General features: G+C 68.1%; 44 protein-coding genes and 3 pseudogenes (1 of these 47 running past the window's edge). 17 read left to right on the top strand and 30 right to left on the bottom strand.

What is annotated here, in order from left to right:
• Together A5781_RS14245 and A5781_RS14240 are read right to left on the bottom strand one after the other, a co-directional pair.
• Positions 1-4,887 carry the 5' end (the start) of a type I polyketide synthase gene (locus A5781_RS14245; protein WP_067206972.1) on the bottom strand. The gene continues 7,620 nt to the left of window position 1, outside the view, so only the first 4,887 of its 12,507 coding nucleotides appear in the window; its start codon is at positions 4,885-4,887; its stop codon lies off the left edge, out of view.
• Between the two features lie 338 nt (positions 4,888-5,225).
• The gene (locus A5781_RS14240; protein ID WP_082939347.1) at positions 5,226-5,618 is read right to left on the bottom strand and encodes a hypothetical protein; all 393 of its coding nucleotides are present in this window, start codon (positions 5,616-5,618) and stop codon (positions 5,226-5,228) included.
• A 136-nt stretch (positions 5,619-5,754) separates the two neighbouring features.
• Here A5781_RS14240 and A5781_RS14235 point away from each other — a divergent pair, with 136 nt between their 5' ends.
• Entirely contained in the window at positions 5,755-6,090 is a 336-nt protein-coding gene (locus tag A5781_RS14235) for an RNA polymerase-binding protein RbpA (protein ID WP_067206967.1), read from the top strand.
• On the opposite strand, the pseudogene lnt reads toward A5781_RS14235, so the two are convergent.
• From lnt to A5781_RS14215, 3 genes and pseudogenes are all read right to left on the bottom strand, one after another.
• Positions 6,065-8,729: pseudogene (gene lnt / locus A5781_RS14225) on the bottom strand (apolipoprotein N-acyltransferase). The gene A5781_RS14235 and the pseudogene lnt overlap by 26 nt on opposite strands.
• 181 nt (positions 8,730-8,910) lie before the next feature.
• Complete coding sequence (locus A5781_RS14220) at positions 8,911-10,452, bottom strand: amidohydrolase (RefSeq protein ID WP_067207208.1); 1,542 nt, start codon at positions 10,450-10,452, stop codon at positions 8,911-8,913.
• 96 nt (positions 10,453-10,548) lie between these two features.
• Positions 10,549-11,085 carry an FxsA family protein gene (locus tag A5781_RS14215; RefSeq protein WP_067206956.1) on the bottom strand — a complete coding sequence of 179 codons (537 nt, stop codon included), beginning with the start codon at positions 11,083-11,085 and terminating at the stop codon, positions 10,549-10,551.
• Between the two features lie 73 nt (positions 11,086-11,158).
• Between A5781_RS14215 and A5781_RS14210 the strand changes: the two genes are divergently transcribed.
• Positions 11,159-11,866 (top strand): dienelactone hydrolase family protein, encoded by a 708-nt coding sequence (locus A5781_RS14210; RefSeq protein ID WP_067206954.1) that lies wholly within the window; start codon positions 11,159-11,161, stop codon positions 11,864-11,866.
• 5 nt (positions 11,867-11,871) lie between these two features.
• Here the strand turns inward: A5781_RS14210 and A5781_RS14205 are convergent, their stop codons facing one another.
• Together A5781_RS14205 and A5781_RS14200 are read right to left on the bottom strand one after the other, a co-directional pair.
• Positions 11,872-12,726 carry a type 1 glutamine amidotransferase domain-containing protein gene (locus tag A5781_RS14205; protein ID WP_067206950.1) on the bottom strand — a complete coding sequence of 285 codons (855 nt, stop codon included), beginning with the start codon at positions 12,724-12,726 and terminating at the stop codon, positions 11,872-11,874.
• A 7-nt stretch (positions 12,727-12,733) separates the two neighbouring features.
• Positions 12,734-13,120 carry a PPOX class F420-dependent oxidoreductase gene (locus A5781_RS14200; protein WP_067206947.1) on the bottom strand — a complete coding sequence of 129 codons (387 nt, stop codon included), beginning with the start codon at positions 13,118-13,120 and terminating at the stop codon, positions 12,734-12,736.
• A 122-nt stretch (positions 13,121-13,242) separates the two neighbouring features.
• Between A5781_RS14200 and A5781_RS14195 the strand changes: the two genes are divergently transcribed.
• Genes A5781_RS14195 through A5781_RS14180 form a run of 4 tightly spaced genes read left to right on the top strand, consistent with a single transcriptional unit; the run spans position 13,243 to position 17,084 of the window.
• The gene (locus A5781_RS14195; protein WP_197503835.1) at positions 13,243-14,466 is read left to right on the top strand and encodes a DUF1214 domain-containing protein; all 1,224 of its coding nucleotides are present in this window, start codon (positions 13,243-13,245) and stop codon (positions 14,464-14,466) included.
• Entirely contained in the window at positions 14,463-15,608 is a 1,146-nt protein-coding gene (locus tag A5781_RS14190; RefSeq protein ID WP_067206943.1) for a sulfotransferase, read from the top strand. Before A5781_RS14195 ends, A5781_RS14190 begins: the two co-directional genes overlap by 4 nt.
• Positions 15,595-16,266, top strand: coding sequence for a TetR/AcrR family transcriptional regulator (locus A5781_RS14185; protein ID WP_067206940.1), 672 nt, complete (start codon positions 15,595-15,597; stop codon positions 16,264-16,266). The genes A5781_RS14190 and A5781_RS14185 overlap by 14 nt, the downstream gene beginning before the upstream one ends.
• 14 nt (positions 16,267-16,280) lie before the next feature.
• The gene (locus tag A5781_RS14180) at positions 16,281-17,084 is read left to right on the top strand and encodes an SDR family NAD(P)-dependent oxidoreductase (RefSeq protein WP_067206937.1); all 804 of its coding nucleotides are present in this window, start codon (positions 16,281-16,283) and stop codon (positions 17,082-17,084) included.
• Between the two features lie 11 nt (positions 17,085-17,095).
• Here the strand turns inward: A5781_RS14180 and cobN are convergent, their stop codons facing one another.
• Positions 17,096-20,668 (bottom strand): cobaltochelatase subunit CobN, encoded by a 3,573-nt coding sequence (gene cobN / locus A5781_RS14175; RefSeq protein ID WP_067206931.1) that lies wholly within the window; start codon positions 20,666-20,668, stop codon positions 17,096-17,098.
• A 3-nt stretch (positions 20,669-20,671) separates the two neighbouring features.
• Positions 20,672-21,340, bottom strand: a complete 669-nt coding sequence (locus A5781_RS14170; RefSeq protein WP_067207203.1) for a S9 family peptidase — start codon at positions 21,338-21,340, stop codon at positions 20,672-20,674.
• Between the two features lie 155 nt (positions 21,341-21,495).
• Here A5781_RS14170 and A5781_RS14165 point away from each other — a divergent pair, with 155 nt between their 5' ends.
• From A5781_RS14165 to A5781_RS14150, 4 genes are all read left to right on the top strand, one after another.
• Complete coding sequence (locus A5781_RS14165; RefSeq protein ID WP_067206927.1) at positions 21,496-22,320, top strand: SDR family oxidoreductase; 825 nt, start codon at positions 21,496-21,498, stop codon at positions 22,318-22,320.
• A 62-nt stretch (positions 22,321-22,382) separates the two neighbouring features.
• A complete protein-coding gene (gene cobG, locus A5781_RS14160; protein ID WP_067206925.1) occupies positions 22,383-23,480 on the top strand; it encodes a precorrin-3B synthase in 1,098 nt (365 codons plus the stop codon).
• 4 nt (positions 23,481-23,484) lie between these two features.
• Positions 23,485-24,111: a precorrin-8X methylmutase gene (locus tag A5781_RS14155; protein ID WP_067206923.1), complete on the top strand. Its 627-nt coding sequence runs from the start codon at positions 23,485-23,487 to the stop codon at positions 24,109-24,111.
• A complete protein-coding gene (locus A5781_RS14150; protein WP_067206921.1) occupies positions 24,108-25,589 on the top strand; it encodes a precorrin-2 C(20)-methyltransferase in 1,482 nt (493 codons plus the stop codon). Before A5781_RS14155 ends, A5781_RS14150 begins: the two co-directional genes overlap by 4 nt.
• Here the strand turns inward: A5781_RS14150 and A5781_RS14145 are convergent.
• Positions 25,586-27,169 (bottom strand): PPE family protein, encoded by a 1,584-nt coding sequence (locus A5781_RS14145; RefSeq protein ID WP_067206919.1) that lies wholly within the window; start codon positions 27,167-27,169, stop codon positions 25,586-25,588. The two genes, A5781_RS14150 and A5781_RS14145, sit on opposite strands and share 4 nt — an antisense overlap.
• Positions 27,170-27,313: 144 nt before the next feature.
• Between A5781_RS14145 and A5781_RS26445 the strand changes: the two are divergent.
• A pseudogene (locus tag A5781_RS26445) lies at positions 27,314-28,015 on the top strand (DUF2275 domain-containing protein); the annotation flags it as partial.
• Positions 28,016-28,129: 114 nt separating this feature from the next.
• The gene (sigC, locus tag A5781_RS26220) at positions 28,130-28,687 is read left to right on the top strand and encodes an RNA polymerase sigma factor SigC (RefSeq protein WP_231990711.1); all 558 of its coding nucleotides are present in this window, start codon (positions 28,130-28,132) and stop codon (positions 28,685-28,687) included.
• Here the strand turns inward: sigC and A5781_RS14135 are convergent.
• From A5781_RS14135 to A5781_RS14120, 4 genes are read right to left on the bottom strand one after another with little or no spacing between them, the layout of a single operon-like run.
• The gene (locus tag A5781_RS14135) at positions 28,684-29,409 is read right to left on the bottom strand and encodes a cobalt-precorrin-6A reductase (protein ID WP_067206914.1); all 726 of its coding nucleotides are present in this window, start codon (positions 29,407-29,409) and stop codon (positions 28,684-28,686) included. The genes sigC and A5781_RS14135 overlap by 4 nt on opposite strands.
• Entirely contained in the window at positions 29,409-30,164 is a 756-nt protein-coding gene (gene cobM, locus A5781_RS14130; protein ID WP_067206911.1) for a precorrin-4 C(11)-methyltransferase, read from the bottom strand. Before cobM ends, A5781_RS14135 begins: the two co-directional genes overlap by 1 nt.
• On the bottom strand, positions 30,161-31,333 hold the full coding sequence (locus A5781_RS14125; protein ID WP_067206908.1) for a bifunctional cobalt-precorrin-7 (C(5))-methyltransferase/cobalt-precorrin-6B (C(15))-methyltransferase: 1,173 nt from the start codon (positions 31,331-31,333) through the stop codon (positions 30,161-30,163). The genes cobM and A5781_RS14125 overlap by 4 nt, the downstream gene beginning before the upstream one ends.
• Positions 31,334-31,382: 49 nt before the next feature.
• The gene (locus A5781_RS14120) at positions 31,383-32,132 is read right to left on the bottom strand and encodes an SDR family NAD(P)-dependent oxidoreductase (protein WP_067206905.1); all 750 of its coding nucleotides are present in this window, start codon (positions 32,130-32,132) and stop codon (positions 31,383-31,385) included.
• A 35-nt stretch (positions 32,133-32,167) separates the two neighbouring features.
• Between A5781_RS14120 and A5781_RS14115 the strand changes: the two genes are divergently transcribed.
• Entirely contained in the window at positions 32,168-32,581 is a 414-nt protein-coding gene (locus tag A5781_RS14115) for a F420-dependent biliverdin reductase (RefSeq protein WP_067206902.1), read from the top strand.
• Between the two features lie 304 nt (positions 32,582-32,885).
• Here the strand turns inward: A5781_RS14115 and A5781_RS25035 are convergent, their stop codons facing one another.
• The 4 genes from A5781_RS25035 to A5781_RS14095 all read right to left on the bottom strand — a co-directional run bounded on the left by A5781_RS25035 (position 32,886) and on the right by A5781_RS14095 (position 39,685).
• Positions 32,886-33,149, bottom strand: a complete 264-nt coding sequence (locus A5781_RS25035) for a hypothetical protein (protein ID WP_082939343.1) — start codon at positions 33,147-33,149, stop codon at positions 32,886-32,888.
• Positions 33,150-33,161: 12 nt separating this feature from the next.
• The gene (locus A5781_RS25890; RefSeq protein ID WP_197503833.1) at positions 33,162-36,176 is read right to left on the bottom strand and encodes a hypothetical protein; all 3,015 of its coding nucleotides are present in this window, start codon (positions 36,174-36,176) and stop codon (positions 33,162-33,164) included.
• Between the two features lie 90 nt (positions 36,177-36,266).
• Complete coding sequence (locus tag A5781_RS14100) at positions 36,267-38,522, bottom strand: alpha/beta hydrolase-fold protein (protein ID WP_067206890.1); 2,256 nt, start codon at positions 38,520-38,522, stop codon at positions 36,267-36,269.
• Positions 38,523-38,557: 35 nt separating this feature from the next.
• Entirely contained in the window at positions 38,558-39,685 is a 1,128-nt protein-coding gene (locus tag A5781_RS14095; protein WP_067206886.1) for a Xaa-Pro peptidase family protein, read from the bottom strand.
• Positions 39,686-39,732: 47 nt separating this feature from the next.
• Between A5781_RS14095 and A5781_RS14090 the strand changes: the two genes are divergently transcribed.
• Entirely contained in the window at positions 39,733-40,689 is a 957-nt protein-coding gene (locus A5781_RS14090) for a 5'-3' exonuclease (RefSeq protein WP_067206883.1), read from the top strand.
• A gap of 4 nt (positions 40,690-40,693) precedes the next feature.
• On the opposite strand, the gene A5781_RS14085 is transcribed toward A5781_RS14090, so the two are convergent.
• From A5781_RS14085 to dop, 11 genes are all read right to left on the bottom strand, one after another.
• Positions 40,694-41,452 carry a DUF4333 domain-containing protein gene (locus A5781_RS14085; RefSeq protein WP_067206879.1) on the bottom strand — a complete coding sequence of 253 codons (759 nt, stop codon included), beginning with the start codon at positions 41,450-41,452 and terminating at the stop codon, positions 40,694-40,696.
• 79 nt (positions 41,453-41,531) lie between these two features.
• Entirely contained in the window at positions 41,532-44,303 is a 2,772-nt protein-coding gene (locus A5781_RS14080) for an RNA helicase (RefSeq protein ID WP_067206875.1), read from the bottom strand.
• A 19-nt stretch (positions 44,304-44,322) separates the two neighbouring features.
• Positions 44,323-45,288, bottom strand: coding sequence for a twin-arginine translocase subunit TatC (gene tatC, locus A5781_RS14075; RefSeq protein ID WP_156622713.1), 966 nt, complete (start codon positions 45,286-45,288; stop codon positions 44,323-44,325).
• A gap of 45 nt (positions 45,289-45,333) precedes the next feature.
• The gene (tatA, locus tag A5781_RS14070; protein ID WP_067206871.1) at positions 45,334-45,621 is read right to left on the bottom strand and encodes a Sec-independent protein translocase subunit TatA; all 288 of its coding nucleotides are present in this window, start codon (positions 45,619-45,621) and stop codon (positions 45,334-45,336) included.
• Positions 45,622-45,693: 72 nt separating this feature from the next.
• Positions 45,694-46,665 carry a YafY family protein gene (locus tag A5781_RS14065; RefSeq protein ID WP_067206868.1) on the bottom strand — a complete coding sequence of 324 codons (972 nt, stop codon included), beginning with the start codon at positions 46,663-46,665 and terminating at the stop codon, positions 45,694-45,696.
• Positions 46,662-47,657, bottom strand: coding sequence for a YafY family protein (locus A5781_RS14060; protein ID WP_067207190.1), 996 nt, complete (start codon positions 47,655-47,657; stop codon positions 46,662-46,664). Before A5781_RS14060 ends, A5781_RS14065 begins: the two co-directional genes overlap by 4 nt.
• Before the next feature lie 205 nt (positions 47,658-47,862).
• Entirely contained in the window at positions 47,863-49,221 is a 1,359-nt protein-coding gene (gene pafA, locus A5781_RS14055; RefSeq protein WP_156624643.1) for a Pup--protein ligase, read from the bottom strand.
• 188 nt (positions 49,222-49,409) lie between these two features.
• Entirely contained in the window at positions 49,410-50,180 is a 771-nt protein-coding gene (gene prcA / locus A5781_RS14050) for a proteasome subunit alpha (RefSeq protein ID WP_067206861.1), read from the bottom strand.
• Positions 50,177-51,052, bottom strand: a complete 876-nt coding sequence (gene prcB, locus A5781_RS14045; RefSeq protein WP_067206858.1) for a proteasome subunit beta — start codon at positions 51,050-51,052, stop codon at positions 50,177-50,179. The genes prcA and prcB overlap by 4 nt, the downstream gene beginning before the upstream one ends.
• Positions 51,049-51,243, bottom strand: coding sequence for a ubiquitin-like protein Pup (locus A5781_RS14040; RefSeq protein ID WP_007170369.1), 195 nt, complete (start codon positions 51,241-51,243; stop codon positions 51,049-51,051). Before A5781_RS14040 ends, prcB begins: the two co-directional genes overlap by 4 nt.
• Positions 51,244-51,360: 117 nt before the next feature.
• Entirely contained in the window at positions 51,361-52,869 is a 1,509-nt protein-coding gene (gene dop, locus A5781_RS14035) for a pup deamidase/depupylase (RefSeq protein WP_067206855.1), read from the bottom strand.
• 88 nt (positions 52,870-52,957) lie between these two features.
• Between dop and A5781_RS14030 the strand changes: the two genes are divergently transcribed.
• On the top strand, positions 52,958-54,142 hold the full coding sequence (locus A5781_RS14030) for a hypothetical protein (protein WP_067206851.1): 1,185 nt from the start codon (positions 52,958-52,960) through the stop codon (positions 54,140-54,142).
• 9 nt (positions 54,143-54,151) lie between these two features.
• Positions 54,152-54,793: a hypothetical protein gene (locus A5781_RS14025; protein WP_067206848.1), complete on the top strand. Its 642-nt coding sequence runs from the start codon at positions 54,152-54,154 to the stop codon at positions 54,791-54,793.
• A 31-nt stretch (positions 54,794-54,824) separates the two neighbouring features.
• Here A5781_RS14025 and arc read toward each other — a convergent pair whose 3' ends face one another.
• The gene (gene arc / locus A5781_RS14020; RefSeq protein WP_067207187.1) at positions 54,825-56,651 is read right to left on the bottom strand and encodes a proteasome ATPase; all 1,827 of its coding nucleotides are present in this window, start codon (positions 56,649-56,651) and stop codon (positions 54,825-54,827) included.
• A gap of 310 nt (positions 56,652-56,961) precedes the next feature.
• On the opposite strand from arc, the pseudogene A5781_RS14015 reads away from it, so the two are divergent.
• Positions 56,962-57,525 (top strand): annotated as a pseudogene (locus A5781_RS14015) (hypothetical protein); the annotation flags it as partial.
• Positions 57,526-57,671 lie beyond the last annotated feature (146 nt).

Here is a 57,671-nt window from a genome sequence, read left to right as displayed (position 1 = left end):
GAAGAGGTCGAAGGCGCGGTAACGCACGCCCGGATATTCCTGGGCGATCACGCCGGGATCGCGAATGTCGGTCTTGCCCATCTCCAAGAACACGCCGCCGGGGGCAACCAGCCGCAGGGAGGCATCGACGAAGTCGCCGGCCAGCGAATCCAGCACCACGTCCATGCCGCGGCCACCGGTCACCGCCCGGAACTTGTCCTCGAATTCCAGACTGCGGGAATCCGAGATGTGGTCGTCGTCGAAGCCCATGGCCCGCAACGTGTCCCACTTACCCCGGCTGGCCGTCGCGAATATCTCGAGACCCAGATGCCGGCCCAACTGGACCGCGGCCATGCCGACACCGCCGGCGGCCGCATGCACCAACACCCGCTGGCCCGGCTTGACATCGGCCAGGTGCACGAAGGCCATATACGCGGTGGTGAAGACGGCCGAGATGGCGGCGGCCTCGGCGTATGACCAGTCCGCCGGCATCGGCTGCAGCAGGCGGACGTCGCCGGCGACCAGCGTGCCGCTTCCGTCGGGGAAGAACCCGTAAACCGAGTCGCCGACGGCGAATTCGGTGACACCCGGGCCGACTTCGACCACCACGCCCGCGCCTTCACCGCCGAGTAGCGCGTCGTGGGTGAACATGCCCAGGGTGATCATGATGTCGCGGAAGTTGGCGGCGATAGCGCGCAGGGCCACCCGAACCTGACCCGGCTCCAACGGCGCGTCGGCGTTGGGAACCGGCTCCAGCCGCAGATTTTCGAACGTGCCGGCGCTGCTGATACCGAGGCGCCAGGGTCCGTCACCCGGGGGGACCAAGAGGTCGTCGACTGCGCGGCTCGGCCGCACCCGCGCCGTATGGACCTGGCCGTTGCGCAGCAATATCTGTGGCTCCCCGGCCGCGAGCGCCGACGCGACGGCCGAATCATCCAGTGGCACATCGGAATCCACCAGGACAATCCGGCCGGGATGCTCGGTTTGCGCTGAGCGCACCAGGCCCCACACCGCCGCGCCGGGCAGATCGGTGACGTCCTCCCCCGCCAATCCCACGGCGCCGCGAGTTGCCACGACCAACACACCGGCGTCGCGCTCGGTCAACCACGACTGCACGGCGGTCAACGCCCGGTGGGTACGCTCATAAGTTGCGGTGACCGGATCCTGTTCGGTGGCAACCGATTCCAGAATCTCGTAGGCCGGGGCCGGGTTGGCGGCGGTGGCCGGCACGGTTGCCGGCGACCACGCCAGTTCGAACAGTCGCTCGGGGCCAGAGGTCGACATCGCCGCGCGCAGTTGCCGCTCACTGACCGGGCGGGCAACCATCGCGCCCACGGACAACACCGGCAGGCCCAGCCCGTCGGCGAGCTCGATCGAGATCGAAGCGCCCCCGCCGGTCTGGGGGCCCCGGTTGGTCGGCGCAATCCGGGCGCGGACCGCGGTCGCACCCGCGGCGTGCAACGAGACGTCCTGCCACGAGAACGGCAACATCACATCGACGGGCTGGCCCGCCGCCTGCTGGGCCATGATGACGGCGTGCATCGCCGCGTCGAGCAGGGCCGGGTGCACGCCGAACCCGCTGGCACCTCCGGCCGCGTCCGGCAGTCGCACCTCGGCGAAAACCTCGTCGCCGCGGACCCACGTCGCGGTCAATCCCCGGAACGCCGGGCCGTAGCCGTACCCATGCGCGGCCAGCCGGTCGTAGCCGTCGGCCACGTCCACGGCGACCGCGCCCGCGGGCGGCCACACCGACAGATCGGCGCCGGGTTCAATCGACCGGGAGCTCAAGACTCCCTCCGCGTGACATATCCATCCCGAACCGGCGTCGGCACGGGAAAACACCGAGACGGCGCGCCGTCCCGAATCGTCGCTGGGACCGACAACCACCTGCAGGGCAACCGAACTGGAGGCAGGCAACATCAGGGGCGCCTGCAGCGTCAACTCGTCGACCACCGAACAGCCGACTTCGTCACCGGCCCGGATCGCCAACTCGACAAACCCAGCGCCCGGGAAAACGGCCGCACCGGAGACCGCATGATCGCCCAGCCACCCCTGCAGGCTGGGCGACAGACGACCCGTCAGCAGCACCCCGTCAGAAGCAGGCAGCTCGACGACCGCGCTGAGCAACGCGTGCCCGCTGGTCCCGAGCCCCAAGCCCGCGGCGTCGGCTCCGATGCCCTCACCCGACAGCCAAAACCTGCGCCGGTCAAAGGCGTACGTCGGCAGCTCCACGAAGCCCGCCCCGGACAACACACCACGCCAGTTCACGCTCACACCGGCCACGAATGCGGCGGCGGCCGATGTGAGGAACCGCTCGAGGCCTCCGTCATCGCGGCCCAGGGTGGGAACCACGATGGCCTCGGGGTCGCCGGCCGAGTCTTTCAGGCAGTCGTTCACGGTGTCTTCGATGCCGGCAATGAGCGCTGGATGCGGACTGGATTCGATGAACGTGCGATACCCGTGCTCGCATGCGGCGCGCACCGCTTGGTCGAACTGCACGGTCTGCCGGATGTTGCGATACCAGTAGGCGGCGTCCAAACCGGCCGTGTCCAAACGGTTTCCGGTCACCGTGGAAAAGAAGGCAATGCGGGAGGAACTCGGCTCGATGCCGGCCAGCGCCTCGGCCAGCTCATCCCGAATCGCCTCGACCTCGACCGAATGCGACGCATAGTCCACGTCGATCCGGCGAGTGCGCAGCTCCAGGTCGGCGCAGAACCCGACGAGTTCGTCGAGCGCGGCCACTTCGCCCGATACCACCACCGCCGAGCGTCCGTTGACGGCGGCAATGCTGACGCGACTGCCGTAGGGCGCCAACAGCTCCCGTGCCCGTTCGGTGCTGCAAGCGATCGAGAGCATGCCACCGGAGTGGGCCAGCGACCGCAACAACTTGCTGCGCAGCGTGACCACCCGAGCGGCGTCGCGCAGCGACAGCGCGCCCGCGACATACGCCGCGGCGATCTCCCCCTGCGAATGGCCGATCACCGCGTCCGGGTTGACTCCGATTGATTTCCACAGTTCTGCCAGGGACACCATCACCGCGAACAGCACCGGCTGCACCACGTCCACGCGATCCATGCCCGGGGCACCCGGGACGCCACGCAGGACATCGATCAGCGACCAGTCGACGAATTCCGCGAACGCCTCCGCGCACGCGTCGATCTGCTGCGCGAATACCGGTGCGGTGTCCAGCAATTCGATCCCCATGCCCAGCCATTGGGAACCTTGGCCGGGGAAAACGAAGACGTTCTTGCCCGCCGGCACCGCGCTGCCCTGAATGACCGAACCGGTCGGGTCGTCACCGGCCAACTCGTCGAGCCCGGCGAGCAACCGATCCCGGTCGCCTCCGACCACGACGGCCCGATGCTCGAAGGTCGCGCGGCCCCCCAGCGTCCAGGCCACGTCGGCGACATCCAGCTCGCCATGGCCGCGCAGATGTCCGGCCAGCCTGGCCGCCTGAGACCTCAACGCCGGCAACGATTTCGCCGAAACCACCCACGGCACCGCAACGGGCCGCGGCCGGTCCGCCAGCGGCTCGGGCACCGGGACCGCCTCGATGATCACGTGTGCGTTGGTGCCGCTGATGCCAAACGACGACACACCGGCCCGTTGCACGTGGCGACTCGCCGGCCAGGGCTGCGCTTCGGTCAGCAACGAGACCGCTCCCGCCGACCAATCGACATGCGGGCTGGGCACGTCCACATGCAGTGTCGCCGGCAATATTTCGTGGCGCATGGCCTGCACCATCTTGATCACACCGGCCACGCCCGCCGCGGCCTGGGTGTGACCCATGTTCGACTTGATCGACCCCAGCCACAGCGGCTCGGACCGGTCCTGGCCGTACGTCGCCAACAACGCCTGAGCCTCGATGGGGTCGCCCAACGTGGTGCCGGTTCCGTGGCCTTCCACCACGTCGACGTCGGCCGTCGACAAGCCGGCATTGGCCAGCGCCGCACGCACCACCCGCTGCTGCGACGGACCATTCGGCGCGGTCAGCCCGTTCGATGCACCGTCCTGATTGACCGCCGAGCCGCGCACCAACGCCAGCACCGGATGACCCAACCGCCGTGCATCCGAGAGCCGCTCGACGACGAGCATGGCGCCGCCCTCCGACCAGCCGACGCCGTCGGCGGCTCCGGCGTAAGCCTTGGACCGGCCGTCGGGGGCCAGCCCCCGGTGGCGGCTGAATTCGACGAAGACCGTCGGGGTCGCGTTGACGGTCGCGCCGCCGGCCAGCGCCAGATCGCACTCCCCCGAACGCAACGACTGCACCGCCATGTGCAACGCCACCAATGACGACGAACACGCCGTGTCCACCGACACCGCCGGGCCCTCGAGCCCTAGCACATACGACACCCGGCCGGAGGCGACGCTGGAGGTCATGCCGGTCAGGCGGTAGCCCTCGATCTCCTCGGCGAGCATGCCGTAGCCCTGGACGATGAGCCCGGCGAACACCCCGGTCGCGCTGCCCCGCAGCCCGCTGGGGTCGATGCCGCCCCGTTCCAACGCCTCCCACGACAGTTCCAGCAGCATCCGATGCTGCGGGTCCATCGCGAGCGCCTCGCTCGGAGCGATGCCGAAGAAGCCCGAATCGAAGTCGGCGACACCGTCCACGAAACCGCCGGTCCGCGCGTAGGTCTTGTGGCGGGCGTCGGGGTCCGGGTCGTACAGGCTCGCCAGGTCCCACCCGCGATCGTTGGGGAACTCCGTGATCACATCGCGGCCGTCGGCCACCATCTGCCACAGGTCTTCTGGTGTCTCGACTCCGCCGGGGAAGCGGCAGGACATGCCTACGATCGCGATCGGCTCGCTCGACCGCTCCAGCAGCGCACGGTTGGTGCGTTTCAGGCGCTCGACCTGGACCAGCGCTTTGCGCAGCGCTTCGGTCGCATGCTGGAGTTGATCCGCCATCACTACCTCTCGCCTAACTTGGCCGTCAGCTGCCCCGATGCGACTCTCGCCGAGTCACGGAATTTGCTGCACGATGCGATGCCGTGCCGCTCTCCGGCCCAAGAATGTCGCTGGTGAGTATGGCCAACTCTGACGGTATTTCAAAACGTCCGATGCTCCCGGCTGCTACAGGAGAATCGGCTTCGGCGTGAGGCACGCCTTGTCCCAGGGGATCCGGAACGCGCCGTTGCGCCCGCGGGTGTCGGGGCATCTCGCGACCCCGGTACGCCGGGATACAAGTACAGCGCCGTCCATGGCGCGACTGTACCCGGCTATGCATCGGCAGTGGTCAGGACGGCTCAGACGCCCACTCGGCGCCAGCCGTCGGCCGCCCGCGCGGCCCTGATCAGCAGGTCGCACAATTCGCGCAGTTCGGTCGCCTGCGCTCCCTCGTCGAGGGCGGTCACGACATCCTCCGCCGCACACCGCACCTGGTAGACCCGGTCGGACAGGTCGGCGGCGTCGTCGGCCGACAGGACCACCGCGTCGGGAGGCAAGGCCAGCGAGGTCCCGGCGCTGCCCCGGGTCAACGAGGCGCGTTGTTCGTATGCCCGCTGCCGGCACGACTGGCGGCAGTACTGGCGTCGCCGTCCCATCCCGGCGTCGGACACGTCTCGACCGCACCAACGACACGGCTGCGGGCGGGGACGGCGGCTCACGCCTGCCGACTTTAGTCGGGATTGCGCGGCCATCCCGGTATCATTGAAGGTCGCGTCGCGTACGCCGCCCGCCAACCGGGGAACTACGCGGACCGCCGCAACGTTTGCCAAGCGGACAGAATTGCATTACAGCAGCCCGAAAGTTCAAAAGACCTAGAGGAGTAGCAACATGGCTGATCGCGTCCTTAGGGGCAGCCGGCTCGGAGCCGTGAGCTACGAGACCGACCGCAACCACGACCTGGCCCCGCGTCAGATCGCGCGGTACCGCACGGAGAACGGCGAGGAGTTCGAGGTCCCGTTCGCCGACGACGCCGAGATTCCCGGCACCTGGCCCTGCAAGAACGGCCTGGACGGCACGTTGATCGACGGCGACCTGCCCGAGCCGAAGAAGGTCAAGCCGCCGCGTACGCACTGGGACATGCTGCTGGAGCGCCGTTCGGTCGAGGAGCTCGAAGAGCTGCTCAAGGAGCGGCTCGAAATCATCCGGTCACGCCGCCGCGGCTGACCCCCGACCGCATTAGCTGCGGTTGTCGGCGCGCTGGGTGCCGGCCCGGGCCTTGCGGCCCTCGATGCCCCATCGGGTGACCTTCATCAGCGCCTCGCGGATATTGGATCCGCTCATCTTGGAGACGCCGAGTTCACGCTCGGTGAAGGTGATCGGCACCTCGACGATGACGAACCCGTTGCACACGGTGCGCCAGGTCAGGTCGATCTGGAAGCAGTAGCCCTTGGAGTCCACCGCCTCGAGGCCGATCGCCTCGAGGACTTCTCGGCGGTAGGCGCGGTAGCCGGCGGTGATGTCATGGACGCCGATTCCCAGGGCGAGCCGCGCATAGGTGTTGGCCGTCCACGACAGCGCCCAGCGCCGCCACGGCCAATTTCGCACCGACCCGCCCTCGACGTAGCGGGATCCGATGGCCAGGTCGGCTCCGGCGTCGACCGCGTCCAGCAGACGGTGGAGCTGCTCGGGCGCGTGGCTGCCGTCGGCATCCATCTCCACCAGCACCGAGTAGTCGCGGCTCAGACCCCAGGCGAAGCCCGCCAGGTACGCCGCGCCCAGGCCGTCCTTGGCGGTGCGGTGCATCACGTGGGTGCGACCGGTATCGGCGGCCGCCAGTTCCTCGGCGAGCTCGCCGGTGCCGTCGGGGCTGCTGTCGTCGACGATGAGCAGGTGCACGTGCGGGCAGGCGTCCTTCAGCCGCCGGTGGATCACCGGCAGGTTCTCCCGCTCGTTGTAGGTGGGGATGATCACCAGGACGCGCTCGCTGGGACGACTTCCCGGGTCCCGGGGCGCCGGCTGGCCGGTGGTCATGTAGCTCCTCTGTGTCGCCCGATGTGTCGCGACGGTCGTTGGCCGCCCTCGTGGAGCGGAGTGTAGTCACCGCCGTCCTCCGGCGGCGCCTGGTCCCCGTCCTCGTCGGGCGGGATTTCGCCCCGGGGCGTACCGGCGTTCGGGGATTCGTCCGGGGCCTCGGACCTCCGACGAATCGGACGCGGGAACCATCTATTGTGCCGTATCCCGGCCAGAATGGCCGCTCCGGCCGCCGCAACCAGGAGCCATTGCAGGATGGGACCCCAGCGGGTCGCCGGCGTCAGTTTCGTCTTCAGGCGCACCTGGATGTCCAGGTAATCGGGCTGAAAGAAGTCGGTGCGAACCAGCTCGGCGCCGTCCGGCGCGATCACCGCGCTGATCCCGGTGGTGCCCGCGACCACCACGTACCGGTCGTGTTCGACGGCCCGCACCTTGGCGAATCCCAGCTGCTGTTCGCTCATCGTCTTGTTGAAGGTGGCGTTGTTGCTCGGCACGGCGAGCAACTGGGCACCGTTGAGGACCGCTTTGCGCGGGACGCGGTTGAAGATCACTTCCCAGCACGTGGCCACCCCGACCGGCACCCCGGCGATGTGCACGACGTCCGTGCCGGGCCGGGGCACCATGTTCCCGGCGCGGTTGGCGTACGAGGAGAGATGGCTGAACAGCCACGGCATCGGTAGGTATTCGCCGAAGGGCTGCACGATTTCCTTGTCGTGCCGGTCGGCCGGTCCGGTCGACGGGTTCCACACGATCATCGTGTTGGTGTACTGCGGATTCTCCGGCGGGCTGCCGGGCAGTTCCGACACGGTGCCGATCAGAATCGGCGCGCCGACCGCGGTCGCGGCCTGCGATATTTCCAGCGCGGCGTCGACATTGACCAGTGGATCGATGTCCGAGGAGTCCTCCGGCCAGATGACGAATTGGGGTTGCGGCGCGTGTCCCGCTCGCACGTCCTCCGCCAGCCGCAGGGTCTCGCGGACGTGGTTGTCGAGCACGGCCCGACGTTGCGCGTTGAAGTCGAGACCCAGCCGCGGCACATTCCCTTGCACCACCGCAACGGTGACCGAGGGTTCGCCGCCCGATCCCGTGCCGGCATGCCGAACCTGCGGCCAGACGACGACGGACGCGAACAGCACGAGGCAGATGCAGACGCCAGGCAGCACCACCGCGGGCGGTTCCGCATCGGCGTTCGCCGATTCGTCGGCGCCGCGCTGCGCCCGCTTACCGGCGAGCCACCACTTCACAATTTCGAGCTCGATGGCGGTCGCGCTGAACCCAACCAGGACGATCGCCGTGGAGAGCAACGCGGCGCCCCCGAGCTGGACCAACGGCAAGAAGGGGCCCTGCGCCTGGCCGAATGCCACCGACCCCCATGGGAAGCCGCCGAACGGGACGATCGATTTCAGCCACTCCTGGGCCGTCCACACCAGCGCAAACCACACGGGCCAGCCCGGCAGCTGCCGCACGAGCACGGCGCCCAGGCCGAAGAGGGCGGGAAACAGCGCACACGTCATCGCCAGCACCATCCAGGGCACGGCGCCGACGAGCATGCTGATCCACGGCAGCAGCGGCAGATAGAACGCCAGCCCGAAGAGGAACCCGTAGCCCAAACCGCCCGCCGGCGTCGTCGCCGGATGCTTGAGCACCCAGGCCAGCAGCGCGGCCGCGACGACCGCACCCCACCACCAGTTCAGCGACGGGAAGCTGGTGAAGAGCAGGACACCGCCCGCTATGGCGCAGATCAAGCGGGTCAGCCGCGGCAGCATGGCGGCCCGGACGGCAGGCAGCCGCGCGAGCGCCCCGGCGCCCACCCGGCGTGCCGCGGCCGCCATCCGGTCCGTCAGCGGTGGCGCGCCGGATTCCCGGGAGTCGACGTCGTCTTCGGGCTTGTCGTCGCCCTCCAACGCGGCTGCGCCGCTTGCCGGGCCGGTATCTGAGTGCGTCGCGAGGTCGTCGTCCACCGGGTCGGCCTCGCCGGCTCCCTCAGGGCGGTCCTTTCGGCCGGACCAATCCTCAGCCATGGATGACAGCGCCCCGATGCACCGTTCGCCGGCATCGCGGTACGGCGTCGTTCGGGCCCAAGCGCGGCAAGGCCGGCACCCGGGCGCGCGGGTCGGTCGACCAGCGCTGCACGGCGTCGCGAGGTGCGTGGACGTCGAGGGGCCCGGCGTCCCACACGGCATAGGAGGCCGGCGCACCGGGCACCAGGGTCCCCGTCTTGCCGTCGTGGACGCCGGCGGCCCGCCAGCCACCACGGGTTGCGGCGGCGAACGCGGCGCGCGCGGAGACCGCGCTGCCAGGGGTCCGATGGTGGACCGCCGCGCGCACGCTCGCCCAGGGGTCGAGGCCTGTTACCGGTGCGTCGGAACCAAGCGCGAGGGGCACGCCTTGGGATGCTAACAGCGCTAACGGATTGAGCCGACTGCCTCGTTCGGCGCCGAGGCGGCGCGTGTACATGCCCTCGGGGCCACCCCACAACGCATCGAAGTTGGGCTGCACGCTGGCGATGACGCCCCAGTGCCCCAGCTGGGCGGCCTGCTCGGCGGTGACCATTTCGACGTGCTCCAGGCGGTGCCCGCACCGGGCGACGGCGACCGCCCCGAGTTGCGCGACGACCCGCTCGAAGGCAGTGACAACCGCGGAGACGGCGGCGTCGCCGATGACATGGAAGCCCGCGGTCACCTCCGCCTCGGTGCACGCCCGCACGTGCGCCTCAATGGCGTCGGGGTCCAGATAGCAGGTGCCGAGCCGGTCCTCGGCGTCGGCGTACGGCTCGTGCAGCCAGGCGGTGCGCGACCCGAGCGCGCCGTCGACGAAGAGATCGCCGGCCAGCCCGCGGGCTCCGGTCTCCTCGATGAGCGCACGCGCCCGTGCGGGCGTGGTCACCGCCTCACCCCAGTAGCCGGTGACCTCGACGCCTCGATCACTCTCACCGAGGGAGCGCAGCTGCAGCCAGTCGTCCAGCCCGCCGATCTCGGGCCCCGCGCATTCGTGCACCGCGACGATGCCGGCCGCCGCGGCGGCTCGCAGGGCGGCCGCGCGGGCCTCGGCCAGCTGCTCGGGCGTCAACAGGTCGCGGGCGACGGCGCGGACCAGGTGGTGGGCGTCGCCGGTGAGCGGCCGGTCGGGTGCGAAGCCGACCGCCGCCGGTAGGTCCGCGACCAGCCGGCGCAACCCCGTCGAGGCGAGCGCCGAGTGCACGTCGACCCGGGACAGGTAGGCGGCGCGGTCACCGAGCACGGCATCGAGGTCGGCGGTGCTCGGCGGGCTGTTCTCGGGCCACGACGACTCGTCCCAGCCATGCCCCCACACCGGACGGCCGGGGTGGGCTGCCGCATAGTCGGCGAGCATCTGGATGCACTGCGTGCGCGAGCTCGCCGCGCGTAGATCGAGCCCGCTGAGCGTCAGGCCCGTCGCGGTCAGGTGGATGTGGCTGTCCACGAAGCCGGGCGCCACGAAACCGCCGTTCAAGTCCTCGACGTCCGCGCCCGGAAACGAGCTGCGGCCGACGTCATCGCTGCCCAGCCAGGCGACCACGCCGTCCCGCACCGCCATGGCGGTGGCGTCGAGATGGGTCGGGCTGTGCACCCGGCCGTTGACCAGCAGCGTGTCGCTCACAGGGCAAAACTACGTGTGGTGGCGGGCCGGTGGTTAGTCCCAGGCGGGCCGCCCCGGGTATCCGCCCCGCACCGGCTCGTTCGGTAGGGCGGGCGGCCTGATGTCGTGGACGTCCACGACCTCGCCGTCGATGTAGTCGTCCGCCGCAGCGCCGCCGCGCTGACGCACGCCCGCGGCGAACAGCGTCGTGTCGGCGAACAGCGGCACCCGCCGCCGTAGCCCACGCATCGCGACCGCGGCCAGACCGGGGCCGACCGCCGCGCGGACGGGCCGCATCAGCAGCAAGAGCCCCAGGGTCGTGGTGACCAGTCCGGGCACCAGGACCAGCAGGGTGGCCAGCGTGACCAACGTCCCGTCTCGCACGGCGGTGCGCGGTTCGGCCAGGCCGGAGCGCAGGTGCCCGATCTGACGAAGCAGGTGCGAGCCCATCACCGGCACCAGAAGGCCCCATCCGAGCAGGAAGGTGCCCGCCAGAGCCAGCAGCGTCCAACCCCAACCGATCGTCGAAACCAGGGCGATGGTCGCCGCCAGCTCGACGGCGGCGTAGACGAGAAACAGCCGTGACAGCATGTCCAGCCAACGTCTGCCAACGGCGTCGAAGTTCCCATGGTGGTGTCCGGGGCGATTGCAGTTAGATGACGCTATGACCACGATTGAGATCGACACGCCCGACGGACCGATCGACGCGCTGCTGGACCTTCCCAGCGGTAAAGGCCCGTGGCCCGGCGTCGTCGTGATTCACGACGCGTTCGGATACGGGAGGGATAAGGAGTCGACGAACAAGCGCATCGCGCAGGCCGGCTATGTGGCGATCACCCCGAACATGTACGCGCGCGGCGGCCGCATCCGCTGCATCACCCGGGTGATGAAAGAGCTGCAGACGCAGCGCGGCCGCGCCCTGGACGACATCCTGGCGGCCCGCGATCACGTGAAAGCCATGCCCGAATGTTCGGGTCAGGTCGGCATCGCGGGTTTCTGCATGGGCGGCCAGTTCGCTTTGGTGATGTCGCCCAAGGGGTTCGGCGCCTCGGCGCCGTTCTATGGCGCTCCCCTGCCCCGCAACCTCGACAAGACGCTCGATGGGGCGTGTCCCATCGTGGCCAGCTTCGGCGCCCGTGACCCGCTGGGGAGGGGCGCGCCCGAGAAGCTGCGCGAGACCATCGCCAACAAGAACATCACCGCCGACGTGAAGGTCTATCCCGGTGTCGGGCACAGCTTCGCCAACGAACTGCCCGCCCAGCCGCTGCTGCGGATCACCGGTTTCGGCTACGACGAGGCCGCCACCGAGGACGCCTGGCGCCGGGTGTTCGCGTTCTTCGGCGAACATTTGGCGTCGGGCGCGACGACGTAGTTGCGTCACACCAGCTTTCGCGACAGGACCGTCGCGAACGTGTGCGTATCTCCCGGCCAGCGCGCCGACAGGTAGCTGCCGTCGTCGACGACAAACGCGGGCCGCGAGTCGCTCGCGGTGTCGCGTGACATCCCGGAGGATTTGCGCCGCCAGCCCGGCGAACCGCGCACGACGTCGCAGAAATCCGTCGGATTTTCAAGTGCGCGAGTCACTTCCGACTGCACCGACATGTAACCGCGGGGCTGGCCGGGCTGTTCGGTGTAGGTGCGGTAGTAGTTTCGATCCCAGAATCGGGTGAACCGCGTCAATCGCCACGCCAGGCCCTCCATCGCCCACGTCAACGCGGTGGTCTTGTGTCCGTAGAGCACCGAATGACCCGTCGCGGGGTCGACGCTGCGCGCGGCGAGCAGCACGCCGTGACAGATGGCGGCGACGATGACCCCCCGCTTGAAGGCGTCGACGACGAGCCGGTGCAGGACGCCGCTGTCGACGTAGCTGCGCATGCCGCGGGCGCGATGCCCGCCGGGCAGCAGCACGGCGTCGACTCCGGCGAGACCGGCTTGCGCCCACGCGATTGGGTGCTGAAACTCGTTTGACGCCAACATGTCCCGGTACGCGCGGCGCCCGTCCTTATTCGCGCGCAGCATCAGCCCGATCACCGGGACGGCGCCCAGCACCGGCAGGGCGGACCACACGTCCAAACCGCGGCCGCTCACCATGATGTCGTCCGCCGCACCGGGCGATCCGCTTTCGGTGGCGAACACCACCCGATGGCCGTTGCGGGTCAGGACGCGCCAACTGACGGCGACCTCGGTCGGGTCGAAGTCGCGGTCCGGGATCGGAACGAGAACGGTGCCCATGAGGCCCCTAGGCCTGCGCCACCCTGAGCTCGAGACCGACATTGTTCTCCATGCCGCCGCGCAGCTTGCTGAAGAGATTGAACACCTTGCCGACGATGCCGTAACGCTTTCCGATCGCGTCGTACACCACGGCGGTCTGCGCCTTGTCCAGGATCGCGGCGGTGCCTTCGACGGCCTCGCTTGTCGGGCGGCCCTGCATGGTGCAGGTGGCCAGCGTGACCCTCGGAGTGTTGCGAATCCGCTTGACCTTCCAGGACTTTTCCTGAGTGATGACCAGGAGCCGGTCTTGGTCGGCGGCAGCCCAAATCGGCGTCGGCTTGGCCTTGCCGTCTTTGGTGAAGGTGGTCAACAGGATGTACTGCGCCTTGGCGAGATCGGCGAATGTGGGCGTCACGGTAACAACCTACGCTGCACACCCGTCATTGACATCGTGAGCGCTCACTGCGATAGTCATGCCACCCGTAAACGAAAATATTGTTTTCAGTTAAGACTGGCGGCACGACGGAAGCGGAGAACGTGAGCGAGCCGAGAACACCGCTGGCGTGGCTGCCGTTCTCGATCGCAGAGGCGGCATTGTCGGAAGAACTCGGCAACGTGGACCTTTCTCAAGCGTGGTCCCATCTGCTGGCCCGGCTAGGTGAAGCCGCACAGACCGTCGAATCCGACCCGGCGAGCCGAAACCGAATCGACCTCGCCGCCGGCATCCGGCATCTGTTGGTGTTGCTTGCCGCCGGAATCGACGAGGTGCTGCGGTTCGATCCGCACCCGGTTCTGAGCGTGCGCCGTACCAGCACTGACGACCTGGTGACCTGGGGCATGGAGTGCCCCGACTGCCTCTACACCCGTGCCGTATTGCGCGGCGGCGAGAGTTATCGCCTGTTTGGGAATCGAGGCACCGCGCGGTACGTCGGGCTGCAGACAATGAACGGCGTCGCCGCGACGGCGAACGAACTGGTGGATGAGCTCGACGTGGATGCGGACGGCAACTTCGAGGTCGTGCTATCAGCCGATGACCGACCGGGAAATTGGATGCGCATCGAGGGAGACCATCCCACGTTGACGGTGCGGCACTTCTTCTACGACTGGGACACCGAGGTGGCCTCGTCGCTGAGCATCGAGCGAAGCGGCGAAGCGGTGCAAACCGACGACCCATCAGTTGATCCGGACATGGCGGTGTCGCGGCAGATCACCGCGCTCGGTGACTTCGTCGGCGACAATCTGGCGTTCTTCCTGCAATTCGGCGCCGCCGCACCGCCCAACGGATTCCTGCCGCCGATCGACCGCACCGATATGGGTGCGGCAGCGGAGAACAGGCCGGTGATCGGCCGGTGGGAGCTGGGCCCGAATGAGGCGCTCATCGTGGAAGTGGAGCCGCCCCAAGGTCTTTACTGGAGCTTCTCCATCGGCAATCCGTGGTGGGAGACGATCCATTACGGGCGCCACCAGTCCAGCCTCAATGCCCATCAGGCCGTCGTGGACGCCGATGGCATGGTGCGCTTGGTGCTGTGCTCTGACGATCCGGGCGTCGCCAATTGGCTCGACACCGCCGGCCACAGCAACGGCCCGATCATCCTGCGCTGTGTGCGCACCGAGACGGCGCCGACGCCGACCACCCGCGTCGTGCCGTTTGCCGAGATTGATGCGGAGATACCTCCGGACACCGCAAGAGTCACTCCCGAAGAGCGTCGGTCCGTCCTCGCGGCGCGTCGCCGCGCCGTGCACAAGAGGTTTGCACAATGATGTTCGACGCCGACAAGTTGGAAGACGGCGCCCGCGCCGCAACGGGTCTCGAGGATTTCGGTTCGCCCTACTATCGCGAGGGGCTCGAGCGCATCGTCGATGCGCTGAACACCGAGGCCGACCTCAACGACATGGGCAGGATCATCCAGCACGCCACCATCAGTAACGCCTTGATTCAGCGCCTCAAAATCGAGGACACCTGCGGCCGCCACCCCGAGATCGACGACGAGGTAGTCGACGGACCCGTATTCGTGATCGGGTTACCCCGCACCGGGACCACCGCTTTGAGTCAGCTGGTGGCCGCCGACCCGCAATTCCGGTCGCTACGGATGTGGGAATCGCAAGCCCCCACCCCGCCGCCGGAGGCCGCGACCCAACACACCGATCCGCGGATCGCACAGGCCGAGGCCGGCCTGAAGATGCTCGACGACATGTTCCCGCTCATGAAGACGCTGTATAACTCCGAGCCAACGGCACCGACCGAATGCCAGGACCTGATGGGAATGAGCTTCCGCACCTTCCACTTTGACGGCGCCGTTCGCGCGCCCGGTTACCTCGCGTGGCTGATGGACTGCGACATGCGCGGGACCTACACGTTTCACCGGCGAGTGCTCAAGCTGTTGCAATGGCATTGCCCGCCGGGTCTATGGCACCTCAAGACGCCCGTGCACATGTTCGCACTCGACGCGCTCGTCGATGCTTACCCGAACGCGAAATTCCTTTGGAGCCATCGTGACCCGGCAAAGGTGATGGGATCGGTGTGCAGCCTCATTCAGTACGTGCGCAGCTGGAGCAGCGACCGCAACGACGCCAACGAACTCGGCGCCGAACAAGTCGACAGCTGGGTTGAAGCCGTACGGCGGGCAATGGATTTCCGCAGCCGCGTCGGCGACGACCGATTCGCAGACGTCTCGTTCGCCGACTTGCAGACCGATCCAGTGCCTACCCTGCGAACCAGCTACGAGGCCTTGGGTTTGAGCTTCACCGACGCCACGATGGCTTCCGTAGAGCAGTGGGCCAAGGGTCACAGACCCGGCTCCCGTGGCGCGCATGACTATGAGCTGGCCGACTACGGCTTGACGCCCGAAGGCGTTCGCGAACGGTTCGCCGACTACCTCGCCACCTACGATGCGACCGGATGACTACGTGGCCGCTCCTCGCACGCGGCGACGCGACAAGCTGGGTCCCGACCCGGCAGTACGCCGCGAGATCCTGCAGGCCGCATCGATCGCTTTGCGCGAGCATGGAGTTCGCGGGCTCGGTATCACCGCCGTGCTGGAACGGGCAGGATTGAGCACACGCGCGTTCTATCGGCATTTCGCCTCCAAAGACGAATTGGTTGCCGCCGTCTTTCTGGAGAACGCGCGTGTCGAGAAACGGCGCCTGCGGCGCCGAATGAGCCGTGCCACGACGGACATCGAGGCGGTGGCGGCATGGATTGACGGGCGACTCGACCTGGCGTTCGACGAAACCATCGGCGCTGACTTGCGCCGCCTGTCGATGGAGGCTCAATCCCAGATGTTCGCCTCCCCCATTCTCGTTCAGCCCGCATACGCCGAGATCCTCGAACCACTCAGTGACGCACTTCGGCGCGGCATGGACAACGGAATGTTTCACCACATCGATCCGGTGGCCGACGCCCAATTCATTCACGGCGTGGTCTGGGCGGCCATTGACCAACAGTGGGCGGCCGGAGATTGTGACCGCGACGATCTCCGCCGGCGCAGTGTGCTTTTCTGCCTGGGCGGGCTGGGCGTGACGCCGGAAGCAATCGAGCGGATTTGCTCCAACAACCAGTAGCGAAGGAGTCGATGATGGATCTCGGTTTCGCGGGGTCGACCGCCGTGGTCACCGGCGGGAGCAAAGGGATGGGACTGGCCATCGCAGAAACCCTTGCGGCCGAGGGAGCCAGCGTGGCCGTCATGGCCAGGGGCCGCGGCGCGCTCGACACGGCGGTCACGGCACTGCGTGCGGCCGGCGCTCCAGACGCCGTGGGAATCAGCGTCGACATGGCCGATCCCCAGTCCATCAGTGATGCCTTCGCGACGATCTCGGAGCGTTGGGGTCGACTCAATTGTCTGGTCCACACCATTGGGCCCGGCGATGGCTATTTCGAGCAGATGGACGACGCGCAGTGGGAAGCGGCGTTCACACTCGGCACCATGTCGGGCGTCAGATCCATCCGTGCATCGTTGCCGCTGCTGCGGACCGCGGATTGGGCCCGCATCGTGACGCTGGCCGCACACTCGATTCAGCGCCAGAACCCGCGCATCGTCGCCTATACCGCGTCGAAGGCGGCACTGGCCAGCGTCACCAAGAACTTGTCGAAAAGCCTTGCCAAGGAAGGCATTTTAGTCAACTGCATATGTCCTGGGACGATCGTGACGGCCAGCTTCACCGAGGCACTCAAAGACATCCTTGCCGCCGACGGCCTCGACGCCACTGATCCGGTCGACGTCATGACCTGGATCGACAACAACTTTCACCAGCCCTGCGATCTCGGCCGCGCCGGACTTCCCGAAGAGGTCGCCTCCATTACCGCCTACCTCGTATCGCGGCGAAACGGTTATGTCACCGGGGCTACCGTCAACGTCGACGGCGGTTCGGACTTCATCTGAGCCGAAGGCGGTCAGCCCTCCAGGTCGCCCTCGGTTTCCAGCAGCGCCTGCCGCAGGCCGTCGAGGGTCTCCGGTTGCGGCTGTTCCCACATGCCGCGGCCGGCGGCCTCCAGCAGGCGTTCGGCCATGCCGTGCAGCGCCCACGGGTTGGACTCGGCCATGAACTTTCGGTTCTCGGGATCCAGCACGTAGCTCTCGGTGAGCTGCTCGTACATCCAGTCGGCCATCACCCCGGCGGTGGCGTCGTAGCCGAACAGGTAGTCAACGGTCGCCGCCATTTCGAACGCACCCTTGTAACCATGCCGGCGCATCGCCGACATCCAGCGCGGATTGACGACGCGGGCCCGGAACACCCGGGTGGTCTCCTCGGACAGCGTGCGGGTGCGGATCGCGTCGGGTCGGGTGTTGTCACCGATATAAGCGGCGGGCGCCTGCCCGGTCAGCGCCCGGACCGTGGCCACCATGCCGCCGTGGTACTGGAAGTAGTCGTCGGAGTCGGCGATGTCGTGTTCGCGGGTATCGGTGTTCTTGGCGGCCACGGCGATGCGACGGTATTGGCGGTTCATGTCGTCGACCGCCTCGCGGCCGTCCAGGTCGCGGCCGTAGGCGAACCCTCCCCACGCCGTGTACACCTGCGCCAGGTCGGCGTCGTCGCGCCAGTTGCGACTGTCGATCAGCTGGAGCAGACCGGCGCCGTAGGTGCCCGGCTTGGAGCCGAAAATTCTTGTCGTGGAGCGGCGTTGATCGCCGTGCTGGGCCAGGTCGGCCTGCGCGTGCGCGCGGACGTAGTTGTCGTCGGCGGGCTCGTCGAGACCGGCGACCAGCCGCACCGCGTCGTCGAGCATCGTCACCACGTGTGGGAAGGCGTCCCGGAAGAACCCGGAGATCCGCACGGTCACATCGATGCGCGGGCGGCCCAGCTCCGCCAGTGGGATCGACGTCAGGTCGACGACTCGACGCGACGCATCGTCCCAGACCGGTCGGACACCCAGCAGCGCAAGCACTTCGGCGATGTCGTCGCCGGCGGTGCGCATCGCCGAGGTGCCCCACACCGACAGTCCCACCGATTGCGGCCACCGTCCGTGGTCGTTGCGGTAGCGACTCACCAGCGAATCCGCCAGGGCCACACCGGCTTCCCAGGCCAGCCGGGACGGCACCGCCTTGGGATCGACGGAGTAGAAGTTGCGGCCGGTGGGCAGCACGTTGACCAGGCCGCGCAGCGGCGAGCCGGACGGGCCGGCCGGGATGAACCGGCCGTCCAACGCATTGAGCACCTGCTCGATTTCGGCGGCCGTTCCGGCGAGCCGGGGCACCACCTCGGTGGCCGCGAACCGCAGCACGGCTGCCACCTCGGTGTCCGCGGTGATGCGTTCGGCGGCTTCGGGATCCCAACCGCTGGCCTGCAGCGCGGCGATGAGTTCGCGCGCCGCGGCTTCGGCCTGGTCGACCGACGTGCGTTCGTCGGTGCCGTCCTCCGCGAGGCCCAGCGCCTGCCGCAACCCGGGGAGGGTCTGCTCACCACCGAACAGTTGGCGGGCCCGCAGGATCGCCAGCACGAGGTCGAGTTCGACTTCCCCGGACGGCTTTTGGCCCAGGATGTGCAGGCCGTCGCGGATCTGGACGTCCTTGATCTCGCAGAGCCACCCGTCGACATGCAGCAGCATGTCGTCGAACGAGTCCTCCGGGGGCCGCTCGGTCAGCCCGAGATCGTGGTCCATCTTGGCGGCCCGGATCAGCGTCCAGATCTGCTGGCGGATGGCGGGCAACTTGCCGGGATCCAGCGCGGCGACGTTGGCGTGCTCGTCGAGCAGCTGTTCCAAACGGGCGATGTCGCCGTAGGTTTCGGCGCGCGCCATCGGCGGGATGAGGTGGTCGACGAGCACCGCGTGCGCCCGCCGCTTGGCCTGGGTGCCCTCTCCCGGGTCGTTGACCAGGAAGGGGTAGATCAGTGGCAGGTTGCCCAACGCGGCATCGGATCCGCAGGCCGCCGACATGCCCAGCGTCTTGCCCGGCAGCCATTCCAGGTTGCCGTGCTTGCCCAGGTGCACCACGGCGTCCGAGCCGAATCCGGTGTCGAGCCAGTGATAGGCGGCCAGATAGTGGTGGCTGGGCGGCAGGTCCGGGTCGTGATAGATCGCCACCGGATTCTCCCCGAAGCCGCGGGGCGGCTGGACCATCAGCACCAGGTTGCCCGCTTGCATTGCGGCGATGACGATTTCGCCATCGGGGTCGCCGGTACGGTCCACGAACAAGTCGCCGGGCGGCGAGCCCCAATGCTGTGTCACCGCGTCCGTCAGCGCGGCGGGCAGGGTGGCGAACCAATCGCGATAATCCTTGGCGGACACCCGTATCGGGTTGCCGGCCAACTGCCCTTCGGTGAGCCAGTCGGGGTCCTGGCCGCCACGCTCGATCAAGGCGTGGATCAGGGCGTCCCCGTCGTTGGCATCGACCCCGGGCAACTCGCCCACCTGGTACCCGCGCTCGCGCATGGCCCGCAGCAGCGCGACCGCGCTGGCGGGCGTGTCCAAGCCGACCGCGTTGCCGATCCGCGCGTGCTTGGTGGGATAGGCCGAGAACACCAGGGCGACCCGCTTGTCGGCCGGGGCGACGTGACGCAGCCGTGCATGCCGGACCGCCAGGCCTGCGACCCGCGCGCAACGCTCCGGGTCGGCGACATAGGAGATCAGCCCGTCGTCGTCGATCTCCTTGAAGGAGAACGGGACGGTGATGATGCGGCCGTCGAACTCGGGCACCGCCACCTGGGTGGCGACGTCGAGCGGGCTGAGCCCGTCGTCGTTTTCGCTCCACTGAGCCCGGGAGCTGGTCAGGCAGAGTCCCTGCAGGATCGGAATGCCCAGGGCCGCAAGGTGTTCGACGTTCCAGCTGTCGTCATCGCCGCCCGCGGACACCGTGGCCGGCTTCAGTCCCCCGGCGGCCAGGACGGTGACCACCATGGCGTCGGCGTCGCCCAGCCGTTGCAGCAGTTCGGGTTCGGCGGTACGCAGCGATGCACAGTAGACCGGCATCGGCCGCCCGCCGGCGTCCTCGATGGCCCGGCACAGCGCCTCGACGTAGCCGGTGTTGCCGGCCAGCTGCTGCGCGCGGTAGTACAGCACGGCAATCGTCGGACCTTGGGCGTCGCAGGCAGGCCGCTCCAGCTCGCCCCAGGTCGGCGTCACCACCGGCGGGCTGAAGCCGAAACCCGTCATCAATACGGTGTCGGACAGGAAGGCGTGCAGCTGGCGCAGGTTCTCCACGCCGCCGTGCGCCAGGTAGATGTGCGCCTGCACCGCGATGCCGGCGGCCAGCGTGGACAGGCCGGTCAATTCGGCGTCGGCGGCCTGCTCGCCGCTGACCAACACCGTCGGCACCCCGCTGGCGATGACCGCGTCGATGCCGCTCTGCCAGGCGCGGTAGCCGCCGAGGATGCGGACCACCACGATCGACGCATTCTCCAGCAGCTTCGGGAGCTCGCTCTCGTCCAGGCGCGAGGGGTTGGCCCACCGATAATTCTTGCCGCTGGATCGGGCGCTGATCAGGTCCGTGTCGGATGTCGACAGCAGCAGGATGGTCGGCTCAGCCACCCCTCATTCGTACAGCAGCGTCGCCGCGATCCGGGCGGCGACCTCTCCGGCCACCCGCAACGCCTCTTCACTCGTGCCGGGCTCATAGCGGTCGGCGACCGGGTCGTAGTCGGCGCCGGCGATGGACCCGTGATCGGCCCCCAGCTCCACCAGCTCGACCGGCCAGCCGACCCGTCGGAGGCTTTCGGCGAACTCCCTGCTGGCCGTCACGGGAACCACGTCATCAGTCAGGCCGTGCAGCAACGTGAACGGCGTGCCGATACGGCCGGCCGACAGCTCGTCGTCGACGCGCCGACCGAAGATCGGGTCGGGGACCATGAAGGCACCCGCCAGGCACACGGTGTGCGCCAATTGCGCTTCGCCGCGCAGCGTCAGGGCCGCCGCGGCGACGCCTCCCATCGACCACCCGACGAGCACGATGTTGTCGGGGGCGTCGGCGAAGTTGCGGGCGAAGTCGAGCGATCCCAGCAGGTCCCCGCGCCCGCCGTCGTCGGCGTGTGAATTCCAGTCCGCTGCCACCACCGCCGCGCCGTGCTCGGCGAGCATCCCGGCGAGAGGACGGAACGCGGCGCGGGCATCGGTCTGCATGCCGTGCCACAGCAGGACGGTGGGTTGCGTCGAGTCGCCGTAGACATCGGCCAAACGTGTTGGGGCGTACTCCACTGTCTGCACGAACACGAGGGTGCCCTGGGCGGAGCCGAATCAATCCCCCGGGTCGGCGGAAAGACCCACCCAACGTGCGTTCGGTGCGACGATTTCGCCGTATTCGCGCGGCGAGTGCACGTTCGGCGCGAGACTGGCACCAGCTTTCGAGGGAGCGTGACGTGATGAATTCAGTAGCAGGAAAAGTCATTGCCATCACCGGCGGTGCCCGCGGCATCGGCCTGGCGATCGCCACGGCGCTGCACGGTCTAGGCGCCAAGGTCGCAATCGGTGATATCGACGAAGCCGCCGCCAAGGATGCCGGTGCCCGGTTGGGACTGCCGGTCAGCCGTGGAATGAACGTGACGGATCGCCCGTCCTTCACCGCATTCCTCGACGCCGTGGAAAGCGAGCTGGGATCACTCGACGTTCTGGTGAACAACGCCGGCCTCATCGCGGCCGGTGCCGCGGTTGACGAGCCGGACGCCATCACCCAGCGGGTGCTCGATGTGAATGTCTTCGGCGTGATGCTGGGCACCAAGCTTGCGCTGCAACGGATGCTGCCGCGCGGACGCGGGCACATCGTCAACGTCGGGTCGCTGGGCAGCGTGCTCCCGGCTGCCGGCATCGCAACGTATTGCGCGACCAAGCACGCCGTACTCGGGTACACCGATTCCGTGCGGATGGAGAACCGTGGGCGCGGCATCCACTTCTCGGTGATCATGCCGACCCTGACGAACACCGAGATGGTCGCGGGCGCCGGACACGCGCGGGGCTTCAAGAATGCTGAGCCCGTAGACGTCGCCCGAGCGGTCACCGGAGTGATCGCGAACCCCAAGCGGCGCGTGATAGTTCCGCCGTCGATGGGCATGCTGGTGTCCGTGCAGCGGTTGATGCCGCAGCCGGTCTCGGAAGCGATGGGACGTGCGGTCGGCACCGACCGCGTCTTCACCAGCGACCTCCGAGCCGATGAGCGCGCGGAGTATGCCCGGCGGACGGGAACCTCCTGACCGTCACGCACTCGCGAAAGTGTCGAGAATTCATACCTCTGCGGCCTCGGTACCGTAGACGGGTGGCCAGGACACGCGACGCCGACGCTTGCCCGGGTGCGCTGCAGGTGCACCGGGCGGCCGACGGTGCCCTGGCGCGGATCCGGCTGCCCGGCGGCATGCTGACAGCCGGTCAGCTGGCGGCGCTGGCACACGTGGCGAGCACATATGGCTTGTCGACGCTGGAGCTCACCGCGCGCGGCAACGTGCAGGTGCGCGGCATCACCGACGTGGCGGCGGCCGCCGAGGCGATCGCCCACGCCGGGTTGTTGCCCTCGGAGACCCACGAGCGGGTGCGCAATATCGTCGCGTCGCCGCTGTCTGGCCGCGCCGGCGGGAATCTCGACGTGCGGCCGTGGGTGGCCGAGCTGGACGCGGCCATCTGCGCCGAGCCGGGCCTCGCCGGGCTGGGCGGCCGATTCTGGTTCAGCTTCGATGACGGGCGCGCCGACGTATCGGGCCTGTGCGCCGATGTCGGCGTGCACGCGTTCCCCGACGGCTGCGCGCTGCTGCTTACCGGACGCGACACGGGTGTCCGGCTCGCGGCCAGCGAGGTGGTCGAGACGCTCGTCGTCATCGCGAACCGCTTTGCAACCACGCGCGGAACCGCTTGGCGCATCAAGGAATTGGACGATATCGAAAGCCTGCTGCCCGGAGTCGAGCTCGGTGCCGCCCCATTTCCCGCGGTCACCAGGCCCCCGGTGGGCTGGATCAACCAGGATGACGGCCGGGTGGCGCTCGGCGCCGCGGTGCCGCTGGGGGTGCTGTCCGCGCGCGTCGCGGAATACCTGGCGGCGATCGAGGCCCCGCTGGTAATCACGCCGTGGCGATCGGTGTTGGTCTGCGATCTCGACGAGGCCGTCGCCGACGTCGCGCTGCGGGTGTTGGCGCCATTGGGTCTGGTCTTCGACGAGAACTCCCCCTGGCTGAACGTCAGCGCCTGCACCGGCAGCCCCGGGTGCGCGCATTCGGTCGCCGATGTGCGGGCCGACGCGGCCGCGGCGCTGGGCGGGGATGCGGGAGTGCATCGCCACTTCGTCGGCTGCGACCGCGGGTGCGGCAGCCCGCTTACCGGTGAGGTGCTGCTGGCGACTGGCGACGGATACCGCCAGCTACGGTAATCGGGTGCTCGACTACATCCGCGACGCAGCTGAGATCTATCGCCAGTCGTTCGCGGCCATTCGGGCCGAAGCCGACCTGACCCGCTTCCCGGACGACATCGCGCGGGTGGTGGTCCGGTTGATCCACACCTGCGGGCAGGTCGATGTCGCTGAGCATGTCGCCTATACGGACGGCGTCGTCACGCGCGTCGGCGCCGCCCTGCGCGGCGGCGCCCCGGTGCTGTGCGATTCGTCGATGGTGGCGGCCGGGATCACCGGTGCGCGGCTGCCGGCCGGCAACGAGGTGGTGTCGCTGGTGGCCGATCCGCGCGCCGCCGAGCTGGCGGCGCGCCGGCACACCACTCGATCGGCGGCCGGGGTGGAGCTGTGGGCCGACCGGCTGCCCGGCGCGGTGCTCGCGATCGGCAACGCCCCGACCGCGCTGTTCCGGCTGCTCGAGCTGATCGACGAAGGGGTTTCCCCGCCGGCCGGGGTGCTGGGCGGTCCGGTCGGATTCGTCGGGTCGGCCCAGTCCAAGCAGGAGCTCATCGACTGTCCGCGCGGGATGTCCTATCTGGTGGTGCGGGGCCGCCGCGGCGGCAGCGCCATGGCCGCGGCGGCGGTCAACGCGATCGCGAGCGACCGCGAATGACCGCCCGGGGAACGCTATGGGGAGTCGGGCTGGGTCCCGGCGACCCGGAACTGGTGACCGTCAAGGCGGCCCGGGTGATCGGCGAGGCCGATGTCGTGGCCTACCACAGCGCCCGGCACGGCCGCAGCATCGCGCGCGGCATCGCCGAACCGTACCTGCGGCCCGGCCAGAGCGAGGAGCACCTGGTCTACCCGGTGACCACCGAGGTGACCGACCACCCCGGCGGCTACGCGGGGGCGCTGGAGGACTTCTACGTCGAATCCGCCGCCCGCATCGCCGCGCACCTCGACGCGGGCCGCAATGTGGCGTTACTTGCCGAGGGCGACCCACTCTTTTACAGCTCGTACATGCATTTGCACACCCGGCTGACGCAGCGGTTCGACGCCGTCATCGTGCCGGGAGTGACGTCGGTGAGCGCCGCCTCGGCGGCCATCGCGACGCCGTTGGTGGCCGGTGACGAGGTGCTCTCCGTGTTGCCGGGCACCCTGCCGGTCGCCGAGCTGACCCGGCGCCTGGCCGATGCCGACGCCGCCGTGGTGCTGAAGCTGGGCCGTTCGTATCATGCTGTACGGGAAGCACTTTCGGCTTCCGGACAGCTTGACGACGCCTATTACGTCGAGCGCGCCAGCACCGCCGGGCAGCGCATCCTGCCCGCCGCCGACGTGGACGAGGCCGGCGTGCCGTACTTCTCGCTGGCCATGCTGCCGGGCGGGCGCCGCGGACGACAGTCGTCCCACGCCGGCACCGTCGCGGTGGTGGGTCTGGGGCCCGGCGACAGCGACTGGATGACGCCACAGAGCCGGCGCGAGCTGGCCACCGCCACCGACCTGATCGGCTACGGCGGCTACCTGGACCGCGTCCCGATGCGCGACGGCCAACGGCGGCACCCCAGCGACAACACCGACGAACCCGCGCGCGCCCGGCTGGCGTGCACGTTGGCCGAGCAAGGGCGGGCCGTGGCGGTGGTGTCGTCCGGCGATCCCGGAGTCTTCGCGATGGCCACCGCCGTGCTGGAAGAGGCCAAAGAGTGGCCGGGAGTGCGGGTCCGGGTCATTCCGGCGATGACGGCCGCACAGGCCGTCGCCAGCCGCGTCGGCGCTCCGCTAGGCCACGACTACGCGGTGATCTCGCTGTCCGACCGGCTCAAGCCGTGGGAAATCATCTCGCAGCGCCTGGCCGCCGCGGCCGCCGCCGATCTCGTGCTGGCCATCTACAACCCGGCGTCCAAGACGCGAACCTGGCAGGTCGGCGCGATGCGCGACCTGCTGCTGGAACATCGCGAGCCCGGGACGCCGGTAGTGATCGGCCGCAGTGTTTCTGGGCCCGACGAGGACGTCCGCGTGGTGCGGCTGGCCGATCTCGACCCCGGCGAGGTGGACATGCGCTGCCTGCTGATCGTCGGTTCCTCGCAAACCCAGTGGCACGCGGGCGATTCCGGCGACCGGGTGTTCACACCGCGGCGCTACCCGGTCGGTTAATCGTCGCTGCCCCAGCTGCTGGGCATCATCGGTACGGTGGGGCCATCGCTCAACCCGTCGCGGGTCAGCGTCGCCAACCCGGCGGGCAGGTTGACACCGGATTTCGGTGCGGCCCCGGCGAATCCGAGCGGTCCCGCACCCTGACCCGAGTCGCGGACGGTGTCCGCGTCTTCCCCGTCCACGCCCGGGTCCTCGTCGAGGTCCATGAATTCGTAGCGGTACGCGCGGTCCGTGGCGGTCCCGGCGCGCCGCCGACGGGCCCGGGCCTTCTTCTTGGCCGCCGTCGCCGCCGCGGCCGCGGCGGGCGCGTCGACGTCGTCGAGCGCCGGCTCCTCGGACTTGCGGCGTGCCCGCCCGCTCGCGCTGCCGCGCGCCGCCAGCCCGGACAGTCCGACCGCGTACAGGGCGTCGGACATGCCCGCGCCAATACCGTCCGTGGCCGTGGGACTGAAACCGGCGCCCGGCCCGCCGCCGACCGGTCCGGCGCCGGCCGGCGAGGCCACCGTCGATGCGGGCGCGCTGGACATCGTCGGGGCGTTGCTCACGCTTGCCGGCGCGGTGCTGATGGCCGGACTCGGCGCGGACACCATCGGCGCCGGTGCCGGCGCGGCCGCGGGCAGCGGCGGGGCGACCGAGAGCGGGGCCGCGATGCTGACCGCGGTGACCGCCGCCGCCGCTCCACCTGCCGCGGCGGCGCCCAGGACGGAAACGACCATTGGGGCCAGCACCACGGCCATCTGGATCGCGGCCTGCATGAAGGGCCAGAAGATCATCAGCGTGTGGAAAATCGCCCAGCCGAGCGCGCTGGAGAGGGCCGGTGAGAGGCCCAATTGGCCGAAGAAGGACGCGAGGCCGTTGACGAACGGCACCGGCGGGAACGGCCAGCCACCGGGATTGAGGTCTTTGGACACCGGCCATGCGAAATTCTTGGTGTACTGCTGCAGCCATGCCGTGAGCTGGTCCTGCCAAGACGGATAGGTCTGGGTCGCCTGCTGCTGGGTGTCGGCCGCCTGCAGGGTCGCGACGCTCGCCTCCCCGCCCGGGGTGACGATCGCCGGCGCCGGCGCGGTGGCGGGAACCGCCGCGAGGGCGGATTCACTGACGGCTTGGTAGGTGGTCATGCTCGTGGCGGCTTGCACCCACATGCGCGCATAGTCGGCTTCGTTCACGGCGATGGGGATGGTGTTGATGCCGAAGAAATTCGTCGCCATTAACGCCGCGTGGGTCGCATGGTTAGCGGTGAGCTCGGGCATCGTCGGCATGGCGGCCAGGGCCGCGGTGTAAGCGCCGGCCGCCGTCTCGTGCAGCGCGGCCGCGGTCGCGCTCTTGGCGGAGCTTTCAAGCAGCCAGCCCAGATACGGGGCATGGGCCGCGACGTACTGTTCGGCGCTGGGGCCCTCCCATGCACCGCCCTGCACGGCGCCCAGTAAGCCGGTGAGTTCGTCTGCCGCGTCGGCGTATTGAGTGCCCATCTCCGACCACGTCGCGGCGGCGGCGAGCAGTGGCCCGGGCCCGGGGCCGCTGCTGAGCAAGGTCGAGTGCACCTCAGGCGGGAAAGCGATCCAGATCGGGACGGTCATCGTCGGTGGCCTTCGGGCACGAACACGAATACCTCTTCGGTGAATGTCAGGGGTGGGCTGGCGTTGCGTACGTTCAGTGGTCGGTTTGCCAGACGGTTTAGTTCCCGTCGTTTGATTTCCCTGTTCTTTGCGCGCGGACCGGGCATGCGCAACGATGCAGGGATGCGGTGTGACGCGGCGCGTGAGGCGCTTTCGGCTCGACTGGACGGCGAACGTCCCCAGGTGCTCGCGCAGCAGGTCGACGCCCATCTCGAATCGTGCCGACGTTGCCGCTCCTGGCTCATCGGCGCCGCGGCCCAGACTCGCCGGCTGGCCACGGTCGAGCCGGGCGACGGGCCCGACCTGGTCGCGAAGATCATGGCGAGCATCGGCGAGGAGTCCTCGGGGCACCAGCGCCGGATGCGCTGGCTGCGCTCGCACTACCGCCGGTGGGGCCTGATCGCTGTCGGTGTGTTCCAGGTGGCGATCGCCGCCGCCCAGATCAGCGGCATCGATTTCGGGATGGTGTCGAGCCACATGCACGGCGCGATGTCCGGTGAGCACCTGATGCACGAGTCCACCGCTTGGTTGCTGGCCCTGGGCCTTGCGATGGTCGCCGCCGGTGTCTGGCCCGTCACCGCGATTGGGGTGGCGGCGATTACGGGCGTTTATTCGGTCGCACTGTTGGGATACGTGATCGTCGACGCAATCGCGGGCGACGTCACGGCAACGCGGATCGCCAGCCACATGCCCTTGCTGTTAGGCCTCGCGTTCGCGCTGCTGGTGGCGCGGGAACGGGTCCGATCAGACCGAGCCGGCGCGTCCGACGTGGCGGACGACGCCGCCTGGTCGGCGGACTCCCCGGTTGCCCGGCGACGCGGTCACCTATGGCCCATCAACCGGGCGGCCCTCGACCCCACCGCAGCCCCTACGACAGGCCGTCGTAGACTCGGTCAGCCCGCGAAACAAAGGTGGTTCGCCATGGTCGCGCCAAGCGATGACGAGGCCGTTACCGAGCTCGCGTTGGCCGCCGCGCGTGGAAATGACCGGGCGCTAGAGAGTTTCATCAAAGCCACCCAGCAAGACGTGTGGCGGTTTGTCACATATCTGTCCGACGCGGGCAGCGCCGACGACCTCACCCAGGAAACGTTCCTGCGCGCGATCGGCGCCATCGAACGGTTCTCCGGGCGCTCGAGCGCCCGGACCTGGCTGCTTTCCATTGCGCGCCGCGTCGTGGCCGACCACATCCGCCACCTGCAGTCGCGGCCGCGCGCCGCCCTCGGGGCCGACCCGGAACACGTTCTGCGCGGTGACCGCCACGCCCGGGGGTTCGAAGACCTGGTCGAGGTGACGACGATGATCGCGAGCCTCACCTCCGAGCAACGGGAAGCCTTGTTGCTCACCCAATTGCTCGGGCTCCCCTACGCCGACGCCGCGGCGGTGTGCGGATGCCCGGTGGGCACCATCCGGTCCCGCGTCGCGCGCGCCCGTGACGCGCTGCTGGCCGCCGACGCCGAGCGCGACGACCTGACCGGTTAGCCCAGCCCCGTTACCCATTCGGCGGCCTGTTCGACGCTGTCCACCGCCGCCACCCCGACCGGTAGCGGCGGGCGCGCCACCATCACCACCGGAATGCCCAGTGCCGCAGCGGCATCCAGCTTCGCCCGCGTCATCTGTCCGCCGCTGTTCTTGGTGACCAGGGCGTCGATGCCGTGTTCCCGCAACAGCGCGAGCTCGCCGTCGTAGCGATACGGGCCGCGGGAGAGCAACAACTGGTGGCGGCGCGGCAGCGACGCGGGGTCGGGTTCGGTGACCGCGCGGATCAGAAACCATGCATCGCTGCCCGCGAAGGCCCTCGTCCCCGAGCGTCCGGTGGTGAGAAACACCCGCGAGAAGTCGTACTTTGCGACGGCTTCCGCCGCTTTGGTGTCCGATTCGACGACGATCGCATCGCCGGGCTCCCACGCTGCGCGGGCCAGCACCAGATGCGGGATCTGCAGCTCAGCGCAGGCTTGGGCGGCGTGTGCTGTCATGGTGGCCGCGAACGGGTGGGTCGCATCGATGACGGCGCCGATGCGTTCGTCGAGCAGCCAGCGCCGTAGCCCGTCGACGCCGCCGAAGCCGCCGATGCGAACCGGGCCGACCGGCAGCGCGGGGTCGGGCACCCGGCCCGCCAGGGAACTGACGATGTCGATGCGCGAATGTAAGGCCTTCGCCAGCGCGCGCCCTTCGGCGGTGCCGCCGAGCAACAGCACGCGCATCAGTGCCCGCTCCCCCGCGCCCGCCCGGACGAATACAGGTAGCTGTCGGTGAATCCGCCGGCGGCCAGCACGTCGCCGACGATGATCACGGCGGTCTTGGTGATGTTGTCCTGGTGCATCTGCTCTGCGATGTCGGCGAGCGTGCCGCGCAGCACGACTTGTTGCGGCCAGCTGGCGAAAGCCACGACGGCAGCGGGTGTTTCGGATCGGTAGCCGCCTTCGAGAAGTTGCGGGACGATGGCGTCGATCTGGGCTGCGGCCAGATGCAGGACCAGCGTGGCGCCGGACTGGGCGAGCGCGGTCAGGTCTTCACCGGGCGGCATGGCGGTCGACAGGGTGGCGACCCGGCTCAGGGTTACGGTCTGCGCAACGCCGGGAACGGTGAGCTCGCGCTTGAGCGCGGCCGCCGCCGCGGCGAACGCCGGTACGCCGGGCACGATGTCGTAGTCGATGCCCAGCGCGTCGAGCCTGCGGCATTGCTCGGCCAGGGCGCTGTAGAGCGACGGGTCACCGGAATGCAGCCGCGCCACGTCGTGGCCGGCGGCGTCGGCGTCGGTCAGTTCGGTGATGATCTGCTCCAGCGTGAGCGGGCCGGTGTCAATGACTTTCGCGCCGGGTGGGCACAGGGCCAACAGGTCGTCGGGCATGATCGAACCCGCGTACAGGCACACCGGGCATCGCTCGAGGAGCCGCTGGCCGCGGACGGTGATCAGGTCGGCGGCGCCCGGACCCGCACCGATGAAGTACACCGTCATCTCGTCACCACCCACTGGGTGACCGGCATCTGCGGGCGCCATCCGGTGAAGCCCCCGAGCGGCTCGCCCTGATAGTGCTGGAAGCGCCGCAGCTGACCTCCCAGACGCGAATATGACTGCGCCAGGGCTGCTTCGGATTCCGCGGTGACCGCGTTGACAACGAGGCGACCACCGGTGCGCAAGTGGTCGAGGCATGCGTGGAGCAGGCCGGGCTGGGTGAGACCACCGCCGATGAAGATTGCTGCCGGCGGCTCGAGCCCGTCAAACGCTTCCGGGGCGCCGCCGCGGACTTCGATGTCGACACCGAAAGTCGCTGCGTTGTAAACGATGTTGCGCCGGCGCTGCTCATCACGTTCGAATGCGACCACGCTGCAACCGCTCCAACTCAAACACCACTCGACACCGATGCTGCCCGAACCCGCGCCGACGTCCCAGAGCCGCTCGCCCGGACGTGGGGCCAGCGCCGCGAGCGTCACCGCGCGGATTCCGTGCTTGGTGATCTGCCCGTCGTGGACGAACGCGTCGTCGGGCAGCGGCGACAGTCGTTCGTCGGGCAGGTAACGGATGGCGACGACGTTGAGGTCGTCGACGTCCGCCGGCGCGCTGTCTACCCAGTGGCGTGCGGCGCCGTCACGACGGTGTTCGGTTGGGCCGCCGAGGTTTTCCAGAACGGTGAACTCGGAGTCGCCGCGGTCATGCGCGTCGAGGAGTGCGGCGAGCTCTTTCGGTGTGGCTGCGTTTTTCGACAGCACGATGGCTTGGCCGCCGCGGCGAACCGCGGTGTGCGGCTGCGCGGTGACCAAACTGATCACCTCCGTGTCGTGGAGGTTCCAGCCCATCCGCGCGCAGGCCAGGGTCACCGAGGACACGTGCGGCAACACGCTGACTTGGTCTGGGCCATAGAGCCGCATCAGCGTGCCCCCGATGCCGTGCAAGAGCGGGTCGCCGCTGGCCACCACGTGGATGTCTTCGGTGTGGCGGTCTCGCAGGTTCTGCAGGGCGGGCAACATCGGGGAGGGCCACTGCCGGCGCGGCGCGGCTACGGTGTCGTCGAGCAGGTCGAGTTGCCTCTTTGACCCGTAAATCACTGTTGCCCTGCGTAATTCATGACGCGACGTTTCCGCGAGCCCAGCCATGCCGTCGGCTCCGATGCCGACCACGATGATCATGAGCGCCGTTCCTCCTCATCGCTTCGCTCTGCATCGTCACCGGCGCGGATCATCGCGGCATCCTGCGCCAGATGAACTGCGGCATCACCCGCATCACGGCGGAGGCGGGCCCCAGCGCCCACGGGATCCATACGGTGCGCCGGCCCTTCGCCAGCGCTCGCGCCGTGGCCTTGGCCACCTGCGCGGGGGTGCTGGACAGTGGCGCCGGATCCATACCGTGCGTCATGCGTCCGATCACGAAACCCGGACGGGCGATCAGCAGTTTGACCCCGGTGCCATGCAGGGCGTCGGCCAAACCGCTGGCGAAGCCGTCCAGGCCCGCCTTGGCCGAGCCGTAGACGTAATTGGCGCGACGCACGCGCGCGCCGGCGATCGAGGAGAACACCACCAGTTCGCCTTTGTCGGCTGTGCGCATCGCGGTGGCCAGGTGGGTGAGCATGCTGACCTGGGCGACGTAATCGGTGTGCACGATTTCCACCGCATGGGCGGCGTCAGTCTCGGCGCGGGACTGGTCGCCGAGGATTCCGAACGCCAGCACGGCCGTGGCGATGGGGCCGTGATCGGCAACGACCGAGGCAACCAGCGGGCCGTGCGACCCCAAGTCGGCGGCATCGAACTCCACGGTGTGCACCGCCGTCGCGCCGGCGGCTTTGAGCGCAGCGATCTGCTCGTCGAGTTGATCGGCCTTGCGGGCGGCCAGCACCACTGTCGCCCCGGGCGCCAGGAGCCGTGCCAGCTCGATGCCGATCTCGCTACGTCCGCCCAGGATTAGCACTGGTCCTGCGCCCGTGTCGTCCACGGCTGCGATTATCGCCTGCGCTAGCGTGGGCGGTGATGGCGAATACCACAACCCGGCTCACCGACGATGCGCTGGCGTTTCTGTCTGAACGGCATCTGGCCATGCTGACCACGTTGCGAAACGACAATTCGCCCCATGTGGTGGCGGTGGGTTTCACCTTCGACCCCAAGACGCACATCGCGCGGGTCATCACCACCGGCGGCTCGCAGAAGGCGGTGAACGCCGACCGTGGCGGGGTGGCGGTGCTCAGTCAGGTCGATGGCGCGCGGTGGCTGTCGCTGGAGGGCCGGTCCAAGGTCAACAGCGATGGCGACGCCGTCCGCGATGCCGAACTGCGGTACGCCCAGCGCTATCGCACCCCGCGCCCGAACCCGCGCCGGGTCGTCATCGAGGTGCGGGTGGAGCGGGTGCTGGGTTCGTCGGGATTGCTGGACCGGGGCGAGACCTAGCGGGTTTGGGTCTGGCTACCTCGTCCGGCCAAAACGCGCAATCTGCTTAGCTATTTTTTCTCCGCGGGTCGTACTCGGTCCCTGAAATGTCATCCCAGAACTTTGGCGAGACATCCGTCGCCCTGTCTTCCGGAGCAACAGCGTTTACTTTCTCCTCAAATTCATCAAGAACCCTGCGCGCCTCCGCCAACTCCGCTTCTGTCGGCGGAGTCACGCCAGCCTCTTCTGGGGTGCAAAAGATCTTCCCCGCGATTTTCCTCATGACACCGTACCGCCATTCTTCTGCGCCAGTTATTCCTACGTCTTAAACAGGTGTTCCTCGGTTACTGCCGGGCTTCTGGAGTAGGAGGTCATCGTGCTCTCTCCTACGGCACGCCTCTATGAACTTGATTGCAGCCTCCCGGTCACCTAGGAAACGATGGTATTGGTCAGGAGTAAGCTCGAAATACTCTTCATAGTCGACAATGCCATTGCTCACTGGTATTGACGCATAGTAGCGGCCTGATTCTGATTCAACGCCAATTGAATACCTTTCCTCTCGCGAAAAGAATGTGTCGTCGAATTTCATCTGCCTCCCTATCTAATTAAATATCTCTGTTACAGTGTAGTCCTCCGGTGGTATTCTGCCGCCGTCTACTACAGCCTCGGAAGAACCATCTGGCAGGAGGCCACCGGGAATCCATTGTTCATTGGCGCCCGCCTCGTTGCCTGATGGAATCCGCAGATTAAATTCCTCTGGATCTGCGATATCGATTCTGGCAATGTTGGTTGAGTCAAGGAAGCCCTCGGGCAGTCCGAGTTCGCTCTCCATTATCCGCGGATTGCCTTTTGCCGCCTCGAGCATGGCGTCAGCTTCATGCTTGGGCATCACGAACGATGTCCCGTCTCGCTGCGCGATGCCATATTTCTCAAGATTGGTTTGTGGCATAAATCGCGTCGCTCCGTCACTAAATTTCTCGAGATGATTATGAATGTATTTTGGCGACAAATACTCTGATGGATCAGGGCGACTGCCCTTCGGCATAGCAAGGATTTCATGTCGTTTTTCAGCACTCAGCCCGTCTGAGGGCTCCTGGTCTCCGGGGGCGGGATGAGACTCGTCATGCGCATGTGGCGGCCCATCGCCATCATGCGGGTGCCCATCCCCGCGGCGGCTGGGTGAATCCTCATCTCCATGCCTGCGTCGACCGCCACCGTTTGGTCGTTGTTCGTCTGGCTTACCGCCAGCCGGGTCGCCGTCGCCCGGACCGCCCGGTTTTCCGCCATGCGGCGGCTGACCGTCAGGCGGCCCACCATCGCCAGGGCTGTGCGATGTGCGACCCGGTGCGGGCATTTCCGGCGGGCGGCCATCCGGGGCGGTGAAATGCGGCGTCGACCCCGAGGGCGAGGCGGCCGGCGCGAGTCTTGGCGCACTGGCGCTGACCGGCGCGCCCTCAATCGGCGATCCGCTCGGCGCCACCGGGGCACGCGCCGGCAAATGTTCCGCTAACTGCGCCACGCTTGCTGGCGCTCGTTCGCCCGCTGCGGCAGGTACGGCTGCCGCTGCTGAGCCAGGCACCGAGGCTGGGATCGGTTCCCGCGGACCGCCCACCGGCGCCGGCGCCGACTCATGGGGTCTCGGGGCAGGAACCGATCCTGGTTCATGCGGAACACCGCCCGCGGACGACGCAGAGGGAGCGGGAGCCTCTGCCGGCACCGATGCCGCTTCGTGGGAACTGCCTGCCCCCGTCGCCTGGGCTGGCACAGGCTCCACCGGCGGAGACACCGGATCATGGGGACCACCCGTCGCCGTAGCCGGCACAGACTCAACCGGCGAGAACATCGGATCGTGGGGGTCGCCGCGCGGAGGCGTTGACGCTGGCGCCGGAGCAGCCGCGGGCTCATGGGGATCACCCGGACCCGCAGGCGCTGGTGCTGCTGCGGGCTCCCCCGCCGGATCGTGTGGTGCACCCCCCACTGGCCAGGGCGCCGGCTCATGCGGACCGCTCCCGGCCCCAGCCCCCAGAGCGGCAGCTGGATCGTGCGGCGCACCCGGTGCAGTGTCGGACGGGTGTGGTGTCGCCTCGACGGGCGCCTCAAGTGGCTTGCCGGACGGTAGACCGACAGGAGTACCGCCAGCGGGCGGAGCTTTGATTTCCGGCAGGTCCCCGATGGCGCCTTCGAGGTTCTTGGTCACGTCGCCGCCGGCCTCGGTGATGTCGATCAGCGCGCCGCGCGCTCCCGCCGCGCCCTCCCCACCGGCACGCCCAGCAGCGCCACCCGCGGCCTCCGCCTCTTCCTCGGCGCCACGTGCAGCGGCTCCCGCACCATCGGCCGCCGCACCTGCCTCACCGAGGCCCGGGGCGATCAGCGTGGCGGCGTCGAATGTGACTTCACCGGCGCCCAGTCCCGGCCGAGCCGTACTCCAATCCTTGGCATGCACAAGGCCTTTCAGCTCCTGCAGCCTCGCTTCCGAAAATTCTTCGGGATTGACCGCGGCATTGATCAGACTTTCTTTCCAGGCGTTTTTCACCATGCCCGTCCAGGTGGCGGCCGCACCCTGGGGATCGGCAGCGATCCAGTGCGGGCTCAGGTCGACGAGGCCCAGCCCCACGCCGACCGCACCTTTGAGGACCCCCTCATGGGCATTGATCCAGGTGTCGGCGATGGTCGCGACGGCGTTACCGACGTCGTCTCCGAGGAATTGGACGAGCCCGCGGCGCGCGTACTTCTCGCATTTGATGACCGTGCGATCGGCCGCTTGCATGAGGAACTTGATGGCCTGCTCACAGGCCCTGGCTTCATGCCCAAGATGCTGCAGCACCGCGTTGATGTCCTTGACGATCTGTTTGATCTCATCCCACGCGTCACCGTCGATGATGAGCATGACGTCATGACCGAGGTCGCCGAGGGACTCGATCCGACGCAACAGATCCCGGATCGCGGTTTGGGCGTGGTCCACCCTGTTCGCGAACGTGTCGATGGTGTCGGCCAGTGTGCCGCACAGCTCGCCGACAATCGCTGTCGACGAGCCGATTTCGCTCAAAGCGTTGTCGATCTTCTCGCCTTCAGGAATGTGTTGGCTGTCGAACAGCGTCTTCGATGCGTTGAGAGTTCCCTTCACACCCTCGGCCGCCGCACCGAAGGCACGCCAACGAGATGCAGCCGCACGCAGACCCGCCACATCGCCATCGGGCCATGCCTCGAGGACAAACGATTGCACGAGCGACCACAGCGGTGGGGGCGGCTGGCCTGGCCCCCACGTTCCAGGCGGCCCCGGCGCGGCAAGCTCGGCCGGCGGGGACGGTGGCTCTAAAGCTCCGCTTCCGCCGCCCAGCGTCGAAGCCGCCTCGGCGTGTGAGTAGTTCGACGCGCCTTGCTGGATGACGCCCCCGCATTTCCGGCAAGCGTTGACGGCGGCAGCGGCCGCTTTCAGCACTGACTCGGCCTTCTCCTGATACGCCAAGCCAAACACCTCGCCGGCCCGGTCGACACCGGTGTGCGCCGAAAAACCGGCGGTCAGCACCGCCAGATTCGCTGCCAACCCCTCGCCGGCGGCCTGCACCGCGCTACCCGCAGCGAACATCGCCTCGGGATCGACCACCAACGGAGCCACGCGCGAAATTCTGGTCGAGACCGCGCGCCGCCGCTATTCACCCAATGATGGCCTTTGCCAAGCTAGCCGCGGCCGTATAGCAGCCACAACTCATTCATCAACAGCCCGCGTGGCCAGCGTGATGCGGTGCCGTCCCACCGCCACCGCCAAGGTTCGCTTAGCCGGCTGGCCATCGAGTTGGACGCTGACCCCGTCAGGCAGCCCACTCAGCGTGATCCGTGCGGTGGTGTCGGTGGCCACCGCGATCGTCGACGCCGGCAAGGCTGCCAGTCCGGCACGCTGGACATCCACCGTGATACCGGCGATGCCGGTGAGCCGCAGCGTGAGATACGGCAGCAGACCGACTGGCGGGCCCACCCGCCAGTCCAGTTCGCTGTACACACCCGGGGTCGGGTCGAAGTTCAGGATGAACCCGCGATGATGCCGAACGGTGTGCGTGGGGTCCGGGCGCGCATACGAACGCGCGTCGACTTCGGCGATGGCCCCGCGCCGCGCCGTCACCGCGGGATCCGCGGTCAAGCCCGACAGCCACCACACCCGATGCGGCCCGATACCCAGGTCGTCGCGCACTAATTGCGGATGCCACGCAAACGTGATGTGTCCCGGATCCGCTTGGCGTAAGCCGGTTTCCATGTGAGCGATCGGGTCTTCGAACTTGTCCTGCAACACCCAGGCGATGTGATCCTCGAGCGGATACACGGTGAAGCGGTGCCGGTAGCCCAGCCGGTCGAGTTCGAGCACCTGCTCGGCGGCCGCCGGGAACGGCACCAGCTCGTCGACCAGCCCGTGCGCGATGACATAGGGCAGCCAGCGGGCGTTCACCAGCAGCTTCCAGGTATCGCCCTCGCGGGCACAGGCCGAGTTTGGGTCGAGGTCGGCCGGGATGTCGACGTCGGGAAGCAGCCGCACCCCGCACGCCGGCGGACCGGCCAGCACGACCGCCTGCGAAAACACTTGCGGATAAGTCAATCCCAACTTGTAGGCCGCATAACCACCCATCGAGTAGCCCGAGATCACGGTGCGATCGGGATCGGTGCCCAATTGTTCGGCGACGCGCGCCCACACTTCCCAGACGTCGAGTTCTCCGGTGTCGAAGTACCACGTCGACGGGCCTCGGGCCAGCGGCGTGACCACCACCGAGTCACGGCCTTCGCACACCTGGTGCAGCAAACGGGGGTCGATGGCGGCGAATTGGCTCTGCCCCAGGGCGAGCGAATGCAGCAGCAGGGTCAACGGCAGCGTGCGGCCCGGCTTGAAAGTCGACGGCAGGCATACCGAATACGGCTGCACCCGACCGAGAAACTGCGGCTTGGTGCTCAAGACGTCATCCGCGGCGACACCCTGGCCCAGCTCGACCGAGGACACGTACCACCGTGTCGACGGGCCGGTGATCACCGGCTCGGCAGCGGTCTCGCCGGCCGCTAGCCGATCCCACGCCACGGTCACGGCGAACTTCGACACGTCGCCGCGGGTCAAGGCCTCGGCCTGGGCGGAATCCGACCAGAAGTTCAGGTGCGGCGGCTCCTGTTCGTGGGTGCGGAACGCGACGTTGTAGACGTTGGGCTGCCCGGGCAACGCGCCACGCTCGGCGGGCACGTCGGCGAACCCGTCACCCGCGGCGTTGGCCAGCCCAGCCGCCAACCGCACCGTCCAGTCGCCGGCCGGCTCCAGCAAGGTCCGCGGCACCTGCGCCAGGAACGTTCGCGATCCCATGTCGACGCTGTGCGGTACCGGGGTCGTGGATCGGTTGGTCAGGTCGATCAGCGCGGCGCCACTGCCCGAAACCAGCAGGGCCATGTCGATCCCGGCCGAGCGCACTCCCGCCCCTGCGGGCCACTGCTCGGGCGCGGTTCGGGCGGGGCCGGTATCGAGGGTGAACAGCGCGATGGGGACCGACGCGTCCAGCAGCGTGTTCCAGTCGATCCGCCACCACGTGTGGGTCGCGGTGAGCCCGATCGCGACGCGGAAGATGTCGGCGCCGTTGCGGGCCGCGGGGCCGTCGGGATAGACGTAGGTACCGCGGGGCGGTGCCTGCACCTTCAGGTCGCCGATTGGTAGGCCGGTAGCGCCGTGGTCGTCGTAGAGGAAGTCGGTCCAAAAGAGGGCACCGCCGGCAACGCGGCCGGTGCCACAGGTGCGCGGAAACTCCTCGCCGAACGGCCATCCCGACGGCACCGGAAGTTGCGGCTCTGGGCGCAGGGCCGCCGGCGGCACACCCTCGGGCATCCCGTCGACCACGACGAGTTCAGCTGGTGGCGTGGGTGCCGTTGTGGCGGGATGCACCAGCGTGTCGGCGATGTGGCGTGCGATGCGAATTGGAAGAAGAGTCAGATCCAGAAGTGACATCAAGCCCAAACCTACGCGCCGGAGAGGCCCGGATGCTAAGCCGCGGGCACCACGATCAGTTCGTGTGGCCGATTGTTGACGGCCAGGCCGCCGTCTTCGGTCACGACGACGATGTCCTCGATACGGGCACCCCATAGGCCCGGGAAGTAGATGCCCGGCTCGATGGAGAAGGCCATGCCCGCGGCCAGCGGCAGGTCGTTGCCCGCGACGATATAGGGCTCCTCGTGAACCGAGAGGCCGATGCCGTGACCGGTGCGGTGCACGAAATGCTCCGCCAGCCCGGCATCGGCCAGCACATCGCGGGCCGCCGCGTCGACCGCCTCGGCCATCACGCCGGGGCGGACCGCCTCGACGGCCGCGCGTTGCGCGCGCTGCAGCACCGAATAGCGCTGTGCCACCTCGGAATTCGGCTCGCCAATGCTATAGGTGCGGGTCGAGTCGGAGTGATAGCCGGGCTCGTACGCCCCGCCGATGTCGACGACGACGATGTCACCGACTTGCAGTTCGCGGTCCGAGTAGCCGTGGTGCGGGTCGGCGCTGTGCGGTCCAGAGCCGACGATGATGAACGACACCTCTGAATGCCCTTCGGCGACAATCGCTTCCGCGATGTCGGCGGCCACGTTGGCCTCGGTGCGGCCAGGGGTCAAAAACTCCGGCACCCGGGCATGCACGCGATCGATAGCCGCGCCCGCTTTGCGCAGCGCGTCTATTTCGCCTTCCTCCTTGACCATCCGCAGCGTGCGCATCACGTCGGTGGCCAGGACGGGCAGCACCCCGAGCACCCCGGCCACCGGCAGCAGGTGCAGGGCCGGCATGGAATCGGTGACGGCGGTTGCCGCGGGACCGCCGCCGAACGCCGCCCCGACCAATTGGTAAGGGTCGTCCCCGTCCACCCAATCCCGCACGGCCAGCCCCAGTTCCGCGATGGCCGACCCCTTGAGCGAGGCCAGCTCGAGCCGCGGGACTATCACCATCGGGTCGCCGGACGCCGGCAGAACCAGCGCGGTGAACCGCTCGAGCGTCTGGGCGCGCGACCCGACGAGGTAACGCAGGTCGTACCCAGGCGTGATAACCAGCCCGGACAACCCCGCGTCGGCGGTCGCCGCGGCCGCCGCCGCAAGCCGGCGGGCATACACCCCGGCGCCGAACCGATGAGATTCCATGGCAGCCAGGCTAACCGGTTGGCGTCGGCGCTGGCAGGATAGTCAGCATGCCTGCGCCGCTATTGCTACTCGACGGGGCCAGCATGTGGTTCCGGTCGTATTTCGGGGTGCCGTCCTCGATCACCGCCCCAGACGGCCGGCCCGTCAACGCCGTGCGCGGGTTCATCGACTCGATGGCCGTGGTGATCAACCAACAACGCCCCAGCCGACTGGTGGTGTGCCTGGACTTGGACTGGCGACCGCAGTTCCGGGTGGACCTCGTCCCCTCCTATAAGGCGCATCGCGTCGCGCAGCCAGAGCCCGCAGGCGAGCCAGACGTCGAGGAGGTCCCCGACGACCTGACACCGCAGATCGACATGATCATGGACCTGTTGGAGGCCTTCGGGATCCCGACCGCGGGCGCCGAAGGATTCGAGGCGGACGATGTGCTCGGCACGCTGGCCGCCCGAGAACGCCGTGACCCGGTGGTCGTGGTCAGTGGCGACCGCGACCTGCTGCAGGTGGTGTCGGACGATCCGGTTCCGGTCCGGGTGCTCTACCTGGGCCGCGGGCTGACCAAGGCCACCCTGTTCGGGCCGCCTGAGGTCGCCGAACACTACGGTGTGCCGGAGCATCGGGCGGGGCCGGCCTACGCCGAATTCGCGCTGATGCGCGGCGATCCGTCCGACGGCCTGCCGGGCGTCCCGGGCGTCGGTGAGAAGACCGCGGCGACCCTGCTGGCTCAGCATGGGTCGCTGGAAGAAATCCTGGCGGCCGCCCACGATCCGAAATCGAAGATGGCCAAGGGTTTGCGCTCGAAACTGCTGGGTGCGGCCGAATACATCGAGGCCGCAGGGCCGGTGGTGCGGGTGGCCACCGACGCGCCCGTCAGCCTGTCCACGCCGACCGACGCGCTACCGCTGGTGGCCGACGACCCGCAACGCACCGCGAAGCTGGCGACCAAACTGGGCGTCGGGTCCTCGATAGCCCGGTTGCAGAAAGCGCTCGACGCGCTGCCGACGTAACCGGCTACTGCGGGCGGCCGACCTCGTAGGTGCCCTTGTTGTCCTGGAAAGTCACCGTGACGTGCTTGGGGGCGCCGTCAATGCTGACGTCGCAGTCGAAGGTGGCACCCTTCTTGACGGTGGGGTTCTGGCCGTGGTTGCACTTGACGTTCTGGACGTTCTTGGCCCCATAGCCGTTGGTCTCGTCGGACAGGACCTGCTGCACACCGGTCTGCGCCTTATTGACGTCCAGCTTGGTGGTGACGAAGAACCCGGGCTGCCAGAAGCCGAGTATCAGCACGACCGCGATGAGCAGGAAGGCGATCACACCGCCCACGCCGGCGATCACGCCGACCGACCGCTTCTTGGCCGGCTGCTGGTCGTACGGCGGGTACTGCTGCGGGTATTGGCCCGGCTGACCGTATTGCCCGGGCTGACCGTACTGTCCCGGCTGCCCGTATTGCCCCGGCTGCTGGTACTGGCCCGGCTGGCCGTACTGCCCCGGCTGCCCGTACTGGCCGGGCTGCGCATATTGCCCGGGCTGCCCGTACTGGCCGGGCTGCTGATATCCGGGCTGCTGCGGGTATTGCTGCGGGTACGCCTGTTCGGCGGGCTGTTGGTACTGCGGGTAATCGGCGGGCGGCGTGTACGCCGGCGCCTGCCAGGTCGCCTCCTGGCCCGGCTGCTGCTGCCAGGGCGAACCAACCTGCGTCGGCTCGGAGGAGTGATCGCCACCCTGGCCGGGCGGTTGCCACTGCTGTTCCGGTCCCTGCGGTCCGCTCATCGTCTCTCCTCAGCCCCTTGTGTCTCGGCACGAATCATCGGCGTTGTGATTTCCGCATCTACGGTAGCTTCGGCTCAGCCTACCCGGCGTCAACAGCGACGACGCCGCGCCGAATGTCATTGATGGCGCGCTTGGCAGTGGCCCGCAGCTCGGGGTCCGGGGCGGCGTTGCGAACCTGGTCCAACAGATCGAGCACCTGGCGGCACCAGCGCACGAAATCCCCCGCCAGCAGCGGCGAGCCGGTGCCGGCCGAGTCGACGGCCGCCAGCGCAGCGGCCAGGTCGCCGGCCTTGGCCCAGCGATAGATGACGTTGACGAAACCGTCGTCGGGCTCTCGACTGGGTGCGATCCGGTGCGTCTGCTCGTCGGTGCGCAGCGCATACGACAACCGGGACGTTTGCTGCAGCGCCTGCCGCACTTCCTGGGTCGGCGCCTCTGCGGCGAACGCCGCCCGCGGGCCCTCGCCGCCCCTGGTCTCGTACAGCACCGCCGAGACCACCGCGGCCAGCTCGGCGGGCTTCAGATCGGCCCACGCGCCGGTGCGCAGGCATTCGGCGACCAGGAGGTCGCTCTCGCTGTAGATGCGGGCCAGCAGCCGGCCGTCGTCGGTGACGTGGGGATCGGTGTCCGGGCCTTGAATGAAGCCACGCTCGGTGAGCAGGCCCACGATCCGGTCGAACGTCCGCGCCAGCGAATTGGTCGCGGCGGCAACCTTTTTCTCCAGTTGGGCGTTGTCCCGTTCGATGCGCAGGTAGCGCTCGGCCAGCCGGACTTGGGATTCCAGGCCGGCGTTGTTGTGTGACGGGTGCCGACGAAGCTCCTCTCGCAAAGACGCCAGCTCGGGGTCGTGAAAGCCGTCGTGGTCGCCGCGGCCGCTGCGCCGCCTCGCCGGAACGGCCAATCCGGCGGCCGCCGACTGCAGCGCGGACGCCAGGTCACGACGGACGCGCGGTTGACGGTGCTCGACCCTCTTGGGCAACGGCATCGAACCGACCGGGGCCGCCGCACCCGAGTAGTCGGCCGTCGAAATCCGGCCCGCCCAGCGGTTTTCGGTCAGCACCAATGGGCGCGGGTCGTCGCCGTCGCGGGCCGATTCCAACACCACCGCCAGCCCGCCGCGCCGGCCGTGGGTGATGTTGATGATGTCCCCGCGCCGCAGCGCGGCCAGCGCGTCACTGGCCGCCTGCCGGCGCTGCAGCCGCGACGCGCGGGACTGCGCGCGCTCCATCTCGGTGATGCGCGCACGCAGCCGGGCGTAGTCGAGGATCGGCGCCTGCGGCCCGCCCAGCTCGGCGGCGATCTCGCCGAGCATCGCGTTGCCGCGCTCGATACCTCGGACCAGGCCGACGACAGAGCGGTCAGCCTGATACTGGGCGAACGACTGCTCCAGCAGCCGATGGGCCTGCTCGGGACCCATCTGCTGCACCAGATTGATCGTCATGTTGTACGACGGGGCGAACGAGCTGCGCAGCGGGAACGTGCGGGTTGAAGCCAATCCCGCGACCGCGGACGGTTCGGTGGTTTCTTCGGCGGGATTCCAGAGCACCACCGCGTGGCCCTCGACGTCGATGCCGCGCCGCCCGGCGCGCCCGGTCAGCTGCGTGTACTCCCCCGGCGTCAGCGGCATGTGCTGCTCGCCGTTGAACTTCACCAGCCGTTCGAGCACCACTGTGCGGGCAGGCATGTTGATGCCGAGCGCCAAGGTCTCGGTGGCGAAGACCGCCTTGACCAGCCCGGCCGTGAACAGCTCTTCGACGGTGTGCCGGAAGACCGGCAACATCCCGGCGTGGTGGGCCGCCAGACCGCGCATCAGCCCTTCGCGCCACTCGTAGTAGCCGAGCACCGCCAGGTCGGCGTCGGCAAGATCACCGCACCGGTGCTCTATCACCTCGGCGATCTGCGCGCGCTCCTCCTCGGTGGTCAGCCGGAGCGGCGAGCGCAGGCACTGCTGGACGGCGGCGTCGCAACCGGCGCGGGAGAACACGAACGTGATCGCCGGCAGCAGTCCCTCGGAGTCCAGGGTCGCGATCACGTCCGCCCGGCCGGGCGGCCGATAGAACCGCGGCCGGCCGGGCGCACCGCGTCCGCCGCGCCCCCGCCGCGGTTGCCAGTCCGACATCCGGTCCGCCTCGCGGCGGTGCGCGATGTGGCGCGCCAGGTCCGGGTTGACGCGCGCCTCGCTGACGGCCGTTGGTTGCTCGCCGGCTTCCGGGTTTCGGTAGTCGAACAGATCGAAAAGCCGCTTGCCCACCAAGACGTGTTGCCACAGCGGCACCGGCCGATGCTCGTCGACCACCACGGTCGTATCGCCCCGCACCGTCTGGATCCAGCCGCCGAATTCCTCGGCGTTGCTCACCGTCGCCGACAGGCTGACCACTCGCACCTCGTCGGGCAGGTGCAGGATCACTTCCTCCCATACCGGGCCGCGCATCCGGTCGGCCAGGAAATGCACCTCATCCATCACCACGTAGGAAAGCCCTTGCAGCGCAGGCGAATCGGCGTAGAGCATGTTGCGCAGCACCTCGGTGGTCATCACCACCACGGGAGCGTCGGCGTTCACCGACATGTCGCCGGTGAGCAGGCCGATCCGGTCGCGGCCGTAGCGCGCTGTCAGGTCGGTGTGCTTCTGATTGCTCAGCGCCTTGAGCGGCGTGGTGTAGAAGCACTTTCCGCCCGCGGCCAGCGCCAGATGCACGGCGAATTCGCCCACCACCGTCTTGCCGGCCCCGGTCGGCGCGCAGACGAGCACGCCGTGACCGCGCTCGAGCGCGGCGCACGCCCGTCGCTGAAAGCCGTCCAGCGCAAAGGGCAGTTCGGCGGTGAATCGGGTCAGCTCGACGAGCTCCGTCAAGTCCTGTGGCACCGACGGATTAGGTGACATCGTCATGCTGGCCGGTGAACGACGGCTCCCAGACCGGGTCCTGTATCGGTGCGGGCGGCTCGATGACCGATGCCTCGTCGTCCGGGATCACCGCCTGGGCTTCGCGCTTGGCCTTCCGCCTGTCGTGCAGGCGGGCGATCTGGATGGCGAACTCGAGGAGCACCGAGAGCGCCACGCCGAGGGCGGTCATCGAGAACGGGTCGGACCCGGGCGTGAAGACCGCGGCGAACACGAACATCCCGAAGATCAGGCCGCGCCGCCAGGACTTGAGCCGCTCGTAGGGCAGCACGCCCGTCATGTTGAGCATGACGATCAGCAGCGGGAATTCGAAGCTGACGCCGAACACCACCAACAGGTTGATCAGGAACCCGAAGTACCGGTCCCCGGACAGGGCGGTCACCTGCACGTCGCTGCCGACCGTCAGCAAGAAGCCCAGCGCCTTGGACAGCACGAAGTAGGCCAGGATCGCGCCCGTGACGAACAGCAGCGCCGCGGGGATCACGAACCCGACCGCGAAGCGTCGCTCCTTTTGGTACAGCCCCGGCGTGATGAACGCCCAGAGTTCGTAGAACCACACCGGGCAGGCCAGCACGACCCCGGCGGTCAGCCCGACCTTGAGCCGCAACATGAACTGGTCGAACGGCGCCGTGGCCAGCAGTCGGCACTGACCGTCGGCGCTGATGCTGGCGCGTGCCGATTGGGGCAGGGAGCAGTAGGGGTGGCGCAGCCACTCGCCGAGGCTTTCCAGCCCGAAGATCGAGTGCGAATACCAGAAGAACCCGAAGATCGTGGTGATCAGGATGGCGGCCAGCGAGAGCAGCAACCGGGTGCGCAGCTCGGTCAGGTGATCGACGAGCGACATCGTCGCGTGGGGATTGGTTCGGCTGCGCCTGTTACGCGGATTGAGGCGCTTCAGCACGCCGGCAGTGCGCGCTGAAACCTTGAAAACTTTCACGACGCTCGTTCAGTAGCGTTCGGGCACCGCGACGATGACGGCGAGCTACGCCGGGCGTGCTTCGGAGTGCCCCTGCTCCGCCGCCGGAGCGTCAACTCGCTGCGACTGCACGGGAGTGGGGTTCGCCGCGGAGGGGGCGCTGTTGGTCGCGCTGTTGGTCTCCAAGGCCGGCGACTCCGCTTTGTTCTCGGTCTGCATTTCGCGCAGCTCAGACTTGAAGATGCGCATCGACTTGCCCAACGAACGTGCTGCATCGGGGAGCTTCTTGGCACCAAAAAGCAGGATCACCACCACAGCGAGGATCGCCCAGTGCCACGGACTAAGACTGCCCACTTTGATTACCTCCAGACGTCTACCCGATGCTACCGCAGTGCGACGGTCCACCGGGCCGCCCGCGCCGTCACGTCAACGGGTTAGCGCCTGATAGGACTCGCACGCCGCGGCCGCCGCATCCCGGACACGTCTCGCGAGTGACTCCGGTTCAAGCACCCGCACGTCCGACCCGAAGCCGAGCACCAGTCGCGTCATCCAGTCCTCGGAGGCGTAGGTCATCACCGCGTCGCAGGATCCGTCCGGCAACTCCCGCACCTCACGCATCGGGTAGTACTCGAACATCCACGACGCCGAAGGCGCGACCCGCAGTTTGGCCGAAGGCAGTGACGGATCTCCGTCGAACAACGACGTGTCCGGCGGCGCCTGCAGCGCCAGTTCGGGTGGAGCCGCCGGCTCGTCCAACTCGGTGGCATCGACGATCCGGTCGAAGCGGAACAGCCGCACCCCGTCCGCTTCCCGTGACCAGGCCTCCAGGTAGCTGTGGCCGCCGATCAGCAGTACCCGGACGGGGTCGACAATCCGGCTGGTAAGGGTGTCATGCGACGCGGAGTAATAGTCGATGGCCAGCGCGTGTTTGTGCTGCACGGCCGTGCGGACTGCGGCCGCCGCGCGGCTTTCCGCAGGCGCTGGCTCGTCAACCGCTGCCACCGAGCCGGCGGCGTCGTGCCCGATTGCGCCGGCCGCCGCCTCGATCTTGGCGATCGCGCTGCGTGCCGCCTCCGGATCGACGACGCCCGGGATATCGGCGAGTGCGCGCAGCGCCACCAACAGACCGGTGGCCTCCGGCGAGGTGAGCTTGAGCGGCCGGTCGATGCCCGCGGAGAACGTCACCTCGATGGTGTCGCCGGAGAACTGGAAGTCGATCAGGTCACCCGGGTAGTAGCCGGGCAGGCCGCACATCCACAGCTGGTTGAGGTCCTCTTCCAGTTGCTTGGCGGATACCCCGAGGTCGGCGGCCGCCTTGGCCCGGGTGACCCGCGGGTTGGCCTGGAAATACGGCACCATATTGAGCAGCCGGATCAATCGGGTGGATATGGGAGTCATGGGCGGTTCGCCTCCTCCACGTGGGCGCGCAGCCGCGCCAGCACGTCGTCGCGCAGTGACTGTGGCTCGAGCACGACGGCGTCGGCCCCATAGCCGGCGATGTCGCGCGCCAACCGGTCGCTGGATCCGATGTCGATCTCGACCACGTCGCCGTCGCGGCCGCCCAGTTGCCGCGTGCCGGTGGACCTCCCGGCGCGCCGCAGCGCGGTGGCCCGCCCGTCGGCGACCCACACCCGCGCCTGCCCCCCGGTCGGGATCTCGGCCACCGTGCGGGCGACGATCTGGCGCAGGTCCACGTCCTCGGGCACAACGACCGCACCGGGCGGCCCGATCGGCCTGACCTCGGCGCCGATCCGCGACAGCCGAAAGGTGCGAGTGGCGTCGCGGTCACGGTCGTGGCCCACCAGATACCAGCGACCCTTCTGGGTCACGACGCCCCACGGTTCCACGGTGCGCATGCTGTACGGCTCGGCCCGCGACGGCCGGTGCGGGAACTGCACCACCTGCCGGGAATCGATGGCCGACAAGAGGACTCCGAGAACCTCCTCCGACCCGCGCAGCCCGGGCACGCCGGCCGGGGAGGCGATGGCCACCGGGGCGTCCGGGTCCACGTCCACCCCGGCGGCACGCAGCTTGAGCAACGCGCCCTGGGTGGCGGTGATCAGTTCGGGCGACTCCCACAATTGCGTCGCGACGGCAACCGCGGCCGCCTCGTCCGAAGTCAGCTCGACTGCCGGCAGCGAGTAGGCGTCGCGGTTGATGCGGTAGCCCTCGGTGGGGTCCTGGGCCGACGCCCTGCCGACCTCCAGCGGTATGCCCAGATCGCGCAGCTCGTTCTTGTCGCGCTCGAACATGCGGGAGAACGCCTCGGCGCTGGGACTGTCCGCGTACCCGGCCACGCTGGATCTGATCTTCTCCGCGCTGATGTAGCCGCGGGTGGACAGCAGGGCGATGACGAGATTGACCAACCGCTCGACTTTCGAGGTCGCCATTCGCACCAGGTTATAGCTGGCGCGCGCGCCGCGCCTGCACCGGCTGGCGAGTTGCAGCATTAACAATCGCCACATCAGTCACGAGCTGGCGGGCACCCCAGCACTTGAGGATTTGATAGCGCCGGGCTGTCACGTTTTCTGGCGCGAGCATGGGCAGCCACGGCGGGGCTCGTGTGACTGGTGCGACCAATGGTGAGCGGTCGAGCTACATGCTGGCGATCAGCCGCTTGACCCGCTCGTCGACCGCCCGGAAGGGGTCCTTGCATAGCACGGTGCGTTGGGCCTGGTCGTTGAGCTTGAGGTGCACCCAGTCGACGGTGAAGTCGCGGCCCGCGGCCTGGGCGGCGCTGATGAACTCGCCACGCAGCCGGGCGCGGGTGGTCTGGGGCGGATGGTCGACCGCCTCCGTGATTTCCTCGTCAGTGGTCACGCGCGCCGCAAGGCCCTTGCGCTGCAGCAGGTCGAACACGCCGCGCCCCCGCTTGATGTCGTGATAGGCCAGGTCCAGCTGGGCGATCTTGGGGTCGGACAGTTCCATGCTGTAGCGGTCCTGGTAGCGCTGGAACAGCTTGCGCTTGATCACCCAGTCGATTTCGGTGTCGACCTTGGCGAAGTCCTGGCTCTCGACCGCGTCGAGCTGACGCCCCCACAGGTCCACCACCTGCTCGATTTGGGCGTTGGGCTCCCGGGTCTGCAGGTGTTCGACGGCGCGGGTGTAGTACTCGCGCTGGATGTCCAGCGCGCTGGCCTGACGCCCGCCGGCCAGCCGCACCGGCCGCCGGCCGGTGACATCGTGGCTGACCTCCCGGATGGCACGGATGGGGTTGTCCAGCGAGAAGTCGCGGAAGGGAACGCCGGCCTCGATCATTTCCAGCACCAGCGCCGCGGTGCCCACCTTGAGCATGGTGGTGGTCTCGCACATGTTGGAGTCGCCGACGATCACGTGCAACCGCCGGTACTTCTCGGCGTCGGCATGCGGCTCGTCGCGGGTATTGATGATCGGCCGGCTGCGGGTGGTGGCCGAGGAGACACCCTCCCAGATGTGCTCGGCACGTTGGGAAAGGCAGAACGTCGCCGCCTTGGGGGTTTGCAGCACCTTGCCGGCCCCGCAGATCAGCTGTCGGGTGACCAGGAACGGCAGCAACACATCGGAGATGCGGGAGAACTCACCGGCCCGCACGATCAGGTAGTTCTCGTGGCAGCCGTAGGAGTTGCCCGCCGAATCGGTGTTGTTCTTGAACAGGTAGATGTCCCCGCCGATGCCCTCGTCGGCGAGCCGCTGTTCGGCGTCGATGAGCAGGTCTTCCAGCACCCATTCGCCGGCCCGGTCGTGGGTGACCAGCTGCACCAGGCTGTCGCACTCGGCCGTCGCGTATTCGGGGTGGCTGCCCACGTCGAGATACAGCCGGGCACCGTTGCGGAGGAAGACGTTGGAGCTGCGCCCCCAAGACACGACGCGCCGGAAGAGATAACGGGCGACCTCGTCCGGGGACAGGCGGCGATGGCCGTGGAAGGTGCAGGTGACACCGAACTCGGTCTCGATGCCCATAATTCGTCGCTGCACGTAATCGAGGGTACTGGTTGTCTGACCGGGACGGCACGGAAGCCGCGCCTACGGGCCCCGACGAGTTTCCCGCGGCCCGCTAGCGCCTCCCGCGACGGCTCACCAGCACCCTGGGCACCAGCGGTCCCAGAACGGCACCCGTGCGCTCGGTGTTCTGCCGATAGCGAACACGCGCGGACACGCCCGATTCAGCCCGCGGAGTCGCCGTTGGAATCCGGTGCTTCGCCGTTGGTTTCCGGCTGCTTCGAATCCCCCTCTTGCAGCAGGCTTTCCAGGGTGGCCCGGTTGATCCGCCGGAACGCCCGCCGCGGCCGGGAGACGTCCAGGATGGCAACCTCCAGGCTGCCCACATCCGGAGACGGATCCCCGTTGGAACCGTCCGCACTGCCGGCCCGCAACGCCTTTACGGCGATCTGCGTCGCGTCGCGCAGGTCGGCGTTCTCGGCGTAGGACTCCTTGAGCGCCGTGGTGATCGGCTCCGTCGTACCGCCCATCACCACGAAATGCGGTTCGTCGGCGATCGACCCGTCGTAGGTGATGCGGTACAACTCAGGCGGTTTCGTCTCGCCGTAGTGCGCCACCTCGGCGACGCACAACTCCACCTCGTACGGCTTGGCCTGTTCGGTGAAGATGGTGCCCAAGGTCTGGGCGTAAACGTTGGCCAGCTGGCGCCCGGTGACGTCGCGGCGGTCGTAGGCGTAGCCCCGGGTGTCGGCGAACTGGATTCCGCCGCGCCGCAGATTGTCGAACTCGTTGAACTTGCCCGCGGCCGCGAAGCCCACGCGATCGTAGAGCTCGCTGATCTTCTGCAGGGACCGCGACGGGTTCTCCGCCACGAACAGCACACCACCGGCGTAGACCAGCGCGACCACGCTCTTGCCGCGCGCGATGCCTTTGCGTGCGAGCTCGCTGCGCTCGCGCATCGCCTGCTCGGGCGATATGAAATAGGGAAAGCTCACTTCTCACCGCCATCGGGGCCGAAAGTATCTGCGCGCGAGCGACTTTCGATGACTTCGCGGGCCAGCTCGGCGATCCGCCGCTCGGGCACCTCGGCCGCCCCTTCGGCACCGATGGTGACCGCCGTCGGGTAGATACCGCGCACCAAGTCGGGTCCGCCGGTGGCGGAATCGTCATCGGCGGCGTCGTACAGTGCCTCGACGGCCACCCGCACCGCGGAATCGGCATCGACCACCCTCGAGTACAACTTCTTGATGGACGACTTGGCGAAGATCGACCCCGACCCCACCGACTGATAGCCCTCTTCTTCGACGTTCCAGCCGCCGGCGGCGTCGAACGAGACGATCCGGCCGGCGCCCTCAGCGTCGGCCGCGTGGATGTCGTAACCCGCCAGCAGCGGCAGGGCCACCAGGCCCTGCATCGCGGCGGCCAGGTTGCCACGCACCATGATCGCGAGCCGGTTCACCTTACCGGCGAACGTCAGCGGCACGCCTTCGAGCTTCTCGTAGTGCTCGAGTTCCACCGCGTAGAGGCGGGCGAACTCGACGGCGATGGCCGCGGTGCCCGCGATGCCCGTGGCGGTGTAGTCGTCGGTGATGTACACCTTCTTCACGTCACGCCCGGCGATCATGTTGCCCTGGGTCGAGCGACGGTCGCCGGCGATGACAACGCCACCGGGATATTTCAGGGCCACGATGGTGGTGCCGTGCGGCAGCTGCGAGCCGGCCCCGCCGGCTTGCGCGCCACCGAGACTCGCCGGCAACAGCTCCGGCGCTTGACGGCGCAGAAAGTCAGCAAACGACGACAGGTCTACGGCGGGATTTGCCGGGAGTGGGGAGTTGGTGAACAGGCGGTCAGAGAAGGGCCAGGTCACTGTCCGCCCTTTTGGACGTATGCCCGGACGAAGTCTTCAGCGTTCTCTTCGAGGACGTCATCGATCTCGTCGAGCAGATCGTCGGTGTCCTCGGCTAGCTTCTCGCGGCGTTCCTGGCCCGCGGCCGTGCTGTCGGCGAAATCGTCGTCGTCGCCACCACCACCGCCACGCTTGGTCTGCTCCTGAGCCATCGCCGGCCTCCTGCTTCATCTGAACTTGTTCAGCGGCTTGCTTGGTTCCAAAGCCACACTGCCCCGCTGGTATCTCTACCCTACCGGTCGACCCCGACGTTCCCCGGTTTAACCGGCTTAGCTGGTGAGTTGTTCCACCAGTTCGGCGGCGCTATCCACCGAGTCCAGCAGTGCTCCGACGTGCGCCTTACTGCCGCGCAGCGGCTCCAGTGTCGGAATCCGCACCAGCGAGTCGCCACCCAGGTCAAAGATCACCGAGTCCCAACTGGCCGCGGCGATGTCGGCGCCGAACCTGCGCAGGCATTCACCGCGGAAGTACGCCCGCGTGTCGGTCGGCGGGTTGTCCACGGCCTCCAGCACCTGGTGTTCGGTGACCAGACGCTTCATCGAGCCACGCGCGACGAGCCGGTTGTACAGGCCCTTGTCCAGCCGGACGTCGGAATACTGCAGGTCGACCAGGTGCAGCCGCGGCGCCGACCAGCTGAGATTCTCCCGCTGCCGGAAACCCTCGAGCAGGCGCAGCTTGGCCGGCCAGTCGAGCACCTCGGCGCATTCCATCGGGTCCCGCTCGAGTTGATCGAGCACCTCCGCCCAGGTCTCCACGATGTCGGCGGCGCGAGGGTCGGGGTCGCGGCTGTCGACCAGCTTCGCCACGCGGTCCAGGTAAATCCGTTGCAACGCAAGGGCCGTCAATTCGCGACCGTCGGCCAGCGCCACGACGGCCCGCAGGGACGGATCGCGGCTGATCGCGTGGACCGCATGCACCGGCCGGGCCAGCACCAAGTCGCTCAGGTCGATCCCGTGCTCCGGGCCGACTTCGATCAGGTCCAGCACCAGCGCCGTGGTGCCCAGCTTCAGATAGGTCGACGTCTCGGCCAGGTTGGCGTCGCCGATGATGACGTGCAACCGGCGGTACCGGTCGGCGTCGGCGTGCGGTTCATCGCGGGTGTTGATGATGCCGCGCTTGAGGGTGGTTTCGAGGCCGACCTCGACCTCGATGTAATCGGAGCGCTGCGACAGCTGGAAGCCGGGCTCGTCCCCGGACGGCCCGATGCCGACCCGGCCGGAGCCGGTCACCACCTGCCGGGACACCAGAAAAGGGGTCAACCCGGCGATGATCGACGAAAACGGCGTCTGCCGCGACATCAGGTAGTTTTCGTGCGCGCCGTAGGAGGCGCCTTTGCCGTCCACATTGTTCTTATAGAGCTGCAGCTTGGCGGCCCCGGGCACGCTGGCGACGTGCCGGGCGGCGGCCTCCATCACCCGCTCGCCGGCCTTGTCCCAGATCACCGCGTCGAGCGCGTCGGTGCACTCGGGCGCCGAGTATTCGGGGTGGGCGTGGTCGACGTAGAGCCGCGCCCCATTGGTCAGGATCATGTTGGCAGCGCCGACCTCGTCGGCGTCGACCACCGGCGGCGGTCCGGCCGAGCGGCTCAGGTCGAAACCACGGGCGTCGCGCAGTGGCGATTCCACCTCGTAGTCCCATCGGGTGCGCTTGGCGCGTTGAATGCCGGCGGCGGCCGCATAGGCCAACACCGCTTGGGTCGAGGTGAGGATCGGGTTGGCGGTCGGGTCGGACGGCGACGAAATTCCGTACTCGACCTCCGTCCCGATAATCCGTTGCATGCGTTCAGCGTAGGCCGGGCGACTATCCGTCCTCGCGCAGGGGGAAAACGGCCGGCACGAGGTTGCCGCGCCACTAGGGTGACCGGATGTGGACCCAACTCTGCGCCGCACGCCGGACCGCAGGCAGGCGGCCGCGGCTGAACAGTGGTTCTTAAAGCGGGGGTTGCCGTCGGTGCTGACCCGGCGCGGCCGGTGGCGGCGGCTGTGGCCGCGATGCGCTCCCGTGCTGGCGGCCTGGGCGGCGGTGGAGGTCTGCCTGCTGGGCGTCTATTTCGTCAGCGACGGCAACGAGGTCTTCATCAGCGGAACGCCGACGACTCACCAGTGGGTGATTCTGGCGCTGCTCGCGCTCGCTCTCCCGCTGGCCGTGCTAGCCGGTTGGCTGGTGTCGCGGACGTCGAGCGGGCGCAACCGCGCGACTGTGGCGACCGTGGCACTGGGCCTCGCGGTCGCGTGCGGTGTCATCGAATCCGGCCCCATGCAGTTGACCCGGCACGCCGTCATCCTGGTCCTGGTGTTGGTGCTGACCGGCAGCGGCGTCGGGTCGGTGTTCGCCTGGGCGGTGCGCATGACGATGGAGCACCTGTCCACGGTCGGCACGCTGGCGGTCCGCGCCCTGCCCATCGTGCTGCTGACCGCGTTGGTGTTCTTCAACACGTACGTCTGGCTGATGGCGGCGAACATCAATGGCGAAAGACTTTCGCTGGCAATCGTTTTCCTGCTCGGCATTGCAGGGACCTTCGTCGTGTCCAAGACCGTGGAACGGGTGCGGCCCCTGTTGAAGTCGATGGCATCGCTGCCCCAAGGCAGCGAGAACCTTGCCGGCACGCCGTTTGCGACGATGCATGAGAACGCGGCCGGCTCCCCGCTGAAACGCGCAGAGCGCCTCAACGTGGTGTTCCTGCTGGCGACCTCACAACTCATCGAGATCCTGGTGGTGGCCGCAGTCGGCGCGACGATGTATCTGGTCCTCGGCCTGATCATTTTGACGCCACCGCTGCTCAAGGAATGGGCGCACAACACCGCCACCACCTCGACGGTATTCGGCTTCACGTTCCCGGCACCAGATTCGCTGATCCACATGTGCCTGTTCCTGGGCGCGCTGACGTTCATGTACATCAGCGCCCGCGCGGTGGACGACGCCGAGTACCGGGGAATGTTTCTCGACCCGCTGATCGACGATCTGCACACGGCCCTGGCGGCCCGCAACCGCTACCGCGGCGCCGTCGCGCCGTCCGCGCTTGCTGTTGACGGCACCGACGGTAGTGACTAACTTCACCGTGTGTCCGCCCCCGAATCCGACCACGTCGGTAAACACGCGCTCGACCTGGCCGGAAAACGCTACGGCGAAGTGCTGCTGGTAACCGCCGGCGAGGCCGGCCCGCAGGCAACGGTCTACAACAGCTTTCCGCTCAACGACTGCCCCGCCGAACTGTGGTCCGCGCTCGACCCGCACGCCATCGCCGCCGAAAACGGCGTGGCCGCAGCGCTGCTCAACGGTCCGCGGTACTGGCTGATGAACGCCATCGAGAAAGAAGCCCAAGGTCCCCAGGTAACCAAGACCTTCGGCGGCATCGAGATGATCCAGCAGGCGACGGTCCTGTTGTCCGCGATGAATCCCGCGCCCTATATCCCGAACAAGGTCAATCGCCACACGGTCTTCGTCTTCAACGCCGGACAACAGATCTACGAACTCATCGACCCCCAGGAACAGCACTGGGTGATGCAGACCTTGAGCCAGGTCGCCGACCCCAACCTGTCGCAAGCCGATCTGCCGCGACTCGGCGACCGGCTCGACCTGCCGGCGGGGTGGGCCTACCAGCCACGTGTTCTCACCGACGAGCTGCGCGTGGACACCCGCACCCGGGCGGCCCAAGTGCTGCAAGACAATCTGACCAACAGCTATTCGCTGGTGACCGACTGACGCTGAACCACGCCGCGCCGGCTTGTCGCCCCTACAGGTATTGGCCGAGGTTGGATTCGGTGTCGATGGCCCGCGATGCGCTCGAGCTCTTGCCGGTGACCAGCGTGCGGATGTAGACGATCCGCTCGCCCTTCTTGCCCGAAATCCGTGCCCAGTCATCGGGGTTGGTGGTGTTGGGCAGGTCCTCGTTCTCGGCGAACTCGTCGACGATCGAGTCGAGCAGATGCTGGATGCGCAGACCCGGTTGTCCGGTCTCCAGCACCGACTTGATCGCGTTCTTCTTCGCCCGGTCGACGACGTTCTGGATCATGGCTCCGGAGTTGAAGTCCTTGAAGTACATGACTTCCTTGTCACCGTTGGCGTAGGTGACTTCCAGGAACCGGTTGTCGTCGATCTCGGCGTACATCCGCTCGACGACCTTTTCGATCATCGCCCGGATGCAGGCCGAACGGTCGCCCCCGAACTCGGCGAGATCGTCGGCATGCACCGGCAGCGTCTCGACCAGGTACTTCGAGAAGATGTCTTGTGCCGCTTCGGCATCGGGCCGCTCGATCTTGATCTTGACGTCCAGGCGGCCGGGCCGCAGGATCGCGGGGTCGATCATGTCCTCACGGTTGGAGGCGCCGATCACGATGACGTTCTCCAGCCCCTCCACCCCGTCGATCTCACTCAGCAGCTGCGGAACCACTGTGGTCTCGACATCGGAGGAGACGCCGGTGCCGCGGGTGCGGAATATCGAGTCCATCTCGTCGAAGAACACGATCACCGGTGTTCCCTCGGACGCCTTCTCGCGGGCCCGCTGGAAGATCAGCCGGATGTGCCGCTCGGTCTCGCCGACGAACTTGTTCAGCAGCTCCGGGCCCTTGATGTTGAGGAAGTAGGACTTCGCCTCGCGCGCGTCGTCCCCACGCACCTCGGCCATCTTCTTGGCCAGCGAGTTCGCGACCGCCTTAGCGATCAACGTCTTCCCACACCCAGGCGGGCCGTACAGCAACACACCCTTGGGCGGGCGCAGCGCGTACTCCCGGTACAGCTCCTTGTGCAGGAAGGGCAGCTCCACGGCGTCGCGGATCTGCTCGATCTGGCGAGTCAAGCCACCGATGTCCTGGTAGCTGACGTCGGGCACCTCTTCCAGCACCAGGTCTTCGACCTCGGCCTTGGGGATGCGCTCGAACGCGTAGCCCGCCTTGGTGTCGACCAGCAACGAGTCGCCCGGCCGCAGCTTGCGCGGCCTGGTGTCGTCGTTGAGCGCGTCGGGGTGCCCCTCCGGCAGGTCCTCGGCCACCAGCGGCTCCGCCAGCCACACGATGCGCTCTTCGTCGGCGTGACCGACGACCAACGCGCGGTGCCCGTCGGCCAGCAGCTCTCGCAACGTGGAGATCTCGCCGACCGATTCGTAGGTGCCGGCCTCGACGACGGTCAGCGCCTCGTTGAGGCGAACCGTCTGGCCCTTCCGCAGCGACGCGACCTCGATGTTCGGCGAGCAGGTCAGGCGCATCTTGCGGCCAGAGGTGAACACATCGACGGTTTCGTCCTCGTGCGCGCCCAGCAATACGCCATAACCACTCGGCGGCTGCCCGAGTCGATCGACTTCCTCCCGCAACGCCAGTAGTTGCTGGCGCGCCTCTTTGAGCGTCTCCATCAACTTCGAGTTGCGGGCCGCAAGCGAGTCGATACGGGCTTCGAGTTGATGCACATCGCGCGCGGAGCGGGCGCCAGTTTGCCCGGCCGCATGCTCGAGTTGCTCGCGCAGCAGCGCTGCCTCGCGGCGTAATTCTTCCAATTCGGCAGCATCGCCGGGGGACATGCCTGACTCGCTGGGGGTACCGAATGCTTCAGAACGCTCTGAGCCACCCATGTTGCGCTCCTTTCCCACACCGAATTGGCGCGGTGAATACTTCAAAGCTACCGGCGATTGACCAATGATGTGCGGAGTCAAATACCCACGAAAAGTTAAGATTTTCGTCTCGCTGGTAATCTCGGCCACTAATCTCGCTGATCGAAAGGGCCGCCGTGACCGCAAAAAGCCTCGCCACCGGCCTAGTCGGCTCAGCCGACGTCGGGATGGTGAGCGCGGGTGTGAGTTCAGTTGCACCCGTTGGCCCGACCGCACGGCGGGTGCCCGTTTCGCACAGCGCCCCGACCCCGCAGCCGTCCTGATCGACTGGATGCACCGACACCTGTCCGCAACGTTGAGCGCCGCCACCATCCTGGCGGCGGTCGGTTTCTCGGGATGTTCGTCGCATCAGCAACCCCGAATCGCCTCCTCCATGCCCGCTGCGGCCCCAGCCACGTCGAGCACGGTCGCTAGTTTTCCGACTACCCCGCTGCCGACACCTGAAGCCCTTACCGACATCTTGACCCGGCTCGTCGACCCGAACGTACCCGGTATCAACAAGGTGAGTCTGGTCGAAGGCGCGACCCCGGAGAGCGCGGACACTCTGGGCAAGTTTTCCAACGCCTTGCGCGACAACGGCTACCTGCCCATGAACTTCGTCGCGCACGACATCGCCTGGTCGGACAAGACCCCCGCCGACGTCGTGGCGACCATCGACGTCAACACCGCCCAGCGGGCAAACGCCAGCTTCCACTTCCCCATGGAATTCACGCCCTTTCAAGGGGGTTGGCAGTTGTCCCGGCGAACCGGCGAAATGCTGTTGGCGATGGGCAAGTCGCCGGCGGTGACCCCGCCCCCCAACCCGGCACCGGCTCCGCCTCCCGAGCCCCCCCCCCCACCGGCCCCGGCAGCACCGGCTCCGCCTCCCGGGCCGGCGCCGCCGCCCGGGCCGCCCCCCGCGCCGGCGCCGGCGCGGGGCTGTCTCTTATACACATCTGACGCTGCCGACGATCGCATAAGTGTAGATCTCGGTGGTGGCCG

The organism is Mycobacterium sp. 852002-30065_SCH5024008, assembly GCF_001665645.1.
Taxonomy (GTDB): Bacteria; Actinomycetota; Actinomycetes; order Mycobacteriales; family Mycobacteriaceae; genus Mycobacterium; species Mycobacterium paraffinicum.
This window is presented reverse-complemented; position numbering and strand designations above follow the sequence as displayed.

Bases quoted from the DNA above. Each gene is read 5' to 3' on its own strand.
- A5781_RS14240 (WP_082939347.1), bottom strand. From the start codon at position 5,618: ATGGCCGCGCAATCCCGACTAAAGTCGGCAGGCGTGAGCCGCCGTCCC.
- A5781_RS14235 (WP_067206967.1), top strand. From the start codon at position 5,755: ATGGCTGATCGCGTCCTTAGGGGCAGCCGGCTCGGAGCCGTGAGCTAC.
- A5781_RS14220 (WP_067207208.1), bottom strand. From the start codon at position 10,452: ATGGCGGTGCGGGACGGCGTGGTCGCCTGGCTGGGCAGCGATGACGTC.
- A5781_RS14215 (WP_067206956.1), bottom strand. From the start codon at position 11,085: ATGCTGTCACGGCTGTTTCTCGTCTACGCCGCCGTCGAGCTGGCGGCG.
- A5781_RS14210 (WP_067206954.1), top strand. From the start codon at position 11,159: ATGACCACGATTGAGATCGACACGCCCGACGGACCGATCGACGCGCTG.
- A5781_RS14205 (WP_067206950.1), bottom strand. From the start codon at position 12,726: ATGGGCACCGTTCTCGTTCCGATCCCGGACCGCGACTTCGACCCGACC.
- A5781_RS14190 (WP_067206943.1), top strand. From the start codon at position 14,463: ATGATGTTCGACGCCGACAAGTTGGAAGACGGCGCCCGCGCCGCAACG.
- A5781_RS14185 (WP_067206940.1), top strand. From the start codon at position 15,595: ATGCGACCGGATGACTACGTGGCCGCTCCTCGCACGCGGCGACGCGAC.
- A5781_RS14180 (WP_067206937.1), top strand. From the start codon at position 16,281: ATGGATCTCGGTTTCGCGGGGTCGACCGCCGTGGTCACCGGCGGGAGC.
- A5781_RS14165 (WP_067206927.1), top strand. From the start codon at position 21,496: ATGAATTCAGTAGCAGGAAAAGTCATTGCCATCACCGGCGGTGCCCGC.
- A5781_RS14150 (WP_067206921.1), top strand. From the start codon at position 24,108: ATGACCGCCCGGGGAACGCTATGGGGAGTCGGGCTGGGTCCCGGCGAC.
- A5781_RS14145 (WP_067206919.1), bottom strand. From the start codon at position 27,169: ATGACCGTCCCGATCTGGATCGCTTTCCCGCCTGAGGTGCACTCGACC.
- sigC (WP_231990711.1), top strand. From the start codon at position 28,130: ATGGTCGCGCCAAGCGATGACGAGGCCGTTACCGAGCTCGCGTTGGCC.
- A5781_RS14135 (WP_067206914.1), bottom strand. From the start codon at position 29,409: ATGCGCGTGCTGTTGCTCGGCGGCACCGCCGAAGGGCGCGCGCTGGCG.
- cobM (WP_067206911.1), bottom strand. From the start codon at position 30,164: ATGACGGTGTACTTCATCGGTGCGGGTCCGGGCGCCGCCGACCTGATC.
- A5781_RS14125 (WP_067206908.1), bottom strand. From the start codon at position 31,333: ATGATCATCGTGGTCGGCATCGGAGCCGACGGCATGGCTGGGCTCGCG.
- A5781_RS14115 (WP_067206902.1), top strand. From the start codon at position 32,168: ATGGCGAATACCACAACCCGGCTCACCGACGATGCGCTGGCGTTTCTG.
- A5781_RS25035 (WP_082939343.1), bottom strand. From the start codon at position 33,149: ATGAAATTCGACGACACATTCTTTTCGCGAGAGGAAAGGTATTCAATT.
- A5781_RS14100 (WP_067206890.1), bottom strand. From the start codon at position 38,522: ATGTCACTTCTGGATCTGACTCTTCTTCCAATTCGCATCGCACGCCAC.
- A5781_RS14095 (WP_067206886.1), bottom strand. From the start codon at position 39,685: ATGGAATCTCATCGGTTCGGCGCCGGGGTGTATGCCCGCCGGCTTGCG.
- A5781_RS14090 (WP_067206883.1), top strand. From the start codon at position 39,733: ATGCCTGCGCCGCTATTGCTACTCGACGGGGCCAGCATGTGGTTCCGG.
- A5781_RS14085 (WP_067206879.1), bottom strand. From the start codon at position 41,452: ATGAGCGGACCGCAGGGACCGGAACAGCAGTGGCAACCGCCCGGCCAG.
- A5781_RS14065 (WP_067206868.1), bottom strand. From the start codon at position 46,665: ATGACTCCCATATCCACCCGATTGATCCGGCTGCTCAATATGGTGCCG.
- A5781_RS14060 (WP_067207190.1), bottom strand. From the start codon at position 47,657: ATGGCGACCTCGAAAGTCGAGCGGTTGGTCAATCTCGTCATCGCCCTG.
- A5781_RS14040 (WP_007170369.1), bottom strand. From the start codon at position 51,243: ATGGCTCAGGAGCAGACCAAGCGTGGCGGTGGTGGTGGCGACGACGAC.
- dop (WP_067206855.1), bottom strand. From the start codon at position 52,869: ATGCAACGGATTATCGGGACGGAGGTCGAGTACGGAATTTCGTCGCCG.
- arc (WP_067207187.1), bottom strand. From the start codon at position 56,651: ATGGGTGGCTCAGAGCGTTCTGAAGCATTCGGTACCCCCAGCGAGTCA.